35 protein-coding genes are annotated in these 40,971 nt (G+C 70.8%); 21 read left to right on the top strand and 14 right to left on the bottom strand.

What is annotated here, in order from left to right; all coding sequences use genetic code 11:
- Positions 1 to 2: 2 nt before the first annotated feature.
- Positions 3 to 1,271 (top strand): ADP-ribosylglycohydrolase family protein, encoded by a 1,269-nt coding sequence (locus tag ACWEVN_RS17455; RefSeq protein WP_452051916.1) that lies wholly within the window; start codon positions 3 to 5, stop codon positions 1,269 to 1,271.
- Between the two features lie 35 nt (positions 1,272 to 1,306).
- A complete protein-coding gene (locus ACWEVN_RS17450; RefSeq protein WP_452051915.1) occupies positions 1,307 to 3,214 on the top strand; it encodes a glycohydrolase toxin TNT-related protein in 1,908 nt (635 codons plus the stop codon).
- Here ACWEVN_RS17450 and ACWEVN_RS17445 read toward each other — a convergent pair.
- From ACWEVN_RS17445 to ACWEVN_RS17435, 3 genes are read right to left on the bottom strand one after another with little or no spacing between them, the layout of a single operon-like run.
- Positions 3,201 to 4,052, bottom strand: a complete 852-nt coding sequence (locus tag ACWEVN_RS17445) for a class I SAM-dependent methyltransferase (RefSeq protein WP_449683005.1) — start codon at positions 4,050 to 4,052, stop codon at positions 3,201 to 3,203. The genes ACWEVN_RS17450 and ACWEVN_RS17445 overlap by 14 nt on opposite strands.
- 12 nt (positions 4,053 to 4,064) lie before the next feature.
- Positions 4,065 to 5,372, bottom strand: coding sequence for a sensor histidine kinase (locus ACWEVN_RS17440; protein ID WP_449683006.1), 1,308 nt, complete (start codon positions 5,370 to 5,372; stop codon positions 4,065 to 4,067).
- Between the two features lie 3 nt (positions 5,373 to 5,375).
- On the bottom strand, positions 5,376 to 6,812 hold the full coding sequence (locus ACWEVN_RS17435; RefSeq protein ID WP_452051914.1) for a CCA tRNA nucleotidyltransferase: 1,437 nt from the start codon (positions 6,810 to 6,812) through the stop codon (positions 5,376 to 5,378).
- A gap of 101 nt (positions 6,813 to 6,913) precedes the next feature.
- Here ACWEVN_RS17435 and ACWEVN_RS17430 point away from each other — a divergent pair, with 101 nt between their 5' ends.
- On the top strand, positions 6,914 to 7,468 hold the full coding sequence (locus ACWEVN_RS17430; protein ID WP_310968361.1) for an NUDIX hydrolase: 555 nt from the start codon (positions 6,914 to 6,916) through the stop codon (positions 7,466 to 7,468).
- Positions 7,465 to 9,615: a DUF6049 family protein gene (locus ACWEVN_RS17425; protein ID WP_449683008.1), complete on the top strand. Its 2,151-nt coding sequence runs from the start codon at positions 7,465 to 7,467 to the stop codon at positions 9,613 to 9,615. Before ACWEVN_RS17430 ends, ACWEVN_RS17425 begins: the two co-directional genes overlap by 4 nt.
- Before the next feature lie 123 nt (positions 9,616 to 9,738).
- Here the strand turns inward: ACWEVN_RS17425 and ACWEVN_RS17420 are convergent, their stop codons facing one another.
- Complete coding sequence (locus tag ACWEVN_RS17420; protein ID WP_452051913.1) at positions 9,739 to 10,800, bottom strand: hypothetical protein; 1,062 nt, start codon at positions 10,798 to 10,800, stop codon at positions 9,739 to 9,741.
- 534 nt (positions 10,801 to 11,334) lie between these two features.
- Here ACWEVN_RS17420 and murJ point away from each other — a divergent pair.
- The 7 genes from murJ (at position 11,335) to ACWEVN_RS17385 (ending at position 19,112) form a co-directional block, all read left to right on the top strand.
- Positions 11,335 to 13,149, top strand: coding sequence for a murein biosynthesis integral membrane protein MurJ (gene murJ / locus ACWEVN_RS17415; RefSeq protein WP_452051912.1), 1,815 nt, complete (start codon positions 11,335 to 11,337; stop codon positions 13,147 to 13,149).
- A 79-nt stretch (positions 13,150 to 13,228) separates the two neighbouring features.
- Positions 13,229 to 14,821: a protein kinase family protein gene (locus ACWEVN_RS17410; protein ID WP_452051911.1), complete on the top strand. Its 1,593-nt coding sequence runs from the start codon at positions 13,229 to 13,231 to the stop codon at positions 14,819 to 14,821.
- A 31-nt stretch (positions 14,822 to 14,852) separates the two neighbouring features.
- Entirely contained in the window at positions 14,853 to 15,476 is a 624-nt protein-coding gene (gene sigM, locus ACWEVN_RS17405) for an RNA polymerase sigma factor SigM (protein ID WP_086841008.1), read from the top strand.
- Positions 15,473 to 16,252: a hypothetical protein gene (locus tag ACWEVN_RS17400; RefSeq protein WP_452051910.1), complete on the top strand. Its 780-nt coding sequence runs from the start codon at positions 15,473 to 15,475 to the stop codon at positions 16,250 to 16,252. The genes sigM and ACWEVN_RS17400 overlap by 4 nt, the downstream gene beginning before the upstream one ends.
- A gap of 78 nt (positions 16,253 to 16,330) precedes the next feature.
- On the top strand, positions 16,331 to 17,323 hold the full coding sequence (gene trxB / locus ACWEVN_RS17395) for a thioredoxin-disulfide reductase (protein WP_449683014.1): 993 nt from the start codon (positions 16,331 to 16,333) through the stop codon (positions 17,321 to 17,323).
- A gap of 36 nt (positions 17,324 to 17,359) precedes the next feature.
- On the top strand, positions 17,360 to 17,683 hold the full coding sequence (trxA, locus tag ACWEVN_RS17390) for a thioredoxin (RefSeq protein WP_003082899.1): 324 nt from the start codon (positions 17,360 to 17,362) through the stop codon (positions 17,681 to 17,683).
- Between the two features lie 280 nt (positions 17,684 to 17,963).
- A complete protein-coding gene (locus ACWEVN_RS17385; RefSeq protein WP_449683015.1) occupies positions 17,964 to 19,112 on the top strand; it encodes an N-acetylmuramoyl-L-alanine amidase in 1,149 nt (382 codons plus the stop codon).
- Positions 19,113 to 19,324: 212 nt separating this feature from the next.
- On the opposite strand, the gene ACWEVN_RS17380 is transcribed toward ACWEVN_RS17385, so the two are convergent.
- On the bottom strand, positions 19,325 to 19,969 hold the full coding sequence (locus tag ACWEVN_RS17380; protein ID WP_081655853.1) for a GNAT family N-acetyltransferase: 645 nt from the start codon (positions 19,967 to 19,969) through the stop codon (positions 19,325 to 19,327).
- A gap of 212 nt (positions 19,970 to 20,181) precedes the next feature.
- On the opposite strand from ACWEVN_RS17380, the gene ACWEVN_RS17375 reads away from it, so the two are divergent.
- A complete protein-coding gene (locus ACWEVN_RS17375) occupies positions 20,182 to 21,519 on the top strand; it encodes an aminotransferase-like domain-containing protein (RefSeq protein WP_452051909.1) in 1,338 nt (445 codons plus the stop codon).
- 35 nt (positions 21,520 to 21,554) lie between these two features.
- On the top strand, positions 21,555 to 22,499 hold the full coding sequence (locus ACWEVN_RS17370) for a D-alanine--D-alanine ligase family protein (protein ID WP_452051908.1): 945 nt from the start codon (positions 21,555 to 21,557) through the stop codon (positions 22,497 to 22,499).
- A gap of 123 nt (positions 22,500 to 22,622) precedes the next feature.
- Here the strand turns inward: ACWEVN_RS17370 and ACWEVN_RS17365 are convergent, their stop codons facing one another.
- From ACWEVN_RS17365 to rpmH, 9 genes are all read right to left on the bottom strand, one after another.
- Positions 22,623 to 23,633 (bottom strand): ParB/RepB/Spo0J family partition protein, encoded by a 1,011-nt coding sequence (locus ACWEVN_RS17365; protein WP_449683018.1) that lies wholly within the window; start codon positions 23,631 to 23,633, stop codon positions 22,623 to 22,625.
- Entirely contained in the window at positions 23,630 to 24,556 is a 927-nt protein-coding gene (locus tag ACWEVN_RS17360) for a ParA family protein (protein ID WP_396136865.1), read from the bottom strand. The genes ACWEVN_RS17365 and ACWEVN_RS17360 overlap by 4 nt, the downstream gene beginning before the upstream one ends.
- 77 nt (positions 24,557 to 24,633) lie before the next feature.
- Positions 24,634 to 25,296 (bottom strand): 16S rRNA (guanine(527)-N(7))-methyltransferase RsmG, encoded by a 663-nt coding sequence (gene rsmG / locus ACWEVN_RS17355; RefSeq protein WP_452051907.1) that lies wholly within the window; start codon positions 25,294 to 25,296, stop codon positions 24,634 to 24,636.
- A 213-nt stretch (positions 25,297 to 25,509) separates the two neighbouring features.
- Positions 25,510 to 25,806, bottom strand: a complete 297-nt coding sequence (locus ACWEVN_RS17350) for a DUF6886 family protein (protein ID WP_452051906.1) — start codon at positions 25,804 to 25,806, stop codon at positions 25,510 to 25,512.
- 68 nt (positions 25,807 to 25,874) lie between these two features.
- Positions 25,875 to 26,432, bottom strand: a complete 558-nt coding sequence (locus ACWEVN_RS17345) for a Jag family protein (protein ID WP_449683021.1) — start codon at positions 26,430 to 26,432, stop codon at positions 25,875 to 25,877.
- Positions 26,433 to 26,462: 30 nt separating this feature from the next.
- Entirely contained in the window at positions 26,463 to 27,581 is a 1,119-nt protein-coding gene (yidC, locus tag ACWEVN_RS17340; protein ID WP_452051905.1) for a membrane protein insertase YidC, read from the bottom strand.
- A 5-nt stretch (positions 27,582 to 27,586) separates the two neighbouring features.
- Positions 27,587 to 27,910: a membrane protein insertion efficiency factor YidD gene (gene yidD, locus ACWEVN_RS17335; RefSeq protein WP_452051917.1), complete on the bottom strand. Its 324-nt coding sequence runs from the start codon at positions 27,908 to 27,910 to the stop codon at positions 27,587 to 27,589.
- 5 nt (positions 27,911 to 27,915) lie between these two features.
- Positions 27,916 to 28,353 (bottom strand): ribonuclease P protein component, encoded by a 438-nt coding sequence (gene rnpA / locus ACWEVN_RS17330; RefSeq protein WP_449683024.1) that lies wholly within the window; start codon positions 28,351 to 28,353, stop codon positions 27,916 to 27,918.
- Positions 28,354 to 28,373: 20 nt separating this feature from the next.
- A complete protein-coding gene (gene rpmH, locus ACWEVN_RS17325) occupies positions 28,374 to 28,517 on the bottom strand; it encodes a 50S ribosomal protein L34 (protein WP_043787046.1) in 144 nt (47 codons plus the stop codon).
- Between the two features lie 585 nt (positions 28,518 to 29,102).
- Between rpmH and dnaA the strand changes: the two genes are divergently transcribed.
- From dnaA to ACWEVN_RS17285, 8 genes are all read left to right on the top strand, one after another.
- On the top strand, positions 29,103 to 30,728 hold the full coding sequence (dnaA, locus tag ACWEVN_RS17320; protein WP_449683025.1) for a chromosomal replication initiator protein DnaA: 1,626 nt from the start codon (positions 29,103 to 29,105) through the stop codon (positions 30,726 to 30,728).
- Positions 30,729 to 31,565: 837 nt separating this feature from the next.
- Positions 31,566 to 32,699, top strand: a complete 1,134-nt coding sequence (gene dnaN, locus ACWEVN_RS17315; RefSeq protein ID WP_310968343.1) for a DNA polymerase III subunit beta — start codon at positions 31,566 to 31,568, stop codon at positions 32,697 to 32,699.
- Positions 32,700 to 32,730: 31 nt separating this feature from the next.
- A complete protein-coding gene (gnd, locus tag ACWEVN_RS17310; RefSeq protein ID WP_452051904.1) occupies positions 32,731 to 33,621 on the top strand; it encodes a phosphogluconate dehydrogenase (NAD(+)-dependent, decarboxylating) in 891 nt (296 codons plus the stop codon).
- Positions 33,622 to 33,630: 9 nt separating this feature from the next.
- Positions 33,631 to 34,785, top strand: a complete 1,155-nt coding sequence (recF, locus tag ACWEVN_RS17305) for a DNA replication/repair protein RecF (protein ID WP_452051903.1) — start codon at positions 33,631 to 33,633, stop codon at positions 34,783 to 34,785.
- A 106-nt stretch (positions 34,786 to 34,891) separates the two neighbouring features.
- A complete protein-coding gene (locus tag ACWEVN_RS17300) occupies positions 34,892 to 35,497 on the top strand; it encodes a DciA family protein (protein ID WP_452051902.1) in 606 nt (201 codons plus the stop codon).
- A gap of 197 nt (positions 35,498 to 35,694) precedes the next feature.
- The gene (gene gyrB, locus ACWEVN_RS17295) at positions 35,695 to 37,662 is read left to right on the top strand and encodes a DNA topoisomerase (ATP-hydrolyzing) subunit B (RefSeq protein ID WP_452051901.1); all 1,968 of its coding nucleotides are present in this window, start codon (positions 35,695 to 35,697) and stop codon (positions 37,660 to 37,662) included.
- A 50-nt stretch (positions 37,663 to 37,712) separates the two neighbouring features.
- Entirely contained in the window at positions 37,713 to 40,250 is a 2,538-nt protein-coding gene (gyrA, locus tag ACWEVN_RS17290) for a DNA gyrase subunit A (protein ID WP_449683029.1), read from the top strand.
- 50 nt (positions 40,251 to 40,300) lie between these two features.
- Positions 40,301 to 40,948, top strand: coding sequence for a DUF3566 domain-containing protein (locus ACWEVN_RS17285; protein ID WP_452051900.1), 648 nt, complete (start codon positions 40,301 to 40,303; stop codon positions 40,946 to 40,948).
- Positions 40,949 to 40,971 lie beyond the last annotated feature (23 nt).

Below are 40,971 nucleotides of genomic sequence, written 5' to 3'. Positions count from 1 at the left end.
CGCTGGTCGGCGCCCGCGTCGGCGTGCCCCGCCTGCCGTGGGTGGCGTCGCTGCCCGACCTCGGCCTGCTCGAAGACGTGGCCAGTGACGTCTTCTGGTACTTCAACCGCAACGGCCTCCGGACCGAGACCGCCGAGCACGCACGCTGGGAGCGCCGGTACCCGAGCGGCCGGTTCACCCCGGAACCGAAGGGACCGGACTTGCGATCGCGACTGCGAGGCAGCCTGCTGGCCGGGGCGATCGGCGACGCGCTGGGCGCGAAGACGGAGTTCGACTCGATCGACCGGATCCGCGAGATCGCCGGGCCGGACGGCATCACCGACTTCATCCCGGCGTACGGCGGCGTCGGCCGGATCACCGACGACACGCAGATGACGCTCTTCACGCTCGAAGCGCTGATCCGGGCCCACGCCCAGCAGCGGAAGACCGGGTCCGCGGACGTCGTCCACTCGCTGCAGATGGCGTACCAGCGTTGGCTGCACACCCAGGGCGTCACGTGGGACCGCGCTCGCGGGCCGCAGTCGGCGGTCGAGGCGGCCGACGGCTGGCTGATCACCCACCAGGAGCTGTTCAGCCGGCGCGCACCGGGGCTCACCTGCTTCGGCGAGCTGGAGGCGTACGGCCGCTCGGGCGTCCGGGGCACCATCGACCGGCCGGTCAACAACTCGAAGGGCTGCGGCGGCGTGATGCGTGCGGCGCCGATCGCGCTGTGGTCGGACGACCTCGCCGAAGTGTTCCGGCTCGGCGCGGAAAGCGCGGCGCTGACCCACGGTCACCCGAGCGGGTATTTGTCGTCCGGGTGCTTTGCGGTGCTCATGCACGGGCTCCTGCACGGAAAGCCGCTGCTCGACGCGGTCGCGACCGCGCGCGCGGAACTCGTGAAGCACCCGGGGCACGAGGAGCAGAGCGCGGCGCTCGACGCGGCCTTGGCGATGGAGGGCCCGCCGACGCCGGAGAAGCTCGAACGGCTCGGGCAGGGCAACGTCGGCGAGACGGCGTTGTCGATGTCGGTGTACGTCGCGCTGGTGACCTCGGACGCCGACTCGGCGTTGCTCGCGGCGGTCAACCACAGCGGCGACAGCGACTCGACCGGTTCGGTCTGCGGCAACCTCGTCGGCGCGATGTACGGCGAGGAAGCCCTGCGGAAAAGCTGGCTCGAAAGGCTGGAACTCCGCGAAGTCATCGTCGGCCTGGCGGACGACGCGCTCACCGAGTTCGGCCCGGATGCGCCGGCCGACGACCGGTGGTTCGCTCGGTACCCGGTCGACTAGGTTGCTTGGGGCTACTGGGGACGGGGAGGACAAACGTGCGTTACCGGGTTGAGGTGGCCGAACGCCCGGACGGCCTGTATGCGACGTGGGGCGAGGGGACCTACCGCGCACAGCGGTCGACCACGGACGGCACCGTGCTGCTGTCCGTCTTGCCGGAGGAAGAGGCGCCGGAGGGCTTCGACAAGGAGTTCGAGGGCCGTCCGGCGAAGGTCGTCCCGGCGAGCGAGGTGCCGTCGACGTTCACGCTGCGGACCTTCGCCGAGTACGACGGCGAGGTCTTCGAGGTCGCGCCGGGCGACCGGCCGGAACTGACCCTGCGCTGGGTGCGTGACGACGCCGCGCGGGCGGCCCAGCTGGGCCTGACCGACTTCTCGGTCACCGTGCCGGCCAAGCAGGTCACCGCGCTGTGGCAGACGCGGCTGGACTTCACCGAGACGCCGGAGGCCCGTCCGCAGCCGGGCACCGGCGACCAGAACGCGCTGCTGCGCGCCATCGGCCGGACGCTGCTGCACACCGTGCCCGGCGGCTGGGCGCGCGTCGGCGCGCAGTTCCGGCAGGTCGGGGACTACGCCGAGATCGAGGTCCGCGCGGTCGGCGACGAGGACGGCCCGGTGTCGGTCTCGCTGCCCGCGGTGCCCCGGCTCGGCGGGCTCTTCGCGCGGCTGCGGGCGGCGATGTTCCAGGCCGAGGCGGGCACCTGGTTCCAGGGCACCTTCACCCTCGACGCGCAGTCGCAGTTCGACTTCGACTTCGACGCCGACCGCGAGCCGGACTGGCGGGTGCCGCCCAACGACGGCGGCCGTCCGTCGACCGCCGCCTACGAACTGGAGCTGGAGACCTACCCACGGACGCCGAAGCACCTGCCGTCGTGGCTGACGGCGAAGGCGGGACTGCCACTGGACGTCGCGTTCCGGCAGGCGCGGGTCACCGACTCGCACGTCGAGGGCGAGCGCCCGGTGGTCAACCGGCCGCCGGTGCCGCCGGACCAGGTCCGCGGCCTGCTCGACTACCTGTTCCGGGCGCCGGTCGCCCTGCACCGGCCGACGCCGCTGCCGGACATCTTCGGCGGCCCCGGGGCGAAGCCGGACGTGCCGAACGCGTTCCACACCGACGGCACCTGGATCTGGCCCGCCGCCGTGCCGCACTACCTGCGCAAGTACGGCGTGCCGCCGGAGCCGGAACTGGTCGAGCACGTGCGCGCAGTGGGATTTCGGCCGCCGTTCGTCGGGGAGCTCGTCCGTGCGACGGCCGAGGCGGAGGTCCTCGGCCGGCCGCGGCCGCCGCAGACGGCCGCCGACCTGCCGGACGAGCGTGCGCTGACCCGCGTGGCCCGTGGCGAGCCGGTCCGGAACCTGAAGGGCGCGGAGACCCTGGAGCTGCTCCAGCAGCGGCTCGCCGAGCACGGCGTGCCCGCCGCGGCCTACCGGATCGGCGCGAACGAGATCCCGGCCGAAGGCGTCTGGACGCTGCGCCGCGCGGAGAACGGCTGGGAGGTCTCGCGGCCGCCGTCCGACGAGCCGGTGGCGTTCGGCTCGCTCGGCGACGCCGCCCGGTTCCTGCTCGGCGTGCTGCTGATGCTGCCGCCGCGGCCGGCGGAGGAGTCCGACCAGCCCGCCGACTGGCCGATCCTGCCGATGCGCGGCGAACCGCCGTTGAACTTCTACCGCGGCAAGCGCCTGCTCACGCTGCCGCCGGGTACCACGGTCGTCCGGTACGGCACCGAGACCGGCAACCTGGTGCACGCCGACGGCTCGCGGTTCGTCGAGACGGCGCTGGCGTTCGAACGAGAACGCGAGAAGCGGCTCTACCGGGTGCAGCGCGCGATCCGCGTGCTGACCGGCGTGACGGCGCCGTGGGGCGGGATGCCGGGCGGAGCGGTCGCCTACCTGCTGCCGCGGCCGCTCGCCCAGCACGTCGAAACGGGCTCGCTCAGCAGGCAGTGATCAGGACGGCGGGCGACCACCAGTAGTCGGCGAGAGGAGTGACGTCGACCTCGGTGAAGCCCGCCGTCGTCAGCTGCTCGGCCCAGCCCGCGGCCGGGTGCTCCCAGTTCGTCCTCTGCTGCCCGGAGACGATCCCGAGCAGCACCGGCAGCAGGAAGCCCTGGGCGACCAGCGTGGCGTCTTCGCCGTACTCGGCGACACCCCGCTCGTAGCGCTCGACCAGCGACCGGAGGTGCTCCGGCGAGCCTTCCTCGAACTCGGGGACGTCGAACTCGGCCAGCACCAGCGTGCCGGTGCGCGGCTGCAATGCCCGCAGCACCTCGGCGCGCTGCTCCGGCTCGATGGACTGCAGCGCGAACGTCGACTGGACGAAGTCCCAGCCGAGGTCGTCGCGGGCCAGGAAGTCCTGCGCGGTCGACTGCCAGCACTGGGCCGAGGGCACCCGTTCGTGGACGCCTTCGAGGAGCGCGGCCGACGGCTCGACCAGGTCGATCCGCGGCGGGAGGTGCGAGGCCTGCTCCAGCGCGGGCACCACGGCGAGGCCGTCGCCGCAGCCCAGGTCGAGCAGTGATTCCGGTTTCGCGCTGTCGTACCGGGCGGCCAGCTCGGCGCTCAGCGCGCGGTACAGCTCGACGTTGCCGCCGCCGCGGATGAACGCCGTGAAGGCGCTGGGCTGGTCGTACACCGGCGCCGAGCCGTCACCGGCCAGGTAGGTCCGCAGTTCGTCCGCCAGCGTGGAGCCTTCCCGCCCGGCCTGGGCGGCCAGTTCGGCGGCCTGGTCGCGGTCGCCGGAGCGGTGGGCGGCGAGAGCGTCGGCGAGCAGCTCGATCGAGGTCATGGTCAGGAGATATCAGAACGGGACCCACAACGTCACTCGCGTGCCGCCTCCGGCGAGTCCCGACTCGACCAGCGACGTCCCGCCGACTTCGGCCAGCCGCGCGGTGATCGACTCGCTGATGCCGAACCCGGCCGGGTGGTCGGCCGCGCTGAAGCCGCTCCCGTGGTCGCGGGTGATCACCGCGATGCCGCCGTCGCGCTCCTCGACGCGGACCACCACCCGGTCGGTGCCGGAGTGCTTCATCGTGTTCCGCATCGCCTCGCGGACGGCGTCGCGGATGGCGATCTGGCGGACCTCCGACAGCGTGTCGTCGTCCAGTTCGGCCACCACGAGCTGGGCGCGCAGGCCGTCGCGGGCCATCTCGGCGGCGAGCGCGGCGAGCTTCTCGCCCAGCGGCCGCGCGCCGGCCTCGGCCCGCTCGGACGCCGCCGACTCGATCGTGTGCCGGATCTCCATCGCCTGCGCCCGCGCCAGCCGCTGGATCTCGACCAGCCGCTCGGCGGGGTCGCCCGGGCTGGACAAGGCCATCGCTTCCAGGGTCTGCAACACCGTGTCGTGCAGCCTCCGGTGCTGCTGGGCACGCTCGGCGAGCCGCCCATTGCGGGTGCCGTAGGCCAGGGCCAGGCGCGTGCCGAGACCGGTCAGCACCAGCGCGGCGGTGGCGAGGAAGAGCTCGGCGAGCAGCACGGAGTACGTCGAGAAGGCGGCCCCGGCCAGGAACCCGCCGGTGTTCAGCCGGTTCGCCAGCATCCGGAGCGGAAAGCTCAGCAGGCCGAACACCACGCCGCTCGGGAGGCCGAGCGCGAGCGTGAGCAGGCCGATCTCGCCGTAGAGGTGGACGCTGGTGACCGCGAGCGCGTCGAAGTACGCCGAGGTGGGCACGGTCAGCGCGATGAGCAGCGGCGAGAGCACGGTGAAGGCCAGGTCGACGGCCAGCAGCTTCCCGGCGTTGCGGCCGCTGAAGGGCGCCGAGCGGAACATCCAGCGCAGGCCGGTGACGTTCAGCGCCACCGACAGGAGCGTGAAGACCCCGACCGGCAGCAGCCCGGCCGTGCCGCGCTGGAGGACGTAGACGCCGAACTGGCCCGGCACCGCGAGCAGCCGGTACGCCAGCGGGATGAGCACGACGTACCGGGTGGCCCGCAGCAGCAGGCCGTCCCGCTCGGCCGGGTCGATCGGGCCGGACATCCGCGAGATGCGCCGCAGCGCGTGCATCGGCGCCGGGTCGGCGATCTCGGCGGGCAGCTCACTCGTGGCGGTGGCGATCGCGGGGGCGCCGCGCCTCAGCAGCGCCACCAGGAAGCTGCCCCCGCCCGCCACGGCTCACGCGTCCCCGACGCCGTTTTCCGCGGCCCACTTCTTCAGCTCGGCGACCGCCTCGTCGTGATCGAGCGGGCCGCGGTCCAGCCGGAGCTCCTTGAGGAACTTCCACGCCTTCCCGACGTCCGGCCCCGGCTTGAGGCCGAGCAGCTCCATGATCTGTTCGCCGTTGAGGTCCGGCCGGACCCGGTCGAGGTCCTCCTTGGCCTTGAGCGCGGCGATCCGGGCTTCGAGGTCGTCGTAGGTCGCCTGCAGCGCGGCCGCCTTCCGGCGGTTGCGGGTGGTGCAGTCGGCGCGGACCAGCTTGTGCAGCCGGGTCAGCAGGTGGCCGGCGTCGGTGACGTACCGGCGGACCGCCGAGTCCGTCCACTCGCCCTTGCCGTAACCGTGGAACCGCAGGTGGAGGAACACGAGCTGGGAGACGTCGTCGACGATCTCCTTCGAGAACTTCAGCGCCCGCAAGCGCTTGCGGGCCATCCGCGCGCCGACCACCTCGTGGTGGTGGAAGCTCACGCCGCCGCCGGGCTGGAACTCCCGGGTCGCCGGCTTGCCGACGTCGTGCAGCAGCGCCGCGAGCCGCAGGATGAGATCCGGCTCCGACGTCGGCTCGTGCGTCTTCTCCAGGTCGATCGCCTGGGCGAGCACGGTCAGCGAGTGCTGGTAGACGTCCTTGTGCTGGTGGTGCTCGTCGATCGCCAGCCGCATCCCGGGCACCTCGGGCAGCACCCGGTCGGCCAGCCCGGTGTCGACCAGCAGCTCCAGGCCGGGCCGCGGGTCGGCCGCCAGCAGCAGCTTCGACAGCTCGGCCTGCACCCGCTCGGCGGTGATCCGGTCGATCTCCTCCGCCATCGACGTCATCGCGTCGACCACCCGCGGCGCGGCGGTGAAGTCCAGCTGGGCGGCGAAGCGGGCGGCGCGCAGCATCCGCAGCGGATCGTCGGCGAACGACTCCTGCGGCGTCGCCGGGGTGTCCAGGACCCGCTCGCGCAGGGCACCGAGCCCGTCGTGCGGGTCGATGAACGTCTTGGACGCCAGCTCGACGGCCATCGCGTTGACCGTGAAGTCGCGGCGCAGCAGGTCGCCCTCGATGCTGTCGCCGAAGGTGACCTCGGGGTTGCGGCCGACGCGGTCGTAGCTGTCGGCGCGGAACGTCGTGATCTCGAGCTGCATGCCCTTCTTCGTCACGCCGACCGTGCCGAAGGCGATCCCGACGTCCCAGACCGCGTCGCCCCAGCCGCTGACGATCTTCAGCACCCGGTCCGGCCGCGCGTCGGTGGTGAAGTCGAGGTCACCGGAACTGCGGCCGAGCAGCGCGTCGCGGACGCTGCCGCCCACGAGGTACAGGCGGTGCCCCGCCCTGGCGAACCTTTCCGCCAGCTCCTCCGCCAGTGGCGAGACCTCCATCAGCCCCACCACCTGCTCGTCGACCACGTCGTTCACGAAAATCCCACTACGTTCCAGGTGCGATAGCTGCAGGCACCGCCGGACACGGACACGGAGAGCCAGCCTACCGGGGAGACCGTTTGCTCTAGCATCGCAGCATGTCTGGATCAGCCGGCCGCCCCGGCGCCTCGAAGCCGCGCAGGCGGCGCAGGCGTCAGCGCGGCAGGCGGCTGACCACGGTCGACGAGACGTCGGCCGGTGGTCTCGTGGTGGACGCCGACCGCGAACAGGCGGTGCTGATCGGCCGGCTCGACCGGCACGGCAGACTGCTGTGGTCGCTGCCCAAGGGCCACATCGAGGACGGGGAGACGGTGGAAGAGACGGCCGTGCGCGAGGTGAAGGAGGAAACCGGCATCTCCGCGCGCGTCCTGCGGCCACTGGGCACCATCGACTACTGGTTCGTGGCCGAGAAGCGGCGCATCCACAAGACCGTGCACCACTTCCTGCTCGAAGCGCTCGGCGGTGAGCTGTCCGACGAGGACGTCGAGGTCACCGAGGTGGCCTGGGTCCCGCTGGCCGAGCTGGAGACCAAACTCGCCTACTCCGACGAGCGCAAGCTCGTCCGGAAGGCCAGCCAGATGTACAAGGAACTTTTCGCGCGCCCGGACGTCCACGGACGAGACGAGCACGCCCCTGAGGGAGCCCCCGAGTGAAGCGGTTCGCCGCAACCTTCCTGTCCGTCCTCTTCCTGGCCGTCCCCGCCCTGGCCGGCGCCACGGTCGCCCAGGCGCAGGAGGGCGCGCGCCTGCGCATCGACCTGGCCGGGCTGAGCCCGCGGGTGATCACGACTTCGACGACGACGCTGACCGTCACCGGCACGGTGACCAACACCGGCGACCGCCGGGTCGCCAAGCCGCAGGTGCGGCTGCAGGTCGGGGACCGGGCGACGACCGAGCGCGGGGTCGGCGACGTGCTGTCCGGCGCCGTCGTCAAGGACACCCCGCTGACCGAGTTCACGTCGGTCGCCGACGTGCTGGAGCCGGGCCAGAGCGCGCCGCTGAACATCACCGTGCCGCTGACCGGGGCGCGGGCGGAGCGGTTCGCCCGCCCCGGCGTCTACCCGCTGCTGGTCAACGTCAACGGCACGCCGGAGTTCGGCGGGCCCGCGCGGCTGGGCGCGGTCAGCATGCTGATGCCGGTGCTGACCGGGCCGGGCAAGCAGGCCACCAGCCGCGGCGGCGCGCCGAGCATGACCCTGCTCTGGCCGCTGACCGGCAACATCCCGCACGTCTACGCGGCGCCGTACGGCAGCCCGCTGGTGCTGGCCGACGACCGGCTGGCCGGCGAGATCAGCGGGGACGGCCGGCTGAACGCGCTGGTCACGTCGGCGGCGTCGGCCGTGCGGACCAACTCGAACCTCGCCAAGTCGATGTGCTTCGCGCTCGACCCGGACCTGCTGGCCACGGTCGACGCGATGACCCGCGGCTACCTCGTCCACACGGACACGGGCAACGTCGACGGCAAGGGCGTCGAGGCCGCGAAGACGTGGTTGACCGAGCTCCGCGCGCTGGTCGGCAGCCGCTGTGTGGTGGCGCTGCCGTTCGCCGACACCGACCTCGACGCGCTCACCCGCATCCGGCCCGGCGACACCAGCCTGGTCACCCGGGCGGCCACCGGCGCGGCGACCATCCAGGAGCTGACCGACGTCACCCCGCAGGCCGGCGTGCTCTGGCCGGACGGCACGCCCAGCGCGTCGGTGCTCACCGCGCTGACCGAGGCCGGCGTCCGGACCGTGCTCACCGACGCGGGCAAGCTCCCGCCCGCCGCGGCCGGCGGCGGCGTCACCGTGCAGGGCAGCACCGTCCGCCTGCAGCCGACCGACTCGCTGATCTCCGCCGCGATGACGGGCGTCCCGACCGTGCCCGGCTCGGTCACCGTGCCGGCGACGACCGAGCGGGCGGTCGCGAGCCAGAACGGCCTCGGCGCCCTCGCCTTCCGCGCCGGGCTGGGCCAGACCGGCGGGCAGCGGCCGGACCACCTGCTGGTCGCGCCGCCGCGGCGCTGGGACGCCTCGCCCGAGGAGTTCACCACTTATTTGCAGCAGGTCAGCGACTTCCTGAGCGCGGGCGTGGTCACCTCGACGGGTCTGCCGGCGCTGCTCGCCGCCGAGCCGTCGGCCGCCGGCGCGGTCGGCGACAGCGGGACGGACCCGGCCGCGGGCGTCGACGCCGGCGTCGTCTCGACGTTGGCCGGGCTCGACGTCAAGGCCACCGGGCTGGCGTCCGCGATGCAGCTCGACCCGACCAAACGGGTGAAACCCGACGACGTCGTCGAGCCGATCCGGCTGGCCGAGCTGCGCGGCGCGTCCACGGCGTGGCGAGGCTTGCCGGCGGACGCGGCGACCACGAACGCCCAGGCCGAGCTGGCCGCGATCAGCGGGCGGGTGACCGTCTCGCAGCCGAAGCAGACCATCGCGCTGGCGTCCGGCAACTCGCCGCTGCCGGTGTACGTGAGCAACGACCTGCCGGTCGGGATCAACGCCCGGTTCACCCTCGACAACAACACGGGCCTGCGCCCGGAGGACGCGAAGGACTGGTTCTTCCCGGCGAGCGGTGGCAAGAACTACTTCCTGCCGGTGGAGGCGCTGCGGGCCGGCCGGTTCAGCGTCGATGTGTCGTTGAGCACGCCGACCGGTACCCCGCTCGGGTCATCCGCGCGGTTCGAACTGACGTCCACCGAGTACGGCGCGATCACCATCATCGCGACCGTAGCCGCAGGTGTGGCCCTGCTTCTGCTCGCTTCCCGGCGCATCTACCGGAGGGTGAAGGACGCCCGCGCGGGCCGCGACGTCGTGGCCTGATCGCTCGGCCTTTGAGTGTTCCGGGCGGTTCGCGATTACCCTTGGTCCGCACGTGCGCGGCACCGGGCCGCGGGCTGGAGTAGAGCACCGAGGATTGGGCACGCGTTGGAGAGAGAGCCGGGCTTACCACCCGAGCGTGCGGGTCGTCCTCGGCGCGAAGGCCCCCCGCCCCCGCAACGGGGCGACGGGCCGCCGCGGGGCTCGCAGCCGGTCCGCCGTCAGCAGCAGCCGCCGCCCCCGCCACCGGAGCGCGGCCGCCGCCAGCCACCCCGCAACGGCCACACCCGCCAGATGCCGGCGCCCGAGGACGCCACGGTCCGCGACCAGCGCCCGGTCCGCGACGACGCCCCGGCCCGCCGCCCCCGCGACGGCCAGCCACCCCGCGACGACCGCCGGGGCCGCGAAGACCGGCCCGCCCGCGAAGACCGCCGCGCCCGCACGCCGAGAGGGGACCGGCCCGCCCGGGACGACATGCCACCCCGCGGCGGCCGTCCAGCTTCGGACGACCCGCCACCTCGAGGCGACCGCGGCCGGGCCATCCCGGACGACCTGCCGCCTCGAGGCGACCGCCAGGCGCGCGGTGACCGAGCCCTCTCGGACGACCCGCCACCCCGCGGTCCCCGCGGCGACCGAGCCCTCACGGACGACCCGCCACCCCGCGGTCCCCGCGGCGACCGAGCCCTCACGGACGACCCGCCGCCCCGTGGCCCTCGTGGCGACCGGCCGATCCCGGATGAGCCGTCGGCTCGCGGCCCCCGAGCCGTGCCGGACGATCTGCCGCCCCGCGGTGACCGTCCGCCCCATGACAACCGCGGCCCGCGCGGTGACCGGCCCGGGCCGGACGAGCAGCGTGGCCCGCGGCGGGACCGTCCGGCGCCGGACGAGTTCCCGGCCCGCGAGGGCGGCCCCCGTGGCGAACGGCCGCGCGAAGACTGGCCCCGGGACGACCGCGGCCCGCACGACGACCGGGCCCTCCGCGAGGACCAGCGCCGGGTTCCGCCGCGAGGTGGCCAGCCGCCGCGTGGTGGCGGTCCGGCGCCGACGCGGGTCCAGCCGGTGCCGCCGAGTGGCGTGCCGCAGGGCAGCCCGCAGAGCGGTGCCCAGCCGGTTGCTCCACCGCCGGGCCTGCCGCCGCAAGGCGGGCCGCAGGTTCCGCCGCCCGGCCAGCCGCTGAGCGGCGCCCAACCGGTCATCTCACCCGGCAACCCGCAGCACGGCCCGCCGCAAAACGCCGCTCACCCGGCCGCGCCGTCGCAAGGCCAGCCGCCCCAAAGCGGGCAGGTTCCGCCGCCCGGCCAGCCACCCCAAAGCGGCCCCCAGGTTCCGCCGCCCGGGCAGCCCTTGAGCGGCGCCCAGCCGGTCATCTCACCCGGCAACCCGCAGCCCGGCCCGCCGCCAAGCGGTGCCCACCCGGCCGCGCCGCCCCAAGGCCAGCCACCCCAAAGCGGCCCTCAGGTTCCGCCGCCCGGCCAGCCCTTGAGCGGCGCCCAGCCGGTCATCTCGCCCGGCAACTCGCAGCCAGGCCCGTCGAGCGGTGCCCCGGCCGCGCCGCAGGGCGGCCCGCAGCAGGGCCCGCCGCAAGGTGGCCACCAAGGGCGGCTCCCGCAGCCGAACCCGCCCATGACCCCGCCGCCGGGCAGTCCGGCGCTCGGGCCGGGTACTCCGCCGCCGGGCACTCCGGTCCCGCCGCGCGGTCGCGGCTCGCGGCGTCCGACGCCCGTGCGGCCGTGGCAGGAGGAGGCCACGCAGGTCCAGCGCCCGCCGGATCCGGAGGCGACGCGGTTCATCCCGCGCACCGCCGGGGTGCCGATGAACTCGCGCTGGCCGGTCGCCGACCCCGACGTCATGCGGCCGTACGACGCGCTGGCCACCCAGGTCATGCCGGCGCTCAAGGGGCCGCTGGTCAAGCCCCGGCCGGACGGGGAAGCGCCGGATGCGCCGGCCAAGGCGCCGTCGCTGGCGAAGGCGTCCGGGCGGATGGCCATCGCGTCGCTGATCAGCCGGATCACCGGCTTCCTGTGGAAGCTGCTGCTGGTCGCCGCGATCGGGCAGGGCATCGCGAACGACTCGTTCAACGTCGCCAACACGATGCCGAACATCATCTTCGAGCTGCTGATGGGTGGCGTGCTCGCCAGCGTGGTGGTGCCGCTGCTGGTGCGTTCACAGGACGATCCCGACGGCGGCACGGCCTACACCCAGCGGCTCATCACGGTGGCGTTCTCGCTGCTGCTGGTCGGCACGGTGGTCGCGGTGATCGCGGCGCCGGCGTTCACGAGTCTCTACGTCGACTCGTCCGGCAAGGCGAGCGCGGACCTCACCACGGCGTTCGCCTACCTGCTGCTGCCCGAGATCTTCTTCTACGGCGTCTTCGCGCTGCTCTCGGCCGTGCTCAACGCCAAGCAGATCTTCGGGCCGACCGCCTGGGCGCCGGTGATCAACAACCTGGTCGTCATCTTCACGATCCTGGTCGTCTGGATCATGCCGGGCGACATCGACACCGCGAACGTGTCGATCACCGATCCGAAGGTGCTGACGCTGGGCATCGGCGTCACCGGCGGCATCGTCGCCCAGGCCGTGCTGCTGGTCCCGCCGCTGCTGCGGTCCGGTTTCCGGTTCAAGTGGCGCTGGGGCATCGACAAGCAGATGAAGGAGTTCGGCGGCCTCGCGCTCTGGATCCTCGGCTACGTCGCCGTCAGCCAGATCGGCTACACGATCAACACGCGCGTGCTGACCAGCGGCGCCCCCGGCGGGGTGACCGCGTACAGCAACGCCTGGTTGCTCTTCCAACTGCCGTACGGCGTCATCGGCGTCTCGCTGCTGACGGCGATCATGCCGCGGATGAGCCGGGCGGCCGCCGACGGCGACCACAAGAAGCTGATCGGCGACCTCTCCTACGCGTCCCGGATGTCGACGGTGATGCTCGTGCCGATCTCCGCGGTGATGACCGTGGTCGGCGGCTCGATCGGCATCGCGCTGTTCACCTTCGGCAAGGGCACGATCGACACCGCCGAGCGGCTCGGCGACGCGCTCGCGATCTCGGCGTTCGCGCTGCTGCCGTACGCGCTGGTGATGCTCCAGATGCGCGTGTTCTACGCGATGAAGGACGCCCGCACGCCGACGCTGATCATGATCGTGATGACGCTGGTCAAGGTGCCGCTGCTGTACCTGTGCCCGGTGCTCCTGTCGCCGGACAACGTCGTGCTCGGCGTGATGATGGTCAACGCGCTGACGTTCGTGGTCGGCGCGATCCTCGGCCAGGTTTGGCTGTGGGTGACGCTGGGCAACTTGCGCAGCAAGCGGGTGATCGGCGTGATTCTCTTCACGGTCGTGGCGAGCGCTCTCGGCGTCGGGGCCGCCTGGGTGGCCGGCCAGATCGTGCCGGACGCGTTCGGCCCGAAACTGGGCGCGTGGGTGAAGTTGTTCCTGCAGAGCATCGTCGGCATCGTCGTCTCGTTCGGCGTGCTGATGGTCCTGAAGGTCGAGGAGCTGAAACCGGCCACTTCGAGGTTCACCCGGTTGATCAAGCGCGGGTAACGATTGCGGTACGGAAGGCGACGACTCCCGCGTCGTATTCTGGGTAACCTTGGAGCGGGGAGCTAGCGGGAGAGTGCGGGTGGACACGAGGCGGAGCGAACAGGCGGGGGGTGCGAACCACGTGGGCAAGGCCCAGGTCGGATCGCTGGCCCCCGGGCGTGTGGTCGGCGACGGCCGCTACCGCCTCCTCGCGCAGTTCGGCGTGGACGAGCGGGGCGACGCGCACCTGTGGCGCGCCCGGGACGGGCAGCTGAAGCGGGACGTCGCGCTGACCCTGCTGGTCGGTGACCCGGCGGATCCCGAAGCCGCCCGGCTGGCCCGGCGGACGCTCGAACGCGCGACGCACGCGTCGAAGTTCGGCCACGGCGGCGTCGCCCGCGTGCTGGACGTGCTCGCCCTCGGCAGCGGCATCACCTCGAGCGAAGGCCTGCTCGGCGTCGTCGTCGCGGAGTGGACCAAGGGCAGTGACCTGGTCGACCTCGTGGCGCAGCGCCCGGTGGCGCCCGCCGCGGCCGCGCGGATGGTGCAGGCGCTGGCCGAAGCCGTCGAGCAGGCGCACCAGAACGGGCTCGTCCTCGGCCTCGACCACCCCCAGCGGCTGCGGCTGACGCCGAACGGCGCGCTCAAGCTCGCGTTCCCCGGCCCGCTGCCGGAGGCGACCCTGCGCGACGACGTCAAGGCGCTCGGCGCGGTCCTCTACCTGCTGCTGACCGGCCGCTGGGCGCTGCCCGGCGGCCCGCCCGCGATCCCGCCGGCCCCGATGACGCCGCAGGGCCGGATCGTCCCGCCGCGCCAGCTGGTGCCGACCGTCCCGGCCGACCTCTCGTCGCTGGCCGTCCGCACGATCGAGGACGGCGGCAACGGCGGCATCCGCACCAGCGCGGCCATCCTGCGCGTCCTCGACCAGGTGGCCGAGGAAGAGGAGCGGACCCAGCTGATCAAGGCGGTCGGCGGTGACCCGGCCGAGAGCGAAGGCACCGTCTGGACCACGAAGAAGCCGGTCAAGGACGTCGCCCGGCGGCGCAAGCTCGCCCTGGGCGTCACCGTGCTGGTGGTCGCGACCGTCGTCATCCTCGCCTGGGGCGGGCTGATGCTGATCAACGTCTTCCAGGGCGACTCCAAGGCGAGCGGGCCGACGATCAACGTCGCCCAGCCGCCGGCGTCGAGCCAGGGCGCGAGCCAGCCACCCGCGTCGTCGTCCGCGCCCGCCCCGCCGCCGGCGCCGAAGGTGGGCGACCCGGTGAAGCCGCAGGCCGTCGCCGTCTACAACCCGGAAGGCAAGGGCGACAACACCGGCCGGGCGAAGAACGCGATCGACGGCAACCCCGGCACGGTCTGGAAGACCGAGCAGTACAAGCAGCAGTTCCCGGTCATCAAGCCCGGGGTCGGGCTGGTCGTCACGTTCGCCGACGAGATCAACCTCAGCCAGGTGAAAGTCAGCGCCGGCACGCCGGGCACCAAGGTCGAGATCCGCTCGGCGACCGAAAAGAACCCCGACCTGGCCGACACGAAGGTGGTCGGCAACGGCGACCTGAAGGACGGCGACACGACGGTCCCGCTCGCGCAGCCGGTCCAGGGCAAGTACTTCATCGTCTGGATCACCGCGCTGGGTGGCGACGACGGCGAGTTCCTCACCCAGATCGGTGACCTGTCCTTCCTGCCTGCGGGGTGACGTACCCGACCGGGTCAGTAGGCTCTCCCGGGTGACAGCTGCAGCTCCCACGGATGCGGATCTGATAGCGGCTCACGCCGCGGGGGACCCCCATGCGTTCAGCGAACTCGTCCAGCGACATCGCGACCGCATGTGGGCGGTGGCCCTGCGCACGGTCCGCGACCCGGAAGAGGCCGCCGACGCGTTGCAGGACGCGTTCATCTCGGCGTTCCGCGCGGCCGGGAACTTCAGAGCGGAGTCGCAGGTCACGACCTGGCTGCACCGGATCGTGGTGAACGCCTGCCTCGACCGGATCCGCCGCCGCCAGGCGCGCCCGACCGTGCCCCTGCCGGAGACGGGCTTCAACGAGCCGGCCACGCCCCGCGACTCGATGGCCGAGCGGGAAACCAGCCTCCTCGTGCGCGAGGCCCTCGACCAGCTGCCCGAAGAGCAACGTGCCCCGATCGTGTTGGTCGACGTCGAGGGCTACTCCGTCGCCGAGACGGCGAAGATGCTCGGCATCGCCGAAGGCACCGTGAAGAGCCGGTGCGCGCGGGGCCGCGGGAAACTCGCGAAGGTTCTCGGGCACCTGCGGAACCCCGATGCGATTGCGAACGTCCCAACTCACGAAAGCAAACGGGCCGGGCGTCAGCCGGGTAGCGGGGAGGGACGATGACGGACGAAAGCCGGGGGATCGGGGGGACCATCGGTCCGCCCTGGTCTGTCGACGTGCTCGCCGACCTCCACGCCGGTGTCCTGGACGACACTCAGGCGGCGGAGCTGTGGCCGCTGGTCAACGCCGATCCCGAAGCCCGGGCGATCCTGGACGCCCTCGACGCGACGCAGGCCGATCTGGCCTCCCTCGCCGACGCGCCGGCCCCGGCGATGCCCGCGGAGTTCGCGGCCCGGCTGGACGCGGCCTTGGCCGCCGAAGCAGCCGCCGCCTTTCCCGCCGCGCAGGCGGCACCGCAGCAGGCCGGGTCCGGGAACGCCCCGGTGGTGGACCTCGCGGCGGCCCGGCGGCGCCGGAACAAGCGGCTCGGCTGGGCCGCCGGCGTCCTGACCGCGGCCGCGGCGGCGATCGTCGCCGTGACCATCGCGATCCCGAACACCCCGCAGCAGACGGGCACCCCGAACGTCGCGGCTCCGACGGGCCCCTCGGTGGGCAGTGACGGCGCCGGTGCGCAGGCCCTGGTCGGCAAGGCGATCGGCGTCCGCGACTTCGGCCCGCTGCAGAACGAGGACCGCCTGGACGCCTGCATCGCGGCCGCGGGCCTGGACCCGAAGGTGCGTCCCGAGGGCATCCGCCCGGTGAACGTCGGCGGCAAGGCCGGGGTGATGATCATCCTGACCACCGGCAAGCTCGCGCAGTTCCGCCTGGTGGCCTTCGGCGCCGACTGCGGGCCGGGAAATCCGGCCGTCCTGTTCGACAAGGTCGTCGGGGAGAAGTAGCGGCTGTCACCGTTGGGAACATGGCCACCTACGATCGTGTTGAGCCTGGTACAGGTCACTACGAGCGGAGGTCAACGGGTGGCTGCCGAGGAAATCAGGAACCTGATCGTCGTCGGGTCGGGTCCTGCCGGATACACCGCTGCCGTGTACGCGGCGCGGGCCCAGCTTGAACCGCTGGTGTTCGAGGGCACGCAGTTCGGCGGCGCGCTGATGACGACGACCGAGGTCGAGAACTTCCCCGGGTTCCGCGACGGCATCATGGGTCCGGACCTGATGGAGGAGATGCGCAAGCAGGCCGAGCGCTTCGGCGCCGAGCTGCGCGCGGAGGACGTCGAGTCGCTGGAGCTGACCGGGGACGTCAAGTACGTCACCGCGAACGGCAAGCGCTACGCCGCCCGCGCGGTCATCCTCGCCATGGGTGCCGCGGCGCGGTACCTGAACGTGCCCGGCGAGCAGGAGCTGCTCGGCCGCGGTGTGTCGGCCTGTGCGACCTGTGACGGCTTCTTCTTCCGCGACCACGACATCGTGGTCGCCGGCGGTGGCGACTCGGCGATGGAGGAGGCGACCTTCCTGACGAAGTTCGCGAAGTCCGTCACGATCGTGCACCGGCGCGACGAGTTCCGCGCGTCCAAGATCATGCTCGAGCGCGCCCGCGCGAACGAGAAGATCAAGTGGCAGCTGAACTCGCAGATCACCGGCGTGGTCGGCGACGGCAAGGTCGAGGGCCTGCAGCTCAAGGACACCAAGGACGGCTCCGAGTCGACGCTGGACGTGACCGGCTTCTTCGTCGCCATCGGGCACGACCCCCGCAGCCAGCTGGTGAAGGGCCAGGTCGACCTGGACGAGGACGGCTACGTCGTCACGAAGGGCAAGACGTCCTTCACCAACCTCGACGGCGTCTTCGCGGCCGGCGACCTGGTGGACCGCACGTACCGGCAGGCGATCACCGCCGCCGGCTCCGGGTGCAGCGCGGCGATCGACGCGGAACGATGGCTCGCGGAGCACGGCGAATCGGACGCGCACGAGGCGGCCGAGCTCGTCGGCGGCGGCTACGGCGCGGGCACCAACTGACTTACCGGCTTCCAACCATCCCTGAAGGAGAAACCCATGGCCAACACCGTCAAGGTGACCGACGCGACGTTCGTCGACGAGGTCCTGACCAGTGAAAAGCCCGTGCTGGTCGACTTCTGGGCCACCTGGTGCGGCCCGTGCAAGATGGTCGCCCCGGTGCTCGAGGAGATCGCGGCCGAAAACGGCGAGAAGCTGACCATCGCCAAGATCGACATCGACGAGAACCCGAACACTCCGCGTGACTACCAGGTGATGTCCATCCCGACGCTGATCCTGTTCCAGGGCGGCAAGCCGGTGAAGCAGATCGTGGGCGCGAAGCCGAAGGCCGCGCTGCTGTCGGACCTCGCCGACGTCCTCTGAACCGAACAAGCCCGGCGAACCCGGGGCCTGCGGGAATCCCCCGCGGGTCCCGGGTTTGTCGCGTTCGGGGGTATCTGCCACAGAGGAATTGAGTCGAGCGTGACAACGGCCACCGCGGGTACTCCACTAACGGGTTCTTGACGTACCTACCGGGCCTACGCTGTCACCCAGAGTTGGCAAGGCACAATAGAGGACCTGGGCTCGTCCCAGCGAGAGTTTTCCGAAAGTCCTGCCACGCACCGAGCCCCCGAATCGGTGCCTTAGGAAGAGCGAGGAGTGCATGCGGGTACTCCGCCGCGGTGACGCCGGTCCGGACGTCGCCGAGATCAGGTCCATCCTGGCCGGGATGGACCTGCTCCCGCCGGTCACCGGTACCGACGTCTACGACACGTTCGACGTCGCCGTCGAGCACGCCGTCCGTACCTTCCAGCAGCGCCGTGGGCTGATGACCGACGGCATCGTGGGTCCGGCGACGTTCCAGGCGCTCAAGGGCGCCAGCTACCACCTGGGCAGCCGCCCGCTGTCGTACATGATCGCCTCCCCGGTGCACGGCGATGACGTCTTCACGCTGCAGGAGCGGCTCACCGAGCTGGGCTTCGACGCCGGCCGCCCCGACGGCTACTTCGGCCCCGCCACCGAGCGCGCGCTCAAGACGTTCCAGCGCGACATGCGCCTGACGCCGGACGGCATGTGCGGCCCGGCCACCATCCGCGAGCTGCACCGCCTGTCCTCGCCGCGGGCCCGGGGCGGGCGCCCCGTGTTCCTGCGCGAGCAGGAGCAGGTGCGCCAAGCCGGTCCGCGACTGCGCGGCAAGCGCATCGTGATCGACCCGGGCCACGGCGGCGACGACCTCGGTGTGGTCGCCGGCGGCCTGCGCGAGGCCGACATCGCGTGGGACCTCGCCCGGCGGCTCGAAGGCCGGATGAAGGCCACCGGCATGGAGGCGCTGATCTCCCGCGGCCCGAACCACAGCCCCACCGAGCTCGAGCGGGCCAAGTTCGCCAACGACGCGGGCGCGGACCTGTTCCTTTCGCTGCACAGCGACAAGAACTCCTCGCCGCGCGCGCAGGGTGTCGCGAGCTTCCACTTCGGCAACGGCAACGGCACGACGTCCACGGTGGGCGAGCTGCTGGCCGGCTTCATCCAGCGCGAGGTCGCGGCCCGCACCGGCATGCTCGACTGCCGCACGCACTACAAGTCGTGGGACATCTTCACCCGCACCCGCTGCCCGGCGGTCCGGGTCGAGATCGGCTACCTGACGAACCCGGACGACGCCCGCAAGCTCGGCGACCCGGCGTTCCGCGACATCGTCGCGGAGGGCATCCTGATCGCCGTCAAGCGCCTGTACCTGCTCGGCGAAGGCGACCAGCCGACGGGCACGTTCACGTTCGCGGACGTCCTGGCGCACGAGCTGGCCAAGGCCGAATAGGGCTCGACCACAACCCCTAGCGGCTCTCCTTCACTTGCCCCACCACCCCTGGGGACGCGCGCGCCGCGTCCCCAGGTTTCGGGGCAGTTCTCCACAGGTTTTCCACCGCTCCTATCAGCGCTCTGTGGATAACTCGGCACTTCTTCCACAGTTGTGCACACACGCCTTCCGGGCGTGCCGAAGCACAGGCGCAAACGTTTGCGGGGACGGATTCAGGCGCGGCCGAGGCTCGGCTCGGCGGTGGTGATCGTCACCTGGCCGAGCAGCCGCTCGAGGGCCGCCTCGACGTCTTCCTTCCAGGTGATCGCCGACCGCAGTTCGAGGCGCAGGCGGGGCCACTTCTGGTGCGGGCGGACCGTCTTGAAGCCCACGCTTTGGAGGAAGGCTGCCGGCAGCACACAGCTGTGGCCACCGTCCGGGTCGGCTTCGTCGGGCCGGGCGTCGCCGAACGCCTCGATGGCCCGGACGCCGCGCTTGGTCAGGTCCTTGGCGACCGCCTGGACGAGCATCCGGCCCAGCCCACCGCCGCGGAACTCCGGCAGCACCTGGAACGAGGTCAGCAGGACGGCGTCGGCGCTCGGCGGCGACGTCGGGAAGGCCAGCGCGCGCGGGACGGCGTTCGGCGGGGCGTACAGCACGAACCCGACCGGCAGCGTGTCGCTGTAGACGATCCGGCCGCAGGAACCCCACTCGAGCAGCACGCTCGACACCCAGGCTTCCTTCTCGACCTCAGTCGCGCCGAACTCCTCGGCCTGGTGCTTCAAGTGCGGGGCGAGTTCCCAGTACACGCACCGGCGGCAGCTCTTCGGCAGGTGCTCCAGGTTGTCCAGTGTGACGCCCACGACGCGACGTGACACCCGCGACCTCCCTGACCTGCGCTCCCGACCGGCGGCCCGCTCGTCAGGCCGCGCGCGATCCACGGCACGAACACGGGAGCCACGGTCGAGGATAGGCCGATGTGACGAGCACCGAAAGGCCAGGGGGTCCTGATGGGTGCCCGGTTACACTCGATGGGATCTACCAGCTCCCGCGGGAGTGACCGTGTCCGCCTAGCCCCGGGTGAACGTCGATGACCGAGAACCGCCCCAGCAAGCCGCACAGTGGTCTTCAGAAACACAGCGGCCGCCAGAACCTCGACCCGCACCTGGAGCGGTACGCCGCGCGCACCGCCGGGATGACCGCCTCCGAGATCCGGGCGCTGTTCGCGGTGGCCAGCCGGCCCGAGGTGGTTTCGCTGGCCGGCGGCATGCCCAACCTCGCCGCGCTCCCGCTCGACACGCTGTCGGCGCAGGTGGCCGAGATCATCGCCGAAGACGGCCTGGTGGCCCTGCAGTACGGCTCGGCGCACGGCATCCCGGTGCTGCGCGAGCAGATCTGCGAAATCATGGCCCTGGAGGGCATCAAGGCGCACCCGGACGACGTCGTGGTGACCGTCGGCTCGCAGATGGGCCTGGACATGGTCACGCGGCTGTTCTGCGACCCGGGTGACGTCGTGATCGCCGAGGGCCCGTCGTACGTCGGCGCGCTGGGCTCGTTCGCCGCCTACCAGGCGCAGGTCGTGCACGTCGAGATGGACGATCGCGGCCTGGTGCCGGAGCTGCTGCGGGAAGCGCTCGACCGGACGAAGAAGGCCGGCCGCCGGGTCAAGTTCCTCTACACGATCCCGAACTTCCACAACCCCGCCGGCGTCACGCTGGCCGTCGAGCGCCGCGCGGAGATCCTGGAGATCTGCCGCGAGCACGGCGTCCTGGTCGTCGAAGACAACCCATACGGGTTGCTCGGCTTCGACGGGCAGACGTACCCGGCGCTGCGGTCGACCGACCCCGACAACGTCGTGTACCTCGGCTCGTTCTCGAAGACGTTCGCCTCCGGCCTGCGCGTCGGCTGGGTGCTGGCGCCGCACGCGGTGCGCGAGAAGCTCGTGCTGGCCGCGGAGTCGGCGACGCTGTGCCCGCCGACGTTCAACCAGATGATCGTGTCGCGCTACCTGGCCACGCACGACTGGAAGGGCCAGATCAAGAAGTTCCGCGAGAACTACCGCGAGCGGCGGGACGCGATCCTCTCCGCGCTCGACCAGTACCTGCCGCCGGGCTGCTCGTGGACCAAGCCGGACGGCGGGTTCTACGTCTGGGTGACGGTGCCGGAAGGCGTCGACACGAAGGCGATGCTGCCGCGCGCGGTGACCGCCCGGGTGGCGTACGCGTCCGGCACCGGCTTCTACGCCGACGGGTTCGGCAGCCGCCAGATGCGGCTGTCCTACTGCTACCCGACCCCGGAACGCATCCGCGAAGGCGTTCGGCGGCTGGCGGCCGTGCTGGAGTCCGAAATGGACCTCGCCCGCACCTTCGGTAACGTGAGCGCGCGCCAGATCCAGGGGCCGCAGACGCCCTCCCCGGACACCGTCTGATCGACGCACCCGGGGCTAGCTAAGGAGTTTCCACGGTGGTCGATCGTACCGTTGCCGTGCTCGCCGGCGGGCTCTCGCACGAACGCGACGTCTCCCTGAGGTCCGGGCGGCGGCTGTCCGCGGCACTCAAGTCCGAGGGCTTCGGCATCGAGGAGTGGGACACCGACGGCGGCCTGCTGGAGCGGCTGCGCACCCAGCGGCCGGACGCGGTGGTCGTCGCGCTGCACGGCGGCGAGGGCGAGAACGGCTCGGTGCAGACGGTGCTGGAGATGCTGGACGTGCCGTTCGTCGGCACCGGCTCCCAGGGCTGCCGCCGCGCGTGGGACAAGCCGACCGCGAAGGCGTTACTGCAGAACGCCGGGTTCGTGACGCCGGGCTGGGTCGTGCTGCCGCACAGCACGTTCCGCGAGCTCGGGGCCCAGGCGGTGCTCGACGCGATGGTCGAGACGCTCGGCCTGCCGCTGATCCTCAAGCCGGACCAGGGCGGCTCGGCGCTCGGCACGCAGGTGGTCCGCGAGGCGGCGGAACTGCCGGCCGCGATGGTCGGCTGCTTCGCCTACGGCGACACCGTGCTCGCCGAGCGGTTCGTGGACGGCGTCGAGGTGGCCGTGACGGTCATCGAGGGCGAGGACGGGCCCGAGGCCCTGCCCGCGGTCGAGATCGTCCCGGAGAGCGGCGTGTACGACTACACGGCCCGCTACACCGCCGGCCTGACCGACTTCTTCACCCCGGCCCGGCTCGACGACGCCGCGGCCAAGGCGGTGGCCGAGTTGGCCGTCGCCGCGCACCGCGTGCTCGGCCTCCGCGACATCTCCCGCACCGACGCGATCGTCGCCCCGGACGGCACGGTCCACTTCCTCGAAGTGAACCCGTCGCCGGGTCTCACCGAGACGTCGACCGTTCCGATGGCCATCGACGCGGCGGGCAAGTCGCTCGGCACGGTGTTCGCCGATCTGATCGCGCGGGCGATTTCTCGCTGACCCCTCGCACGCGAAAGGCCGCCTCGGAACCTCCGTGGCGGCCTTTTTCGTGTGATCACTTCGCGTGTTCGTCACGGCTGCGATGAGCAATCATCACCGTGACGAAACACCCTGGGGTGATCCCTAATCGGTTTTCGGTGTCTGATTTGCCCCGTTCGCGTCGATGATCGCGACGATCCGTTCGAGGTCGTCGACCGACCCGAATTCGAGCGTGATCCGGCCCTTGCGGCGGCCGAGGTCGACCTTCACGCGGGTGTCGAAGCGGTCCGAAAGCCGGTTCGCGAGTTCCTGCAACCCCGGCGCCTGGATCGGCTTGCGCGGCGCGGGCTTCGGCTTGGCCGGCTTCTCGCTCTTCTTGAGCGTGACGGCTTCCTCGGTCGCCCGGACCGACATGCCTTCCGCGACGATGCGCGCGGCGAGCTCCTCCTGGCTGTCGGCGTCCTCCAGCGACAGCAACGCGCGCGCGTGCCCGGCGGACAGGACGCCCGCGGCCACCCGGCGCTGCACCGGCAGGGGGAGCTTGAGGAGCCGGATGGTGTTGGTGATGACCGGGCGGCTGCGGCCGATCCGGCTCGCCAGCTCCTCGTGCGTGACCGCGAACTCGTCGAGCAGCTGCTGGTATGCCGCCGCCTCTTCGAGCGGGTTCAGCTGGACGCGGTGGATGTTCTCCAGGAGCGCGTCGCGCAGCATCGACTCGTCGGCGGTCTGCCGGACGATGGCCGGGATCGCGTCGAGCTCCGCCTGCTGCGAAGCACGCAGCCGGCGCTCGCCCATGACGAGCTCGTACTCGTCGTTGCCGAGCTCGCGGACGACGATGGGCTGCATGAGCCCGAACTCGCGGATCGAGTGCTCGAGTTCGGCGAGCGCGTCTTCGTCGAAGACCTGGCGGGGCTGCTTCGGGTTCGGCTTGATCGAGCTGACCGGAATCTCGCGGTAGACCGCGCCGGCGACCTCGCCGCTGACCTCCGGACGCTGGCCGGCCGCGCCGTTCGCCGCGAACCAGCCCTTGTCGTCGGCCGCCTTCTTGTCCGCGGCCGCGCCGTCGGTGGGCGCGGGGAGCGGGCCACCGCCGGTGGGGCCGGTCGGGATCAGGGCGGCGAGGCCGCGCCCCAGCCCTCCTCGACGCTCGGTCATGTCGAACTACCCTTCTCCATCTGTGCGCCGCGCTCGGCGATCTCCTTCGCCGCGTCGACGTAGCTCATCGCCCCGCGCGAGCCGGGGTCGTAGGCGAGCACGGTCTGGCCGTACCCGGGTGCCTCGGACACCTTCACGCTGCGGGGGATGACGGTCTTCAGCACGGTGTCGCCGAAGTGGTTCCGCACCTCGTTCGTCACCTGGTCGGCCAGCTTGGTCCGGCCGTCGTACATGGTGAGGAGGATCGTCGAGACGCGGAGTTCGCGGTTGAGGTGCTGCTGCACGAGCTCGATGTTGCTCAGCAGCTGCCCGAGCCCTTCCAGCGCGTAGTACTCGCACTGGATCGGGATGAGCACCTCCTGCGCGGCGACCATCGCGTTGACCGTCAGCAGGCCCAGCGACGGCGGGCAGTCGATGAGGACGTAGTCGACACCGATCTCGTCGAGGATCTCCGAGGAGATCGCCTCCTTGAGCCGGGACTCGCGGGACGCCATCGAGACGAGCTCGATCTCGGCGCCGGCGAGGTCGATCGTCGCGGGGACGCAGAAGAGGTTGGGGGACTGCTCGGTCGGCTGGGCCGCCTCGGCGAGCGTCACCTCGCCGATGAGCACCTCGTAGATGGAGGGCGTCCCGGACCGGTGGTCGACGTCGAGCGCGGTGCTCGCGTTGCCCTGCGGGTCGAGGTCGACGACGAGCGTCTTGAGCCCGTGGAGCGCGAGCGCGGCGGCCAGGTTGACCGTGCTGGTGGTCTTGCCGACGCCACCCTTCTGGTTGGCGACGGTCAGCACGCGACGGCGGCCGGGGCGGGGAAGGGTCCCCTCCTCCGGGTGCAGCAGACGCGCGGCGCGGGCGGCTTCTTCGGCGATCGGCGTCCAGCCCACGTCGTGGCTGGTCTCCGTGGAGTCGGACGGCGGGGGATTCACCGGTCTCGACACCTCCTCCATCTAGACGTCTGGTCGGTGGTCGAGTCGCTACGTTTCACGTGGAACATCGCGGCCCGTTAACGCTTCCTGCTCCGCGCCTTCGGCTTGGCGGCTGCCGGCAGGCGACGGATCTTCACAACCGTGCTGGGGACCTCTAGTACTGCGGCACCGCACTCGACGATGAGGGGATCGGCCCCGCCGGCCTTGCGGATGGCGGCACCGTCCCGCTCGATCTCGTCCGCCGCGCTGGCGCCCTTGAGGGCGACCAGGAAGCCATCGGGACGGACCAGCGGCAGGCACCAGTCCGCGAGACGAGCGAGCGGGGCGACCGCGCGAGCGGTGACGATGTCGGCGCCACCGAGCTGCTCACGCACAGGCCGCTCCTCCGCACGTCCACGGACGACGGTGATCGGGAGTTCCAGCTTCTCGGCCACCTCGGCCAGCCAGTCCACCCGGCGGGCCATCGGTTCGAGCAAGACGATATCGAGGTCCGGTCGCGCGATCGCCAGCGGTACACCCGGAAGCCCGGCGCCGGACCCGACGTCGACCACGCGGGCCCCTTCGGGCATCTGCTCGCCGATCACCGCCGAGTTGAGCACGTGCCGTTCCCACAGCCGCTCGACTTCCCGCGGACCGATCAGCCCCCGCTCGACCCCGTGCCGCTCCAGGAGTTCGACGTACCCGGCCGCTTGGTCGACGTGCTCTCCGAACACTCGCGCCGCCGCCTGCTCCAAGCTCACTCCGCCTACTCCTCGTCCGCCGGTTTCACGTGAAACCGCGCTCGTTCGATTGTCCCCGATGAACCGGAGAAGACGAGCCGACAGTCCGAAGATGTGGACAACTCCACTCAGCCGGCCGCCGCCGGGGACCGTTCCACGTGAAACATCACCCGTGTAATTCGCTCGGCCGGGACGTCGCGTTGCCCAACCGGATGCCGCTGAAGCCGAGCGTGCTCACCGCCGCTGTGTCGACGAACGCCCACAGGTTCCGCATCGCCTCCAGCCACCCGACTCGATCGCGTGGACGCGGCCGGTGCCGAGCCACGCGCGGTCCGCGGCGGACGTCTCCGTCGTCACCCACTCCATTGCGCGGGGACACTGCCGCGGGAACCAGTAGTCCGGTGCGCGGGCCGCGTCGACCGCCCGGACGTACGCCTCGGGCTGCCGAGCCGTCGCTGCGCCGTGTGGCTCGAAGCGGGTGATCGACGGGTCATCGGAGAAGTGGACGACCTCGCCGGGCGCCGGGCGCACGCACACAAGAAAGCGGCCCCACCTGACCGAGTCAAGTGGGGCCGCTCTGCGCCTGAAGCGTCTGAGGCTCAGGACTCCGGGAAGATCACCACACGGCGCTTCGGGTCCTCGCCCTCGCTCTCGCTCGTGACGCCCGAGACCGTCGCCACCGCGTCGTGGACGACCTTGCGCTCGAACGGGCTCATCGGCTGCAGCCGGACGCGCTCGCCGCTCTTCAGGACCGACTCCGCCGTCGAGCGGCCGAGCTCCTTCAGCTCCTCGCGGCGGTCCGCGCGCCAGCCCGCGATGTCCAGCATCAAGCGGCTGCGGGAGCCCGTCTCCTGCTGGACCGCCAGGCGGGTCAGCTCCTGCAGCGCCTCGAGCACCGTGCCGCGCGGGCCGACGAGCTTCTCGAGGTCCTCGCCGCCGTCGATGCTCACGATCGCGCGGCCGGCTTCCACGTCGAGGTCGATGTCCCCGTCGTAGTCGAGCAGGTCCAGCAGGCGCTCGAGGTAGTCGCCGGCGATGTCGCCCTCCTGGACGAGGATGTCGTCACCGCCCGCCTTCTCCTCGCCCGCCGCGTCCGCTTCCGCGGCCGGGGTCACGTCGTCCTTATCGGCGTCGATCGTGTCGATCGTCTCCGACATCATTCGTCTCCTCTCCGAACCGGTCGCGCCTCAGCGGCGCTTCCGGCCCGACTTCCTGGTCGAGTCTTTGAGAAGGCCCGGCACGCCCGTGCCGTTGTCCTTCGAGCCGTTGGTGTCTGCCGGGGACGCCGCGGTCGCGCCGTCCGCCTTCGCGGTCGCCTCCGCCGGCGTGGTCTGGGCGAAGCCGTGGGCCGAGCCCGCCTTCGTGACCTTCTTCTGGGAGCCGGTCTGCGCGGGCTGGTTCTTCTTCTGCTGGACCGGCTTCTGACCGACCTTCGGGGCGGTCGGCTTCTGGCCCGGCTTCGGCCCGAGCGTCGCGCGCTTCTCGGCGGCCTCCGCCTTGCGGGCCGCCTCTTCCTTGTCGATCTTCGTGTAGACGAGCCGCTGCTGCATCAGGGTCCAGCCGTTGTTCGCCAGCCAGTAGAAGAGGAGGCCGAGCGGGAACAGCGCACCGAAGACGAGCACACCGAGCGGGAAGATGTACATCGTCAGCTTGTTCATGATCGCGGTCTGCGGGGTGGCCGACGCGGCGTTCTGCCGGGCCACCGAGTGCCGCGCGGTGAGGTGCGTGGCGATCGAGGCGACGATCATCAGCGGCAGGGCCACCGGGAGCACGCTCCAGTGGAAGCCGACGTTCGTGGCGCCACCGCTGACGACCCCGACACCGTTGTAGACGGCCTCACCGAGGTTGACGCCGAACAGCTTCGCGTTGACGTAGGACTCGACGTCGTGCTGGCTGAAGAAGTAGTTCTCGGTCTTCGGCCCGCCGCCGGGCGGCGGCATGGTGAACGCGCGCAGGACGTGGTTCAGGCCGATGAAGACCGGGATCTGGAGCAGCATCGGCAGGCAGCTGCCCAGCGGGTTGACGCCGTGCTCGCGCTGGAGCTTCTGCATCTCCGCGGCCTGGCGCTGCCGGTCGTTCGCGTACTTCTTCTGGATCTTCTTCATCTCCGGCGCGAAGTCCTGCATCTTCTTCATCGACCGGACCTGGTTCACGAACGGCTTGAACATGATGCCGCGGACCGTGAACGTCAGGAAGATGATGCCGAGGATCCACGCGACCGCGGTCGATTCCCCGAAGACGAACCCGAAGACCTTGTGCCAACACCAGAGGATGAAGGACACGGGGTAGTAGATGAAATCGAGCACTGCTGCTACTCCTCGATCGGTGTTTCAGGTCTGCGGTGTCGCCACGAGAACGTCTCGGGCACGGGGTCGCGGCCGGGTGGCGTCCAGGGGCCGCAGCGCAGCAGCCGGCGCAGCGCGAGGTAGGAGCCGCGGCCGGCACCGTGCCGGGTCAGGGCTTCGACTGCGTACGCGCTGCAGCTCGGGTAGAACCGGCAAGCCGGCGGGAGGAAGGGCGAGATCGCCTTGCGGTAGAGCTTGATGGGGAGCAGCAAGACCCACGCGACGGGACCGGGCCGGGGCGGCTCGGGTTCGACGTCGTGTTCGTGGTCGTGCTCGGGGGTGGCTCGCATGCCGGTCACACCGCTGATCCGTGGTCGGGGGCCGCGTCCGCGGGACGCGTCGGGCGGGGGACATCCCCGGCCGGACGGCGCGACGACAGAAGCCCCAGCCGACGCAACGCGGCGTCGAGATCGGACCCGAGCTCGGCGCTGGAAGCGGTCGACGACGGCGGCAATGCCCGTACGACCAACGCAGTACCGGCGGGCAGTGTTCCGAGCCGGTCCGAAACGAGATGACGCAACCGCCGGCTGACGCGGTGGCGGACCACCGAGTTGCCGACGGCCTTGCTCACCACAAAACCCGCCCTGGCCGCCGACGGCACAGCGTCGGCGGCCTCGGACGGGTCCGTGGTCAGCGCGTGGACGACGAGGCGGCGCCTGCCTGCCCGGGACCCGCGACGGAGAACCACGCGGAAATCCTCACTCCGCCGCAAGCGTGCGGCAGCCGGCAGCACAGCGCGCCCCGATCGTGCGATCAGGCGGACAGCGCGGCGCGGCCCTTGCGACGGCGGGCCGCCAGGATGGCCCGGCCGGCGCGGGTCCGCATGCGCAGGCGGAACCCGTGGGTCTTCGCGCGGCGGCGGTTGTTCGGCTGGAAGGTGCGCTTACCCTTGCTCACTGCTTCTCCTGTGTGTCGCGTCGGGCGGAAAGATTTCCTTCCCACCTGGCGTGTCGTGCGGGCGCACGGCAGTCTCTGGTGTCTCCTACCAACGTGTGGCCTCGTCACGACGAGCGACGACAACGTGGGCACGCGAAACGCACCCGTCGCATACGGGAGACCTTACGAGGGTACGCACCCCCGTCGGGCGGCCGGTAAGCACCCCCTCGGCCACGGTACGCGACCGCCCGGCGCGCCCGCGGAGTTCGACGCCGCGGCACCGAATGGCAACCCGCCGTGCACCGTGAAATGCTGGCCGCCCAGGATGCCTTGTGGCCGCGAGCGGGGCTTGTTAGCGTGCCTCTCTCGGGTCACCGGTCGAGGTGCACGAGTATCCGGGTGGTGGAGTGCCCACCGGCGTACGACGAGCCCGCAGGTGGCGGCACCACGGGTCGCCGTACATTAGTGCACAGCTGTGGACAACTATGTGGATATTCGCTGTGCCGGTGTGCGGGCAGGTTCCCTGCGCTCGCCGGGTGGAGTGACCGGGGCGTTCCGGGGGCCGGTTCGGCCGTCCACGGAGACGAGGGGAGGGGAGCCAGACAGGTGTCGGATCACCAGCACAATCTGGGTGTCATCTGGGAACAGGTGGTACGCGAACTGTCCGACGGGACCCTCTCCCCCCAGCAGCGCGCCTGGATGCGGGTGACCCGTCCGATCGGCCTGCTCGACGGCACGGCGCTCCTGGCGGCGCCCAGCGACTTCGCGAAGGAAGCGATCGAACGCGGGCTGCGCGGCGCGATCACCGACGCGCTCTCCCGGCGGCTCGGCCGCGCGATCTCCCTCGCGGTGAAGGTCGACAGCGCCGAAGCCGTCGCCCCGGCGCCCGCCCCCCGGTACGTGCCGTCACCCGGCCGGGTGGAAAACGGCGCGAGCCCCGAACCCGCCCCGCCGATGCCGGCCAACGGCGCCCCGATGATGCCGCCGCCGCGGCCCGAACCGGTGCAGCCGCCGATGCCGCGGCCGATGCCGGCGCACCAGGCCGTCGTGCCGAAGCCGGACGACGGCGACGACACCGACGAAGAAGTCGACGAAGAGGGCGAGGCGCTCGCCGCGGTCCACGAGATCTGGCCGACGTTCTCCGGCCAGCCGATCGCCGGCCAGCCCTACACCGCGCCGGCGCAGCCGCAGACGTCGAAGACGAAGCTGAACGAGAAGTACACCTTCGACACGTTCGTCATCGGCGCGTCCAACCGCTTCGCGCACGCGGCCGCGGTCGCCGTCGCCGAAGCGCCCGCCCGCGCGTACAACCCCTTGTTCATCTGGGGTGAGTCCGGGCTCGGCAAGACACACCTGCTGCACGCGGTCGGCCACTACGCGCAACGGCTCTTCCCCGGCATGCGCGTCCGGTACGTCTCGACCGAAGAGTTCACGAACGACTTCATCAACTCGCTGCGCGACGACCGCAAGGTCGCCTTCCAGCGGCGCTACCGCGACATCGACATCCTGCTCGTCGACGACATCCAGTTCCTGGAGGGCAAGGAAGGGACGCAGGAAGAGTTCTTCCACACCTTCAACACCCTCCACAACGCGAACAAGCAGATCGTCGTCAGCTCCGACCGCCCGCCCAAGCGCCTCGAAACGCTGGAGGACCGGCTGCGGACGCGGTTCGAGTGGGGCCTGATCACCGACATCCAGCCGCCCGAGCTCGAGACGCGCATCGCGATCCTCCGCAAGAAGGCGGCGCAGGACAGGCTGGCGGTGCCGGGTGAGGTCCTCGAATTCATCGCTTCGCGCGTCGAGGCGAACATCCGGGAACTCGAAGGCGCGCTGATCCGGGTCACCGCGTTCGCGTCGCTGAACCAGCAGCCGGTCGACAGCGCGCTCGCCGAGATCGTGCTGCGGGACCTGATCCCCGACTCGCACGCGCCGGAGATCACGGCGCCGACCATCATGGGCGTCACGTCCGAGTTCTTCGACGTCACGCTCGACGACCTGTGCGGCCCCGGCAAGACGAAGGCGCTCGCCACGGCCCGCCAGATCGCGATGTACCTCTGCCGAGAGCTGACCGACATGTCATTGCCGAAGATCGGGCAGACGTTCGGCGGCCGCGACCACACGACCGTCATGCACGCGGACAAGAAGATCCGCAAGGAGATGGCCGAGCGCCGGCGGATCTACGACCAGGTGCAGGAGCTGACGTCGCGCATCAAGCAGCGCGCCCGCCAGTAGCACATCCCTTATCCCGCAACGACTTCGGGGCGTCCACTCAATGTGGACGCCCCTTCGTCGTCTTTGGACACCTGAAGCACGCGTACGCCCGCGAAGCAGCGAAGGCGCGTACGCGTGCTTCGCCAAACTCGCGAAAATTGTTTGTACACAAGGGGTTTTCCCCACCGTGTGGGCGGATTGCCCACAGTGCCAACGGATCTCCCACCAGCACAGACACGGATTCCCTCCACACCCCGCCCACAGGCGATCCACAGCGCATCCACACCTTTGTCCACGCTGATTCCACAGGTTGCCCACATGCTGTGCACAGGAGGAGCCGATCACTCGGAAGAGCGATTCGGGCCGTCCTGTCCGCCCCCAGAAACAGTCCCGAACCTGGGGACAACCATGGGGACAACCAGGCGGATCTGTGGACGGATCCGGGGATGCCCGAAACCATCCACGGACGCCCCGGGTTACCCACAGGTCCACCACCACGGTTACCCACACGCCCGCGGACCGTCCGACCTGCGCGAACGAGCTCGATCCACACAATCCACAACACCTACTACTGCTACTGCCTTTAGATCTCTTCTAAGAGAGAAAAAGATAAAAACAGGCGGCGGACGAAGTTGGGGACAGCTGCGCGATCGAGTCGCCATGTCGACAAAGTCAAGGGGAGGCCGAGGTGACGGCGGCGCCCGCGACGGCCTAACGTGGACGCCTGCACCCGGTCCGCGCTCCGGCCGCTCACGCGGGGGTGGGCGGACCGGCCGGAGGGGGCAGCCGGTCACTGCCCCGCGAGAACGAGGCCTGGCCCGAGCCCGCACGGGGCTCGATCGTCGAAAGGATGCGCGCATGAAGATCCGCGTCGAGCGTGACGGGCTCGCCGACGCCGTCGCGTGGGTGGCCAGAAGCCTCCCCTCCCGGCCTCCGGTGCCGGTGCTGGGCGGTGTCCTGCTCGACGCCGGTTCGGACGGCGAAACCGACGCGCTGACGGTCTCCGGCTTCGACTACGAGGTCTCCGCCACGGTCGGGGTCCCCGCGACGATCGCCGACGGCGGCCGCCTCCTCGTGTCCGGGCGCCTGCTCGCCGACATCACCAAGGCGCTGCCCGCGCAGCCGGTCGAGATCTCCGTCGACGGCGCGCGCGCCACCATCACCTGCGGCAGCGCGCGCTTCTCCCTGCCGACCATGCCGGTCGAGGACTACCCGCAGCTGCCGTCCCAGCCCGCCTTCGCGGGCGAGCTCGCCGGCGACGCGTTCGGCCAGGCCGTCACCCAGGTCGTCGTCGCCGCGGGCAAGGACGACACGCTCCCGATGCTCACCGGCATGCGGCTGGAGATCTCCGGCAGCTCGCTGACCCTGGTCGCGACCGACCGCTTCCGGCTCGCCATGCGCGAGTTCACCTGGCAGCCGGCCGAGGGCCTGGCCGACGCCGCGGTGCTCGTCCCCGCGCGCACCCTCGCCGAGGCGGCCAAGACGCTCGGCGCGTCCGGCGCCACGATCCGGCTCGCGCTCGCCAGCGGCGAAGGCCTGCTCGGGCTGTCCGGCTCCGGCCGCTACACGACGACCCGCCTGCTCGACGCGGAGTTCCCGCCGTACCGCCAGCTGCTGCCGGCGTCGCACACCTCGCGCGCCGTGATCGAAGTCTCCGCGCTCACCGAGTCCATCAAGCGCGTTTCGCTGGTGGCGGAGCGGGGGACTCAGGTACGACTGGAGTTCGGGGACAACACGCTGCGGTTGTCCGCGGGCGGCGACGACGAAGGCAGCGCCGAAGAGGAGCTGCAGGTCGAGTACGAAGGTGAGCCGGTGACGATCGCGTTCAACCCGGGTTACCTCGTCGACGGCCTCGGCGCGCTCCACAGCGACCGGGCGGAGCTGACGTTCACCACGCCGAACCGCCCCGCGCTCATCAAGCCCGCCGACGCCGAGGGCAACGTCGTCCCCGGCTACCTCTACCTTCTGATGCCGGTCCGCCTCCCGGGCTGACCCGCTTTCCGTAGCACGTAAGGGGATCTCGATGGTTCAGCTCGGTCTGATCGGCCTGGGCAAGATGGGCTTCAACATGCGTGAGCGGCTGCGTGCGGCCGATCACGAGGTGGTCGGCTACGACCGCAACCCGGACGTCAGCGACACGACCTCGCTCGAGGACCTGGTGTCCAAACTGGACGGTCCGCGGATCGTCTGGATCATGGTCCCGGCCGGCGAGCCGACCCGGCAGACCGTCACCGAGCTGAGCAACCTGCTCGCCGGCGGCGACATGGTGATCGACGGCGGCAACTCGAAGTACACCGACGACAAGCTGAACGCCGACCTGCTCGCCGCGAAGAACATCGGTTACGTCGACTGCGGCGTGTCCGGTGGCGTGTGGGGCAAGGACAACGGCTACGGCCTGATGGTCGGCGGTGCGGCCGCCGACGTCGAGAAGGCGATGCCGATCTTCGACGCGCTGCGTCCCGAAGGCCCGCGCGAAGAAGGCTTCTCGCACGCCGGTGACGTCGGCGCGGGTCACTACGCGAAGATGATCCACAACGGCATCGAGTACGGCATGATGCAGGCCTTCGCCGAAGGCTTCGAGCTGCTCGAAGCCGCGAAGGTCGTCAAGGACGTGCCCGCGGTGATCAAGGGCTGGCAGCGCGGCACGGTCGTCCGGTCCTGGCTGCTCGACCTGCTCGTGCGGGCGCTCGACGAAGACCCGGAGCTGGACGACCTCGAGGGGTACGTCGAGGATTCCGGCGAAGGCCGCTGGACGCTGGAAGAGGCGATCAACAACGCGGTGCCGGCGCCGGTCATCTCGGCCGCGCTGTTCGCACGGTTCGCTTCGCGCCAGGAGCACTCGGCCGCGATGCGCGCGGTCGCCGCGCTGCGCAACCAGTTCGGCGGCCACGCGGTGAAGAAGGTCGGCGGGTAGGGAGCCCTGGTGTATCTGCGACACCTGCAGGTCACCGACTTCCGCTCCTGGCCACAGGCCGATCTCGCCCTCGAACCGGGGCCGACCGTGCTGGTCGGTCAGAACGGCCGCGGCAAGACCAACCTGCTGGAGGCGATCGGGTACGTCGCGACGCTGGGCTCGCACCGCGTCGCGACGGACGCGCCGCTGATCCGGCACGGCTGCGAGCGTGCGCTGGTCCGGGTCGCGGTGGTCAACGACGACCGCGAACTGACCGTCGAGCTCGAGATCACCAACGGCCGCGCGAACCGCGCCCGGGTCAACCGCGGCGCGGTCGGCCGGCCGCGGGACGTGCTCGGGATCCTGCGCACGGTGCTGTTCTCCCCGGAGGACCTCGCGCTCGTGCGGGGGGACCCGAGCGAGCGACGCCGGTTCCTCGACGAGCTCCTGGTGCTGCGCGCGCCGCGGTACGCCGGGGTCCGGGCGGACTACGAGAAGGTGCTGAAGCAGCGGAACGCCCTGCTCAAGACGGCCGGGAAACGCCGTACGGGACGTGAAGACCCGTACGCGCTCTCGACGCTCGAGGTCTGGGACGACCACTTGTCGGTGGCGGGCGCGGAGCTGCTGGCCGCGCGCCTGAACCTCGTCGCCGACCTCGCGCCGTACGCGGCTTCGGCGTACATGGGGGTCGCGCCGGACTCGCGCCCGGCGAAGATCGCCTACCGGTCGTCGCTGGGTGCGGCCTTGCCGGAGACGTACGGCGTACCGGACGGCGAACGGGCGCAACCCGAGGTGCTGAAGGACGTCTTACTCAAGGCGCTGGGTGAGGCCCGCAAGGCGGAGCTCGAGCGCGGCATCAGCCTGGTCGGCCCGCACCGGGACGAGCTGGAACTGATCCTGGGCCAGGCGCCGGCCAAGGGCTACGCGAGCCACGGCGAGTCGTGGTCGTTCGCCCTGGCGCTGCGGCTCGGCAGTTACGAGCTGCTGCGCGGGGAGGCCGGCGAGCCGGTGCTGCTGCTCGACGACGTGTTCGCCGAGCTGGACCGCAAGCGCCGGGCCCGGCTGGCCGAGGTGGCCGCGAGCGCCGAACAGGTGCTGGTGACCGCCGCGGTCGACGAAGACGTGCCCGGGGAGCTCACCGGGCACCGGTTCGTGGTGGCGGATGGTGAGATCACGCGTGGCTGAGCAAGGCGACCGGGCACCCCGGGTGACGGGCGGCACAAACCGCACCCGATCTGGGGACAAACCTGTGGACAGTGTGGATAACACGGTGAATGAGTTATCGCTGCCCGTGACTCTGCGGCCGGATGGGTGGCACAAAACGCCGAAAACCGACGCCCCGCCGTCGGCGGGTACCGAGCGTGATGACAACGCTGGGCCGAATGAGACACCCCCGACCGGGCGCGACCTCGCGCACGCCGCGCTGGAGGCCGCGAAGGCCAAGGCCAAGGAACGAGGTGTCCCGCCCGGACGCCGCCGTCCCGCGGTCGGTGGCGGGCAGAACCCCCGGCGGCGCCGCTGGTCGGGACCGGGCGCGGACGCGCGCGATCCGCAGCCGCTCGGCCGGCTGGTCTCCCGGCTGGTCAGCGACCGCGGCTGGAACGAGAGCGTCACCAGCGCCCGCGTCTTCGCGCAGTGGGCGCGGCTGGTCGGCGAAGACGTCGCCGAACACGCCCAGCCGGTCGCGCTCAAGGACGGCGAACTCACCGTCCGCGCCAGTTCGACGGCGTGGGCCACCCAGCTCCGGTTGCTGCAGGGCAAGCTGCTCGCGAAGATCGCGGCGGGGGTCGGCAACGGCGTCGTCAAGCGGATGCGGATCCAGGGCCCGACCGCCCCGAGCTGGCGGAAAGGGCCCCGCCACGTGCCGGGTCGCGGCCCCCGTGACACGTACGGCTGACCCGGGTTGCGCGATGCTCGGTTGAATGGGCCGAGAACGCATCCAGACCTCCCGAGATACGTCAAGACTCGGCTCGAACCGATTTCGTCCGTCTGTGACGCGTTCAGGGGTGTCCTTGCCGCATGTCAGCGGACGCGGCCAAGTACACTGGAGGAGAGCGAGCGTCCGCTCGGGCGAGACGAGGAGAAACAACGCCGGTGACCGAGAACAAGAGCGAGTACAACGCGTCGTCGATCACGGTGCTCGAAGGCCTCGAAGCGGTCCGCAAGCGCCCCGGCATGTACATCGGTTCCACCGGTGAACGCGGGCTGCACCACCTCGTCCAGGAGGTCGTCGACAACTCCGTCGACGAAGCGATGGCCGGGTACGCCACCAAGGTCGAGGTTACCCTCCTCGCCGACGGCGGCGTCCGCGTCGTCGACGACGGCCGCGGCATCCCGGTCGACATGCACCCCAAGGAGCAGAAGCCGACCCTCGAGGTCGTGCTCACCGTGCTCCACGCGGGCGGCAAGTTCGACAGCGACTCCTACGCGGTGTCCGGCGGCCTGCACGGCGTCGGCGTCTCGGTGGTGAACGCGCTGTCGACGAAGCTGCTCGCCGAGGTCAAGTACGGCGGCCGCAGCTGGCGCCAGGAGTACACCGACCAGATCCCCGGCCCGCTGGAGGACCTCGGCCCGGCGAGCGAGACCGGCACCACGATCACCTTCTGGGCCGACGGGAACATCTTCGAGACCACGACCTACAACTTCGAGACCATCTCGCGCCGGCTCCAGGAGATGGCGTTCCTCAACAAGGGGCTGACGCTGTCCCTGCGTGACGAGCGCGTCGCGGACGAGGAGACCGAAGAGGACGCCGAGGGCAAGGTCGCGCGGGTCAAGGAGAAGACCTACTGCTACCCGGGCGGGCTCGAGGACTTCGTCAAGCACATCAACGGCAGCAAGGAGCCGATCCACCCCAGCGTCATCTCCTTCGACGCCAAGGGCACCGGCCTCGAGGTCGAGGTCGCCATGCAGTGGAACACCGGGTTCACGCCGTCGGTCTACACGTTCGCCAACACGATCAACACCCACGAGGGCGGCACCCACGAAGAGGGCTTCCGCGCCGCGCTGACCCGCGTCGTCAACGCGTACGCGCGCGACAAGAAGCTGCTCAAGGACAAGGACGCGAACCTGACCGGTGACGACGTGCGCGAGGGTCTCGCCGCGATCGTCTCGATCAAGCTGTCCGAGCCGCAGTTCGAGGGCCAGACCAAGACGAAGCTGGGCAACAGCGAGGCCAAGACGTTCGTGCAGCAGACGTCGAACGAGTGGCTGGCGGACTGGTTCGAGCGCAACCCGACCGAGGCGAAGACGATCATCAACAAGTCGATCTCCTCGGCGCAGGCCCGGATGGCCGCGCGCAAGGCGCGTGACCTGGTCCGCCGCAAGGGCGCGCTGGAGATCGGCGGCCTGCCCGGCAAGCTGAAGGACTGCCGCTCCACCAAGCCGGAGGAGTGCGAGCTCTACATCGTCGAGGGTGACTCGGCCGGCGGCTCGGCCAAGGAAGGCCGCGACTCGATGTACCAGGCGATCCTGCCGATCCGCGGCAAGATCATCAACGTCGAGAAGGCCCGCATCGACCGCGTCCTCAAGAACACCGAGGTCCAGTCGCTGATCACCGCGCTCGGCACCGGCATCCACGACGAGTTCGACATCGAGAAGCTGCGCTACCACAAGATCGTGCTGATGGCCGACGCCGACGTCGACGGCCAGCACATCACCACGCTGCTGCTCACCCTGCTGTTCCGCTTCATGGCCCCGCTGATCGAGCACGGCCACGTCTTCCTCTCGCGGCCGCCGCTGTACAAGATCAAGTGGCCGCGGTCCGAACCGGAGTACGCGTACTCCGACCGCGAGCGCGACGCCGTCATCCAGGCGGGGGTCGAGGCCGGCAAGAAGCTGCCGAAGGACGACGCGATCCAGCGCTACAAGGGTCTCGGCGAGATGAACGCCGAAGAGCTGTGGGAGACCACGATGGACCCGGCGAACCGGCTGCTGGGCCAGGTCACGATGGACGACGCCGCCCAGGCGGACGAGCTGTTCTCGGTCCTGATGGGCGAGGACGTCGAGGCCCGCCGGTCGTTCATCACGCGCAACGCCAAGGACGTGCGCTTCCTGGACGTCTAGGCGTCCCCCGTTCTTCGTCCCGCTAGGCCCCCGCACCCGAGAAGGACCTCATGACGGAAACCTTGCCGCCGGCTCCGGAACACGACCGGATCGAGCCGGTCGACATCCAGCAGGAGATGCAGCGCTCCTACATCGACTATGCGATGAGCGTCATCGTGTCGCGGGCGCTGCCGGACGTGCGTGACGGCCTCAAGCCGGTCGCCCGCCGGATCCTGTACTCGATGTTCGACTCCGGTTTCCGGCCGGACCGCGGGTACAACAAGTGCTCGCGCGTCGTCGGCGACGTCATGGGCAACTACCACCCGCACGGCGACTCGGCGATCTACGACGCGCTGGTCCGGCTCGCCCAGCCGTGGTCGCTGCGGTACCCGCTGATCGACGGCCAGGGCAACTTCGGCTCGTCGGGCAACGACCCCGCGGCCGCCATGCGGTACACCGAGTCCCGGCTCGCGCCGCTGGCCATGCAGATGCTGGCCGACATCGAAGAAGACACCGTCGACTTCTCCGACAACTACGACGGCCGCACGCAGGAGCCCGACGTCCTGCCGGCGCGGTTCCCGAACCTGCTGGTCAACGGCGGTTCCGGGATCGCGGTCGGGATGGCGACGAACATCCCGCCGCACAACCTGCGCGAGGTCTCCGAAGGCGTCGCCTGGGCGCTGGAGAACCCGGACGCGACCGACGACGAGCTGCTGGCCGCGCTGCTCGTGCGGATCAAGGGCCCGGACTTCCCGACCAAGGCGATGATCCTCGGCACGTCCGGCATCGAGGACGCCTACCGCACCGGCCGCGGCTCGATTCGGATGCGCGCGGTCGTCGAGGTCGAAGAGGACGCGAAGGGCCGGACCATCCTGGTCGTGTCCGAGCTGCCGTACCAGGTCAACCCGGACAACCTGGTCGAGAACATCGCGAACCTGGTCCGCGACGGCAAGCTCACCGGCATCGCCGACATCGCCGACGAGTCCAACAGCCGCTCGGGCATGCGGATCGTCGTCACGATCAAGCGCGACGCGGTTGCGAAGGTCGTGCTGAACAACCTCTACAAGCACACCCAGCTGCAGCAGAACTTCGGCGTCAACATGCTGGCCCTGGTCGACGGCGTGCCCCGCACGCTGCGGCTCGACCAGATCATCCGGCACTACGTGAAGCACCAGGTCGAGGTCATCGTCCGGCGGACCCGCTTCCGCCTGAAGAAGGCCGAGGAACGGGCCCACATCCTGCGTGGGTACGTCAAGGCCCTCGACATGCTCGACGAGGTCATCGCGCTGATCCGGCGGTCGCCGTCCGCCGACGAGGCCCGGCCGGCCCTGATGGAGCTGCTGGACGTCGACGAGATCCAGGCGACCGCGATCCTCGACATGCAGCTGCGGCGCCTCGCCGCCCTGGAGCGCCAGCGGATCATCGACCAGCTGGCCGAGATCGAGCTGGAGATCGCCGACCTCAAGGACATCCTCGAGAAGCCCGAGCGGCAGCGCGCGATCATCCGCGACGAGCTGATGGCGATCGTCGAGAAGTACGGTGACGACCGGCGCACGAAGATCATCGGCTTCAGCGGCGACGTCACCGACGAGGAACTGATCGCGGTCGAGGACGTCGTCGTCACCATCACCCGCACGGGGTACGCCAAGCGGACGAAAACGGACCTCTACCGGTCCCAGAAGCGCGGCGGCAAGGGCGTGCAGGGCGCGACGCTGAAGCAGGACGACATCGTCCAGCACTTCTTCGTCTGCTCGACGCACGACTGGATCCTGTTCTTCACGAACAAGGGCCGCGTGTACCGGACCAAGGCGTACGAGCTGCCCGAGGCCAACCGCAACGCGCGCGGCCAGCACGTGGCGAACCTGATGGCGTTCCAGCCGGACGAGCAGATCGCCCAGGTCATCGAAATCAAGAACTACGAGGTCGCGCCGTACCTGGTGCTCGCCACCAAGCGCGGCCTGGTGAAGAAGACCAAGCTCACCGACTTCGACTCCAACCGCTCGGGTGGCCTCATCGCCATCAACCTGCGCGAGGGTGACGAGCTGGTCGGCGCGGTGCTGGCGGCGGCGGAGGACGACCTGCTGCTGGTGTCGGCGGAGGGCCAGTCCATCCGCTTCCACGCGACCGACGAGGCGCTGCGGCCGATGGGCCGCCCGACGTCCGGCGTGATGGGCATGCGCTTCAACGACGGCGACGAGCTGCTCGGCATCAGCGTCGTCAAGGAGGGCAAGTTCCTGCTGGTCGCGACCGACGGCGGGTACTCGAAGCGCACGGCGATCGAGGACTACCCGGTCCAGGGCCGCGGCGGCAAGGGCGTGCTCACCATTCAGCACGACCGCAAACGTGGCAGGCTGGTGGGTGCGCTCATCGTCGACGCCGAGGACGAGCTCTACGCGATCACCTCGAGCGGCGGCGTGATCCGCACGCCGGCGGGCGACGTCCGCAAGGCGGGACGGCAGACGAAGGGGGTCCGGCTGATGAATCTCGGCGAAGGCACCACTCTTCTCGCGGTCGCACGCAACGCGGACGAGCCCTCGGACGTCGCCAATGGTGACGCTCCCGAAGCGCCGGAAGCAGCTGACGAGACCACGGCGCAGCCCGAGCAGTAAGTTCACAACTACGGACAGCGCCCCACGGCACGGGTAAGGACTGACTCTTCGTGACACCGACCGACAATCCCGAGGCAGCGGGTTCGAACGGAACGCCGGCGAGCCCGCCCTGGCAGCGGGTGGACAAGGAAGGCGACGCCGAAGCGACGGTCAAGCTGGCCACGGAGGAGGCGCAGCCCGCCCCCACCACCGAACGCCCGGTGGTGACGGGCAGCGTAGCCCCCCGCCTCTTCGGCGGCAGCGCGGAAACGCCTCCCCCCGCGGCCGGCGAGGTCCCCCCGGCCTCGACGCAGCGAGCTCGCCCGAGCGCCCTGCGCCGCCCCGGCCGGGGCCCCCGCCGAGCATCCCTGCAGGTCAAGCGCTTCGACCCGTGGTCGGTCCTCAAGCTGTCCCTGGTCCTGGGCGTCGCAATGTTCTTCGTCTGGCTGGTCGCGGTCGGCGTCCTGTACACGGTGCTCGACGGCATGGGCGTCTGGGACAAGCTGAACGGAACGTACTCGTCCCTGGTCGGCGGCGAGGGAGCAAACGCCTCAGCTGAACCCCTCATCAGCGCCGGCCGCGTGTTCGGCATCGCCGCCATCCTGGGCGCGATCAACATCGTCCTGGTCTCGGCCCTGGCCACGGTGAGCGCGTTCATCTACAACGTCTCAGCCGACCTGGCCGGAGGCCTCGAGGTCACCTTGTCCGAACGGGAGTGACCCGGTTGCAGGGCCCCTCCGGG

The sequence above is a fragment of the Amycolatopsis sp. NPDC003861 genome, assembly GCF_053605405.1.
Note: the sequence above shows the minus strand (reverse complement) of the source record. Positions and strands in the feature narration are given on the sequence as shown.

Coding starts and splice junctions, on each gene's coding strand:
- ACWEVN_RS17445 (WP_449683005.1), bottom strand. CDS start 4,052: ATGACCTCGATCGAGCTGCTCGCCGACGCTCTCGCCGCCCACCGCTCC.
- ACWEVN_RS17430 (WP_310968361.1), top strand. CDS start 6,914: ATGTCTGGATCAGCCGGCCGCCCCGGCGCCTCGAAGCCGCGCAGGCGG.
- ACWEVN_RS17400 (WP_452051910.1), top strand. CDS start 15,473: ATGACGGACGAAAGCCGGGGGATCGGGGGGACCATCGGTCCGCCCTGG.
- trxA (WP_003082899.1), top strand. CDS start 17,360: ATGGCCAACACCGTCAAGGTGACCGACGCGACGTTCGTCGACGAGGTC.
- ACWEVN_RS17385 (WP_449683015.1), top strand. CDS start 17,964: ATGCGGGTACTCCGCCGCGGTGACGCCGGTCCGGACGTCGCCGAGATC.
- ACWEVN_RS17375 (WP_452051909.1), top strand. CDS start 20,182: ATGACCGAGAACCGCCCCAGCAAGCCGCACAGTGGTCTTCAGAAACAC.
- ACWEVN_RS17365 (WP_449683018.1), bottom strand. CDS start 23,633: ATGACCGAGCGTCGAGGAGGGCTGGGGCGCGGCCTCGCCGCCCTGATC.
- ACWEVN_RS17345 (WP_449683021.1), bottom strand. CDS start 26,432: ATGTCGGAGACGATCGACACGATCGACGCCGATAAGGACGACGTGACC.
- yidD (WP_452051917.1), bottom strand. CDS start 27,910: ATGCGAGCCACCCCCGAGCACGACCACGAACACGACGTCGAACCCGAG.
- dnaN (WP_310968343.1), top strand. CDS start 31,566: ATGAAGATCCGCGTCGAGCGTGACGGGCTCGCCGACGCCGTCGCGTGG.
- gnd (WP_452051904.1), top strand. CDS start 32,731: ATGGTTCAGCTCGGTCTGATCGGCCTGGGCAAGATGGGCTTCAACATG.
- gyrA (WP_449683029.1), top strand. CDS start 37,713: ATGACGGAAACCTTGCCGCCGGCTCCGGAACACGACCGGATCGAGCCG.